Raw genomic sequence first — 55,667 nt, forward strand, 5'->3', positions numbered from 1 at the left:
GGCAAAGCCTAAATCGCCTTCCGGCGTGCGTTCGAATTCCAGCCCCTCCTCGGTCAGAATGGATTCCACCATATCGAGGGGATCGAAGGCGGCATCGCTGTCGAGGGTTTGGGGGGTATTCATATGTCAGCTATCTCTTTGTGGTAGTCAGTCTTGCGGCACATCGGCATCGGGCTTCACGCCCTTGCCCTTCGGCTTGACGCTGAGCGCGGCCACGGCGGCGCGCAGTTCGGCGACTTCGGCGCGCAACGCTTCCAGTTCGTCACGACGCACCAGATCCATGTCGGCCACGAAGCGATCACCCTGGGCGCGAAAGGCGGCCTTGGCTTCCTCGCCTGCGGCCTGGGCCAGCGACATGGCGCCGGTGGTCATTTTGGCCAGTTCATCGAGAAAGGGGTTTTGGCTTTGCATGGCAGGCACTCCGTAGGGCATGAAACAGACGCAGTATAGGCCTCCATCTCAATTCCGACAAACTTTTCATGATTCTGGCGAGGCCGCCTCTCTTTTGTGGGGACGAGTCACAGCGAAGTTGCTAAACGGGCCTTGGGGAGGCGCCGCACATGGCCCCCTTCGACATTGACTTTGGAGATTACTGGCTGATGCCGATCAACCTGCCGGATATCGATCCCGTCCTCATCCATCTCGGCCCCGTCGCCGTGCGTTGGTATGCCCTCGCCTATGTCGCCGGCATAGTGGCCGGCTGGCTTTATGTCGGTTCGCTGATAAAGAAGCAGGCTCTATGGACACCGCGCCAGCCGCCCGTCGATGCCGCACAACTCGACGACCTCATTCTGTGGATCACACTTGGCATTATACTGGGCGGTCGCATAGGCTATGTGCTGGCCTACGACATGTCGATCATCTGGAAAAGTCCACTTGATGTGTTCAAGATCTGGCAGGGGGGCATGTCCTTCCATGGCGGCTTTGTCGGCGTCACCCTGGCGACAGTACTATATTGCAAATCCCAGAGGTTTGACCAGGCGCGCATGCTCAATCTCGGCGACCTGCTGGCCTGCGCCGCGCCCATTGGTCTGTTCTTTGGACGCATCGCCAACTTTGTTAACGGCGAACTGTGGGGCCGTCACACCAACGCGCCCTGGGGCATGATCTTCTGCAACAAATATATCGAGCAGCAGTATGGCGGTCCCTGTCCGGCGGGACTGTATCCGCGCCATCCAAGCCAGCTATACGAGGCGTTCGCCGAAGGCATATTGCTGTTCGCCATCCTGTTTGTCCTGGTCCACGTCTATCGCCAGTTCAAGCGTCCGGGCCTGATCATGGGCGTATTTATCACCGGTTACGGCGTTTTCCGCATCATTATCGAAAACTTCCGCGAACCGGACGCGCAAATGCTGCCCTTCTTCAAGAATGTCATCACCATGGGACAAACCCTGTCCCTGCTGATGGTTGCCGGTGGCGCCTTCTTCATCTGGCTGGCCCTGCGTAACGCCCCTCCCCCCGCGGACACCGAAACACCACAACTGGACGGCTGACGTGTCCCTGAAAGAACGGCTGATCGAGCAGATCACGCAGGAAGGCCCCATGTCGGTCGCCGGCTATATGGCGCGCTGCCTGCTCGATCCTATCGATGGCTATTATACGCGTCATGTTCGGCTCGGGGCGGACGGCGATTTTCTGACTGCGCCTTTGGTATCGCAGATGTTCGGAGAAATGATCGGCGTCTGGGTCGCCCAGATGTGGCAGGCTCTCGGTGCGCCGGGCGCGTTTCGGTTGGTCGAAATCGGCGGCGGCGACGGCAAGTTGATGAGTGATATCCTTCGGGTGGCCGCGCGTGTGCCTGGACTGCACGATGCCGCCCGCGTCACCCTGGTCGAGCCCTCGCCTACCTTGCGCGCCCTTCAGGCGAAGGCCGTGCCGGATGCGCAATTCGTGCCGTCGCTCGATCGGCTCGATGACGACCTGCCCGTGCTTGTGATTGCCAACGAACTACTCGATTGCCTGCCCGCACGCCAGTTCGTGCGGGGTGACAATAGTTGGTTCGAGCGCTGCGTCGGTGTTCAGGATGGACGCCTATCCTTCGGACTGGTCCCGGTCGGAGAGGATTTCGTCCCCCCCTTTTCCGGCAAACCCGGACAGGTCATCGAAATTTCCCCGCCCCAGACCCGGTTGGCCGAAACTCTGGCGCTCTTGCTGAAGGCGGCAACAGGCGCGGCCCTGCTGATCGATTACGGCCGCGATCAGCCTGAAGCCGGCGACACGCTTCAGGCGCTTTATCGCCACGAAAAGCGCGATCCGCTCGACGCTCCCGGCGAACACGACCTGACGGTTTGGGCCGACTTTCCCGCCGTGGCGAACGCCGCCGCACGTGCCGGCGTGTCGGTCAGCCCTATCGTGACGCAAGGCCTTTTCCTGTCACGCCTGGGCATTGGCGCCCGCCATTCTGCCCTGGCAGAAAAGAACCCCGATCAGGCCGCGAAATTGCAGCGGCAATATGATCGGCTGATGGCGCCCGACCAGATGGGTGACCTGTTCAAGGTGTTAGGCATGGGATTTCCGGTTGACATTAACCTCTTCGCGCTTGAAGCCGGTAGCGCCGACCGATAAGGTGGTCTTACGCGCCAAAACGCGCCTCCCCTGCCATCGAAGAACCGAACCGCAGCCACATCCCCGCCACAAGTGGGGGTCTATAACCGCACACGCTCTTTGTCCCGCGCCGCTTGTTTCAGGCGGCGACCGCTCTGATTTACAGGCCTGCCCATGTTCCTTCCCCCGCGTATCCTGCACCCGCTTCTTGATCTGGCCCAGATCCAGCACGGCTTTTTCACCCGCAACGGCGGGGCGTCCGGTGACATTTACGGAACCCTCAACCTGGGCCTAGGTTCGAATGATGATCAGGACAAGGTAGCGGAAAACCGCCGCCGCGTGGCCGCCAGCTTTGGCCGCCCGGAAAACTATCTATTGTCCCTGCACCAAACCCATTCGAACATCGCCGTCAAAGTCAACGAACCGTTCACCAGTGAGCGTCCCCAGGCCGACGGTCTGGTCACCGCCCGTGCCGGCATCGTCCTGTCGGCCCTGTCGGCGGATTGTGCGCCGATCCTGTTCTGCGATCCGCAAAGCCGCGTCATCGGGTCGTGCCACGCCGGCTGGAAAGGGGCCATGGGCGGCATTATCGAATCGACCATAAAGGCCATGTGCCAGCAAGGTGCGAAGGCCGACCGCATCCGGGCCGTGGTCGGCCCCTGCATCCAGCAGGCGTCTTACGAAGTCGGTGCCGATTACGAAGCCACCTTCGTCAAGGACGACCCTGAGGCCCGTCCCTTCTTCGCCGCCGCCGCCGACCTGGACAAGCGCATGTTCGACCTGCCCGGCTATTGCGTCCTGCGCCTGAAACGCGCCGGATGCGCCGAAACGGCATCGACTGGACATGACACCTGCGCCGACGCCTCGCAATTCTATTCGAACCGTCGCGCTTTTAAGCTGGGCGAACCCGACTATGGCCGCCTGATCTCCTGCATCATGATCCGCGCGTGACAAAACTCAGGCGGGAACGTCTTTTTGCACTTTCAAGACAGTTCCCCCTTGAACCCTAGCCCTCACCTGCTAAAAGCCCGCTCAATCGTACACGCGCCGCCAGCAGCCCCGGGAAATATCACCATGAAGCTCCTCTCCGCCAATTCCAACCGGACCCTGGCCCAGAACATCGGTGATTATCTCGACATGCCGCTGACCAAGGCGCGCGTACAGCGGTTCGCCGACAACGAAATTTTCGTCACCATAGATGAAAACGTGCGCGGCGAAGACGTCTTCGTCATTCAGTCGACCAGCTTTCCTGCTAACGACAACCTGATGGAATTGCTGATCTGCATCGATGCCCTGACGCGGGCCTCGGCCAAGCGCATCACCGCCGTCATCCCCTATTTCGGCTACGCCCGCCAGGACCGCAAGACCGGCGGCCGCACGCCCATTTCCGCCAAGCTGGTCGCTAACCTGATCACGCGCGCCGGCGCTCACCGCGTCCTGACCATGGACCTTCATGCCGGTCAGATTCAGGGCTTCTTCGATATCCCGACCGACAACCTGGTTGCCATCCCCTTCATGGCCAAGGATATCGCTGCCAATTACAAGAACTCCGGCGAACTGATGATCGTATCGCCCGACGTCGGCGGCGTCGTCCGCGCCCGCGCCCTGGCCGACCGTCTTGGGGCCGATCTGGCTATCGTCGACAAGCGCCGTCCGCGCGCCGGCGAATCCGAAGTCATGAACATCATCGGCGACGTAAGCGGTCGTGAATGCATTCTGTTCGACGATATCGTCGATTCCGCCGGCACCCTGTGCAATGCCGCCAAAGCTTTGATGGATCGCGGCGCCACCGCCGTTTCCGCCTATGTCAGCCACGGCGTCCTGTCTGGGGCCGCCATGGAGCGTGTCGGCAATTCCGTGCTGAAGGAATTGGTCATCACCGACTCCATCGAAGCGTCGGAAACCATTGTGAAGCACCCCAAGGTGCGCGTCGTCGGCGTCGCGCCGCTGATTGGCGAAGCCATCCGCCGGATTGCCAACGAAGAGTCCGTATCTAAACTGTTCGACTGAATTACGCCCGCACAGGGAATCAGTCATTAAAAGTTTTTGTTGCTTTGTCAAGTTCGATGAAGACGCAAATTAACCATACAATGCATTGATATTTAACAAAAATTTAAGCCCGAACAAAACTGGCATTAACCCTTTAAACGGGTCACAGCCATAATTTCGGCGTTTTTCCTGTTGAACACTGCGCCATACGGTTTAAGCCTTCTGAGGGGCTTACAGCCTTCTCGTCTCAAAACAGAAAATCACCACCCGCAACCCTGTAATAATGGGTGCGGCACCTTGGAATAAGGGGAACCTGCGTATGAAGTTGGCAATCACCAAGGGCCTTGCCTCGAGCCTGTTGGCCCTCAGCCTTGCCGTCACGCTCGCCAGCTGTGCGACGGACGCACCGCCGCCGCCGCCGCCGCCCGCGCCCGCACCGGCCCCCGCCGGACCGCCCGTAGCGCTGGCGACGGAGATTTCGGACGCAGCCGCCGTCTATGTCGATTATATCCAGAAGGCGAGCGCGATTAAGAACCAGTTCGCCGACGGCGCTGATATTCAGGCCAAACTGGCCTCCGCCGAAGCCTATGAACCCAACCAATTGGCCAATGGCGCGGTCGCCTTCGCCGCCATTGTCGCCATGCAGGAACCGGCCTTCCGCGCCTCTTTGCGCAACTATGCCACTGACAACGCTGTACGCGCCGACATGGTCAATCGTCTGCTGTCCGATCCGGCCTATGTCGCCGTATTGCCAGGTGCGGACGCCGCGGCCCGCCGGGTCATACTGGCTCTGTCCAGCGACGGTCAGCTTGTGTTCAAAGCCGGTGCCGCCGTCAAGCAATCGGCCTACGACATCCAGATGCAAAAATGGTCGCGCGAATTCGTCATCGACCGCGAAGGCCGCCTGGCCAAGGCCAAGTCAAGCGCCGTTACCCTGGCCAGCGTCCAGTCTGACGCCAGCGCGCAGCTTCTGACCGCCGCCCTCACCGGCTCCGGCCTCGTCACTCGCGCCACGACGGGCCAATCGACCGGGAGCTATGCCGTCGGGGGCGCCGGTGATGGCGTCACATTTACGCCCGGCACCGGGCAGCCGGCTCAACCGCAGGCCACGGTGTCCACGCCGATCGCCTCGGATGCTGCCACGACATCCGCCGCTGCCAATCAGCCCCAGACCGTTTTCGACCGGCCGGACCTGTTCAACCAGCCCTATACCCAGGCGGTGAACCGCGCCTTGACCATAGCGGCCATCGCCATCCTCGGCGAAGGCGGCTCGACACGCGCACCGGCATTGACCAGCCTGCTCAACGACGGCGAAGGCCAGAAGTGCCTGGCGATGTCGAAACTCAACCTCTATCAATGCCTGGCCGTCGCCAAGCCGCACTATGAAGACGTCTTCTGCCTGGGTCAGCACGTCCTTATGGACACCGGCCAATGCCTTGGGGAAATGTCGAGCAATGCGCTAAGCTTCGAACCAGTGAAGCGCGTTGGCTTCAAGGCGGATGGAACATCGGCCTATACCGATCCGAAGCCTTATCTGAAGCCCGCACCAGTCAAGAAGGCCTCCGGCAAGAAAAAGGCCACGACCAGCAAGAAGAAATAGGGCGGGCGCGATCAGCGCTTCCACAGTAAAATTAGACAGGGCATGAGGCAAATCCGCGTCATGCCCTGTTTTTTGGACGCAAATATGCGCTTTTTGCCTGACGGAACGGTTGCGTCACTAGGAAGAGTCGTGTATCAGCACCGCTCTTTATAGCCGCATTGTCTGACGATGGGGCGCATAGAAATCCATTCTCGCCGTGCCCGGTCCGGTTGCGCGGCCATTTTGTTTGAGGAAGAGGCTCATGGCCGATATCGTTTTGGACGTTGAAGTCCGTGATCGCACCGGTTCGGGCGGCGCCCGCGCAACCCGCAATGCCGGCAAGGTGCCGGGCATCCTGTACGGCGGCGACAAGGCCCCCGTGCCGATCGCCGTCAACCTGAACGCTTTCAAGAAGGCGCTCTATACCGGCAAGCTGAACGGCCACCTCGTGACCTTGAAGTACGGCAGCGAGACCCAGAAGGTCATCGCCAAGTCGATCGAATTCCATCCGGTCACCGATACGCCGATCCACTTCGACCTGTATCGCGTTGACGAACATGCCGAAGTCAAGATTTCGGTTCCGGTTCACTTCAAGAATCACGAACTGTCGCCTGGCCTGAAGAAGGGCGGCGCCCTGAACGTCGCCATCCACGAACTGGAAATCCTGGTTCCGGCTGACCACATTCCGGAAGACATCATTGTCGACCTCAGCGGCCTCGAAATCGGTCAAAGCATCCACGTCTCCGACCTTAAGCTGCCGTCGGATGTGAAGGCGCATGTCGCCGACACGGAAGTCGTCGCTTCGGTCACCGCCTCCGGCGCGTCGAAGAGCGAAGACGCCGAAGCCGACGCTACCGAAGCCTAAACCGTTTCGAAATCAGTTTGATAAAGGCCTCGTTCTTGTTAAAGGACGGGGCCTTTTTCTTTTCCGGAGTTCCGTTGTGTATCTGATCGTTGGCCTTGGCAACCCGGGTAGCCAGTACGCGAAAAATCGCCACAATATCGGCTTCATGATGATCGATGAACTGATCCGCGGCGCCGCCTTCGGCCCGGAAAAGAAGAATTTCGACGGCATCACATCTGATGGCCAGATCGAGACCGCCAAGGGTGTCGAAAAGGTTCTGGCCCTCAAGCCCCAGACCTTTATGAACCTGTCAGGCAACAGCGTGCAAAAGGCGATGCAGTTCTACAAGATCAAGCCGGAGCGCGTTATTGTGTTCCATGATGAACTGGATCTGGCGCCCGGTCGCCTGCGCATCAAGATGGGCGGAGGCCACGCCGGTCACAACGGGCTGCGCTCCATCATGGCGGCGATCGGCCCCAACTTTGTGCGCGGCCGCATGGGAATCGGCCACCCCGGCGCCAAGGAGGCCGTTCTGGCCTGGGTGCTGGGGGACTTCGCCAAGGCGGATCAGGCCTGGCTTGATGCCCTGAATGGTGCCTGCGCGCGCGCCCTGCCTCTTCTGCTGTCCGGGGCACCCGATGCCGCCGAACGCTATCAGGGTGAGGTGATGCGCTTGGCGCCCGCACCGAAATTCGATATGCGGCAGTTGAACAACCAGAAAGACGGCTGATCTTACGGTTCCACATAGAAATTTGATGGGGCGCGGCGCGAAATACCCAGACGCGGGGGCGTATTCTGAGGATTCGACGTGCCATCTCTTTCTTCTGTTCAGACCATCGTTATGGCGACGCATGGTTCATTCGGCGATTTGCATCCCTTTATTGCCCTTGGTCAGGCGCTCAAGGCGCGTGGCTGCCGCGTAACGCTTGCCACCCATCCAGATTATGCCGCTAAGGTAGAGGCCGCCGGTTTGGCATTTGTCGCCTTCGGCCCCAGCCGCGAAGACTATGTCCGCGACCTGCGGGTCAATCCGGCCGAGATCATTCGGCGTTTGTCCAATGACCACGGTTTCATGATCAAGCGCCTGATCGCGCCCTACCTCGAGCGATCGATTCGCGACATCGCCTCTTACGTCGCCGAAGCCGATGCCGTCCTGGGCTCACCCTTCGCATATGGCGCGCACATTGCCGCCCTTCTGGCCGGCAAGCCGTTTACGACTGTCGCCCTGCAACCGACCGTCATGATGTCGAGCTACGATCCGCCCAAGGTCAAGCAGGCCCCCTTCATATTCGAACCATCTGGCGAATTGGGACGTGCCTATAATCGCCTGATCATGGCGGCCGGTGAACAGATCATGGCCGCCAGCCAAGGCCACGTCCGCCGGATTTATCGCAAACACGGCCTCAATCCGCGCATCGGCCTGGGCGGCATAATCTCCGATCATCGGACCCTGGCCCTCTACTCGCCCCTGTTGGCGCAACCGCAACCGGATTTTCCGCCGCGAACCTACATTGCCGGCTTTCCGTTCTATGACAGCGAAAATGGCCACGCGTCCGCCATGCCTGAACGCCTGCTCACCTTCCTGAATGAAGGCCCGGCCCCGCTGGTCTTTTCCCTAGGAACGGCCATGGTCTATGGCGGAGAGGCCTATTACCGGACCGCCATCGCCGCCGCCAAGCGTCTCAACCGACGCGCCGTTATTCTGTCCGGGCCGGAAAGCCCGCTTCTGAGCGAAGAATTCGGCCTGAACATCTGCGTGGTGCCGTACGCGCCACACTCCCTGCTTCTCCCTCGGTGTGAAGTGATCGTGCACCATGGCGGCATCGGCTCCACCGCCCAGGCCCTGCGCGCCGGGCGTCCGCAACTGGTCACGCCGGTGTTCGGCGACCAGTTCGACAATGCCCGTCGCGTAACCTTGCTCGGCACCGGCCTGCTGCTCGATTTCGACGATTTCACCGTCGAACGCGCCGTGATGCGCCTGCGTCAGGTGCTCTATTCCGATAAGATTGCCGCCACCGCGCAAGCCGTGGCGCCGCTGATCGCGGCGGAGGATGGCGCTGAACGCGCGGCGGATGTGCTGCTGAACGCCAGGAACGTAAATACGCTGGCGGCATAGGTCAAAATGCTTTAGGGAGACGCCAAATCGTTCATTTCCTGAAAAGCTAAGTTTTCCATGGCCCTTAAAGTCGCTATCGTCGGTCTGCCCAATGTTGGCAAGTCCACCCTGTTCAACGCCCTGACCCAGACCGCGTCGGCCCAGGCCGCCAACTATCCGTTCTGCACCATCGAACCGAATACCGGCGATGTCGCCGTGCCCGAACCGCGCCTTGAGGTCCTGGCCAAGATCGTCGGATCGAAGGAAATCATCCCCGCCCGCATCAATTTCGTCGATATCGCCGGTCTGGTGCGCGGTGCCTCGAAGGGCGAAGGCCTGGGCAATCAGTTCCTGGCCAATATCCGTGACTGCGATGCCATTGCCTTCGTCGCACGGTGCTTCGTCGATACGGATATCACCCACGTGGAAGGCCGCATCGACCCGATATCCGACCTGGAAATCATCGAAACCGAGTTGATGTTGGCTGACCTGGAATCGCTGGAAAAGCGCCTGCCCAACCTCGAAAAGCGCGCCAAGTCAGGCGGCGACAAGGAAGCGGCCCTCACCGTTTCCCTGATCCACGCCGCTCTGGCAGAGTTGCGCGATGGCCGCCCGGCCCGCATCGCCTTCGAGAAGGGCAAGATTTCGAAGGAAGACACCAAGGCCTGGGAAATGCTGCAACTGCTGACCAGCAAACCTGCGCTCTATGTCTGCAATGTCGATGAAGAATCGGCTGAAACGGGCAACGAATTGTCCAACAAGGTGGCCGAACGCGCCAAGGCCGACCACGCCAATTCCGTTGTCATCTCGGCCCAGATCGAATCCGAAATCGCCCTGCTCGATGCCGATGAGCGCAAGGAGTTCCTCGAAACCCTTGGCCTGGCCGAACCCGGCCTTAACCGCCTGATCCGCGAAGCGTATAAGCTGCTGGGCCTGCAATCCTACTTCACGGTGGGGCCGAAGGAAGCACGCGCCTGGACCATTCATGCCGGCGATACAGCGCCGCAGGCCGCCGGCGTCATCCACACGGATTTCGAAAAGGGCTTTATCCGCGCCGAAACCATGGCCTTTGATGATTTCGTCAAGTTCAACGGCGAAGCGGGCTGCAAGGAAAACGGCAAGTTCCGTCAGGAAGGCAAGGAATATCTCGTCAAGGACGGCGATATCCTGAACTTCCGCTTCAATGTCTAGGGAAACAGGCGCCTGAAAAGGGAGCCTTTTTCCCACACACCGAGACGACAAAGCCCGCCGGCATTAACCGGCGGGCTTAATTGTTCAACAGGATAGGCCGTTGCGGTGTGGCGAAAAGGGCTGGCTTTCGAGACCCGGCGCGCAGCGTACCTTAAGTACGTGAGCACCGGATCGGAGAAAGACGGCGGTTTGCAGCCCGCCGCAGCGGTCTGTCAGTGTTTGCCGCGCCAGACTTGACGATAGGCCGCATACGTCACGCCCGCCATCAGAAGCAGGAACAGAATGACCGCAAAGCCCATCTGCTTGCGTTCGGTGGCATGGGGATCGGAGGCCCATTCCAGGAAGGCCGCGACATCGGCCGATTCCTGACGAAGGGTCGCCTTGGTGCCATCGTCATAGGTGACCTTGTCATCGACCAATGGGGGCGGCATGGCCAGAACGCCACCAACCGGCACCTTGTGCGGGTCGCCCGACCACTGCGTTCCCAGTGAACCGTGGACGTACGGGTTATAGTGTTGGGTGTCGGCGATCTTCAGGCCAGCTGGCGGTGGCGCAAAGCCGGCCAGCAGGGAGGCGACATAGTTGGCGCCGCCTTCGCGGGCCTTGGTGATGACCGACAGGTCCGGCGGAACCGCGCCGGAATTGGACGCTTTCGCCGCTTCTTCATTCTTGAACGGCGACGGGAAGCGATCCGAGGTCGTGCCCTTGCGGGTGACTTCGTCGCCCGTGTCCGGATCGATGTCCGCCACGTCGAATTCAGACGCGATCTGCTTCACGATCGGGTTGTCGTTCGGGTTCTTATACTTCGGATCGTAGAAGGGGCCGCCCTTCTGACCGAGGTTGCGGAACGACATCAGGTGCATGGAGTGACAGGCGGCGCAGACTTCGCGATAGACCTTATAGCCGCGTTGCAGCTGAGCCTGGTCGAAGGTGCCGAATGGACCTTCGAACGAGAAGTGGTGATCCTCCGGCTCCTTGTGCTGGCTGGCACTGGCCAACGCCTGGGTGCCCGCCGTCAAAGAAAAGGCGACGGCGAGGCCGGCAACCAGTTTGAGGGTGTTCGTCATAAAGGCAGACATGTGACTTAGCCCTTCTTCTTGGCGGTATGGGCAGCCAGGACGGCTTCGGAGATTGAAGCCGGCACGGGCAATGGATCTTCCTTCAGGCCGATCCATGGCATGATGATGAGGAAGAAAGCAAAATAGTAGAGAGCCAGGATCTGCGACAGCCACACGACCTTCAGGCCCAGCGGATTGCCGTGCGAGTCAGTGGTGATTGAGAAGACCAGATCGTCGGGCAGTTGGCCACCGCACCAGCCAAGGCCAATACAGGCGATGACGAACAGGACGAAGAACCAGCGCATGACCGGACGGTAGCGCATGGACTTGACCTTGGACGTGTCCAGCCACGGCAGGGCGAAGATCAGCGCGATCGCGGTGAACATGGCTATGACGCCCATCAGCTTATCCGGGATGGCGCGCAGGATGGCGTAGAACGGCAGCATGTACCATTCGGGCACGATATGCGACGGAGTTTGCAGCGGATTGGCCGGCACATAGTTGTCGGCGTGGCCGAGCGCGTCGGGCGCGTAGAAGACGAAAACCGAGAACATGATCAGGAAGAAGATCATGGCCAGGCCATCCTTCACCGTCGCGTACGGCGTGAACGGCAAGGTGTCTTCCTTCGATTTGATTTCGACACCGGTCGGATTGTTCTGACCGGTCACATGCAGCGCCCAGATGTGCAAGACGACGACGCCGGCAATGACGAATGGCAATAGATAGTGGAGCGAGAAGAAACGGTTCAGCGTCGGATTATCGACAGCAAAGCCGCCTTGCAGCCAGGTCAGGATCGACGGACCGACGACCGGAATGGCGCCGATCAGGTTAGTGATGACGACCGCGCCGTAGTAGGACATCTGGCCCCATGGCAGGACGTAGCCCATGAAGGCGGTGGCGATCATCAGGAAGTAGATGATACAGCCGAGCAGCCACAGAACTTCGCGCGGTGCCTTGTACGAGCCGTAGTAGAGACCGCGGAACATGTGGATGTAGACGGCGAAGAAGAACATCGACGCGCCGTTGGCGTGGACGTAGCGGATCAGCCAGCCATAATTGACATCGCGCATGATGCGCTCGACGCTATCGAAGGCCAGGGCAGCGTTGGCGGTGTAGTGCATCGCCAGAATGATGCCGGTCAAAATCTGGACACCGAGGCAGAGCGACAGGATGCCGCCGAAGGTCCACCAGTAGTTCAGGTTTTTCGGGGTCGGATAGTCGACGAAGCTGTCATAGGCCAGACGGACGATGGGCAGACGCGAGTCCAGCCACTTTTCTATGCCGGTCTTCGGCTCGTAGGTTGAGGAATGATCGCTCATGTTTAACCCACCTTGATCTTGGTGTCGGAAAGGAAGGTGTATTCCGGAACTTCGAGATTCTTCGGCGCAGGTCCCTGACGGATGCGGCCCGAAGTATCGTAGACCGAGCCGTGACACGGGCAGAACCAACCGCCGTAGTCGCCCAGGCCGAAGTTTGGCACGCAGCCCAGGTGGGTACAGACCCCGATCAGCACCAGATACTTTTCGTGGCCCGCCTTGACGCGCTCGGCGTCAGTCTGCGGATCGCGGAATTCGCTGAGCTTCTTGTCGTCGGCGCGAGCAGCGTCGATTTCCTTCTTGGTGCGGTAGCGGACGAAGAGTGGCTTGCCGCGCCACTTAACGACGGCCTGCATCCCCTCTTCGACCTTTGACAGGTCATATTCGATTGACGCCAGAGCCAGAGTGTCGGCGGCCGGATTCATCTGGCCGATCAGCGGGACGGCAACCATTGCCGCGGCGCCGACGGCGCCCGCACCCGCCGCAATGTAAATAAAGTCGCGACGGTTCGGATCTTGTCCGGCGTCTGTTACAGGTTCGCTCACCTTGCCACCTCTTCGAAATCGTAATCCGTCCCTAGCTTATCGTGCCAAGGCCCGATTCACTCTAGTATTTTTCTTAAGTACTCATGACTGATTCCGTTAACAAAGTAATCCTCTGCAACGGACTCGGCGCACGGGCTAATTGCCAAATGCGTCTATAACCACAATTCCGTGACGGATACAAACTGGCAAGGCACTTTTTCTCGCCAAATTTTCGCCACGCAGTTTCCTTTTTTCGTTCAGCTTCCTGCGAATAGCTTGCAAGTAAACGCTTTAGGCTGGACAATCTCCTATCGAACTTGGCAAAACGCGCCCTCTCCCGCCGATTTGAAAGGCTGAAACCCGTTGCGCCTGGCTCTCTACCAACCTGATATACCGCAAAATCTCGGCGCCGCCATCCGCCTGAGTGCCGCCTTCGAAACCCCGCTCGATGTCATAGAACCTTGCGGCTTCCCCTTGAATGACAAGGCTATAAAGCGCGCCGCCATGGATTACGGCCGCTGCGCCAAAGTGTCGCACCACATGTCGTGGGACGCTTATCTTGGCTTTGTCGGCGAAACCTTGCCCGGGTCACGCCTTATTCTGTTCACCACCCGCTCGGCGCAACCGGCCTACGGTTTTCAATTCCGGCCCGACGACATCCTGTTGATGGGCCGCGAAAGCGCCGGCGCGCCCGACGAGGTCCATGCCCGCGCCGATGCGCGCCTGTTTCTCCCCATAAGCCGCGACGCCCGTTCGATTAACGTCATCAACGCCGCCGCCATGGCGCTGGGCGAGGCCTTGCGTCAAACGGACGGGTTTCCTGTGCGGTGACGAGCCAGTGGGCGTCTTCAGGATGCTCGCGAACGCCCTATGCAATTGCCCAGAATTCACGCTAAGAGTTTTTCATGACCCAACCGCTCCTCTCCGCCGATACGCCTGCCCATCATGTGCTTTCCGAGCGCCAGAGCGCCGCCGCCGCATGGTTTCGCACCTTGCGCGATTCTATCTGCGTCGCCTTTGAGCAACTCGAAGACGAAGCGACAGGCTATGCCGGCGCGCCGGGACGCTTTGAGCGCACACCTTGGGACCGAGCGGATGCCGTAAGTCCGAGCGGCGGCGGTGGCGGAGAAATGTCGATTATGAAGGGCCGGCTGTTCGAAAAGGTCGGCGTGCATATTTCAACGGTACATGGCAGCTTTTCGCCGGAATTCGCCAAATCCATCCCTGGCGCCGCCGAAGACCCGCGCTTTCACGCCACGGGTATTTCGTTGATCGCGCACATGACCAATCCGCATGTGCCGGCGGTCCATATGAACACCCGCTTCATCACCACGACACAAAGCTGGTTCGGTGGCGGCGCGGACCTGACACCGCTGATGGCCGCCGATCGGCGCCAGGACGCGCCGGACGCCCTCGCCTTCCATGCTGCCTTCAAGGCCGCCTGCGACGCAGCCGATCCCGCCTATTACGACAAGTTCAAGGCCTGGTGCGACGAATACTTCCACCTGCCCCACCGGAACGAACCGCGCGGCATAGGCGGCATCTTCTACGACCATTTGAACAGCAATGACCATGACGCTGATTTTGCCTTTACCCAAGCGGTCGGCAAGGCCTTTCTCGACATCTATCCTACCATCGTGCGGGGCCGGATGATGCAACCGTGGACAGAGGACGAGCGCGAAGCGCAGCTTATTCAGCGCGGTCGCTATGTCGAATTCAATCTGCTCTATGATCGCGGGACTATTTTCGGATTGAAGACAGGCGGTTACGTGCCGTCGATCATGTCCTCCATGCCCCCTGTGGTGAAGTGGCCGTAACGGAAACCGTTACGGCCTGACGACGCCTCATGGCTCTCATTTTTTTGTAACGCCTCATGCCGAAAAGTGGAGTCCACTTTTCGGCATGAAGCTCTAGACCGTGACCTGGGTGCCCAGTTCGACGACGCGTCCGGGCGGAATATGGAAGAATTCAGTCGGATTGGCGGCGTTCTTCATCAGGAAGATGAACAGCTTGTCTTGCCACAAGGGCATGCCGGAATTGGCCGACGGTACGACCGAACGTTTGCCAACGAAGAAGCTGGTGGCCATGATGTCGAACTTGAGGCCCAGCTTGCGGCACAGACCCAGGGCGCGCGGCAGGTTCGGACTTTCCATGAAACCGTAAATCAGGGTCACCTTCTTGAAGTCTTCGTTGATGACCTCGATGGAGACGCGATTGCCTTCGGCCACGCGCGGCACACCAACTGTTTTCACCGTCAGGATGATATTCTTTTCGTGTAGCACCTTGTTGTGCTTGAGGTTGTGCATCAGAGCCACCGGCGCGGATTCAGCGTCAGAGGTCAGGAAGATGGCCGTCCCCGCCACGCGGTGCGGTGGACGTTTCTTCAACATCTCGATCAGGTCGATAAGCAGAACACTGTCGCGGCGCGCCTTGTCAGTCAGTGTCTTGGTGCCGGTCGTCCAGGTCAGCATCAGGACGATCAAACAACCGCCAAAGGCCATCGGCATCCACGCGCCGGTGAAGAACTTGGTGAGGTTGGACGCCATGAAGACGGCCTCGATCACGCCAAGCGGCACAAGCAGAGCCAGGGTTTGCAGACGCGACCAGTTCCAGGTCTTGCGGATGACGACATAGGCCATGATCGTACTGATGAACATGGTGCCCGTAACGGCGATACCGTAGGCCGAGGTCAGGTTGTCCGAGCTTTGGAACACAAAGATCAGCACCAGGACGCCGATCATCAGCATGGTATTGACCTGAGGCACATAGATTTGCCCGGCCTGCGTCTCACTGGTCCGCTGGATATCGATGCGCGGCAGAAGGCCAAGCTGGACGGCCTGCTGGGTCATCGAAAAGGCGCCGGTGATAACGGCCTGGGAGGCGATCACCGTGGCCATGGCCGCCAATATCAGCACCGGCCAGTAGAACATGTCCGGCACCATGCGCCAGAACGGATTGGCGCCGGCGGACGGGTCTTCCAGCGTCATCGCGCCCTGGCCCAGATAGTTGAGGATAAGGGCGGGAAAGACGATCCAGACCCAAGCCGTGTTGATCGGCTTCTTGCCGAAATGACCCATGTCGGCATAAAGCGCTTCAGCCCCAGTGACGACCAGGAAGACCGAGCCCAGAATAACAAAGCCGGTAAACCCGTTGGCCATCAGGAACTGAAGGCCATAGTGCGGGCTGAGCGAACTCAGGATATCCGGGCGCTGAACGATATAGAAGATACCGAGCGCCGCGATGACCACAAACCATAACAACATGATCGGCCCGAAGAAGCGGGCGACCTTCTCCGTTCCCTTGGCCTGAACCAGAAACAGTCCGATCAGGATGACCATGGATACGGGTACAACCAGATGGTCGAGACTATGGCCGACATTGGGCGCGTCCTTGAAACCTTCGATCGCCGACATGACCGACAGGGCGGGTGTGATCAGGCTGTCGCCATAAAAGAGGGCCGCGCCGCAGATACCGAGGAAAAATATGGCGGGCGAATATTTGCCGAGCGCCTTTTGCGCCAATGCCATGAGCGCCAGGGTGCCGCCTTCCCCCTTGTTGTCAGCCCGCATCAGGAAGATGACGTATTTGACCGTCACCAACAGCAAAAGCGTCCAGAAGACCAGGGATATAACTCCGAAGGTCGCCAGGTGTGGGTCAGTGCCTGCGCGGGTATGGCGCAAGGCTTCCTTCATGGCGTAAAGCGGGCTGGTGCCGATATCGCCAAAGACAACGCCGATGGCGCCAACGGCTAGCCCCCAAAAGCCGGCATTGCCATGGCCGTGGCTGCTAATCGCCTCGGCTTCGGCATCGGGCACCTTGCCATCACCCAATACAACGCCCGACACCGGCGCGTCCGCGCAGGTGGGATTCGAAGAGCCTTCAGTGGTCATAAGTGATCTCCGTGCCGAAAGCGGCTGGGCAGGCAGCACATGTGTACGCGAAAACAAAGCCGGATGGTCATATCACGATGCCGCCCGTAGGAAGACTATAGTCATTAGGCTCATATCAGAGCGTCTGGACGCGGTATAGCCGGAGTCGCCAAGGCGCGCATCCGGCGTTAGAGAACAGCCGTATGGACTATCTAGGGGCAATTTCAACTGTATTGTTGTGGGAGGATGTGAGCGATCCGGGTGAGGCCGCAAAACGGTCACAGGTCCGAAATGATATCGGTTTGACATTTTGCTCTATCTAGACGGGATCTTATATAGGCGGCGTATAATTTCTGTATATTTTTTGTATAGACGTGGCCAGCGGCAACCGTCTGCGTGGGCAAGACATATGCCCGGTTACCGCCCTGTGGAGACGCCTGGCGAGCTTCCTAGCCGGTCCAGCGCATCTTCATGTACAGTCCGCCAGCCTCGAGTTCGTCGAGCATTTGATCGATGCGCTTTTGCCGCGTTTCTTCACGCTTCGCGCGGTCGATCCAGCCAATATAGTCGTTCTGCTGATACGGCGGGCGCCCTTCGTATGTGTCGTACAGGCCACGATCCTTCAACAGCCGCCGGATGTCGTCGGGCATGGGATGGATATCGCGGGTCAGGGGGCGGCCGTCTGTGGGCATGCGGAATCCTTTTTGCTGGCGGCCAGCAAACACGATCCCGGATCAAAAGTCAGTAATTATACGGTCAGAAATTTTGAAATCGCACCCAGCAGGTCATGGCGATGGCTGGGCCGTTTCAGGGTCTCCACCGCCTGATCGACCAGGGCGGCATCGATGCGGATGCCGCGCCGGCTGATCAGCAGCTCCGACGCAAAGTCTTCGCAAAATTCCGGATGGCACTGGAAGGACAGGCCCTTGCGGCCGGTATAGTAGATCGCGCCATGCGGCGTGAATTCGGATCCAGCCAGCACAATGGCGTTGTCCGGCAACTTTACCACCTGATCCTGATGCGTAACGGCGCAGGCGATGGTTTGCGCCCCCTTCCCGGCCAGGGTCTGCCACAGGTCATGGGCCTGAACATTGTATTCGTGCAAGCCCACGCCCCATCCCTTGGGCGATTTTTCGACATGACCGCCCCAGGCCTGGGCCATCACCTGGTGGCCGAAACAGATACCGACGACGGGGGTTTGGGTATCGAGCGCGCGCAGCCACTCCATCAGGGCAATAATCCACGGATCGCCTTCGTAGACGCCGGCCGGAGAGCCGGTAATGACGACCCCTTTCAACTGGGCATCGTGTGGTGGAAGTTCGCCGGCCAGGGTCTTAAACACTCGAAACGCGCGGCCTTCGCCGGCCAGGAGCGTCGAAAACATGTCGGCATAACTGCCGTAGGTGGCATCCAGTCCCGCCGGAGGAATGCCGGTCTCAAGAATGGCGATATAATCGTCTGTACGCATCATACTCTCGGCCCCGAAACACGACCTCAATTTGGGCTATTTCGCAAGTGCGTCAAGAGCCCGATCAATCACGCTTTGTGAAAAATCATTGTTAACCCAATCGGTTTCCAATTGCTTAAGCGCCTGGCCGAGCTCCGGCCCGGCCGAAATGCCACGCGTCATCAGATCCGCCGCCTTGACCGGGAATACCGGAATGTCCAACCCCGCCAACATGTTCATGACATAGGCCACCGCCGACGGCGCCTTGGCCTGATGCGCCGCAGCCAGATACACGGCGTCTTCGGTCGCCTGACGTCCATGAAGATACATAAGGCGGGCGAAGGGCGCATTGTCCGCCAGCGCATCCAACGCCTTTCCTGCGTCGCGCAAGCGATTGTACAGCCGTTGAGACAGCTTAAGCCGCGTCTGCACGGCGTGCAGCGCCGCGGCAGACAGGCCAATACCACCGTCAAGCAAGGCGATGAGCCGGATATCCACATCGTCGGTCAGCCCGCAGACCGCCGCAAATTCCGGCAGGTCGCTGCCCCTGCCCAGCCACCCCGGAATGACGTGCGGCATCACATCATGGGCCTGCATGGCGGCAAACGCCGGCAAAGGGTTGGCCAGTTTCAGGGTTTTTAGCACCTCTTGTTGGATGCGTTCGCCGGACAACCCGTCAATCCCCACTTTCAATGCAACACAGGCCGCCAGCGATTCGGCATCGATATCGCGCGCATAGCCAGCGGAAAAGCGGAAGAAGCGCAGGATACGCAGATAGTCTTCGCGGATACGCTCTTCGGCCACACCGATGAAGCGCACCCGTCCGTCCTTGGCGTCGCCTATGCCCAGCCCTGTCGGATCATAGACCGTCCCGTCAATATCGGCATAGAGGGCGTTGAGATTGAAATCGCGCCGCAGGGCATCCTTGGCCCAGTCCGTGGTAAAGCTCACAACGGCGCGACGGCCGTCGGTTTCGACGTCTTCGCGCAAGGAGGTAATTTCGTACGGTTCACCTTCGACGACGGCGGTAATCGTACCGAACGCCTTGCCTGTCGGCACGTGGCGGATACCGGCGGTGGTAAGCGCTGCTTCGGTTTCGTCGGGCGTCAGTTGCGTCGACAGGTCAAGATCGCTGATCGGCTTTCCCATCAGCGCGTTGCGGACGCACCCACCGACGAACCGAACGCAGCCCCGCCCCCCCTTGGCCTCCAGCGCGGAAAAAACGGCGCGCGTCGCGGCCGACTGCATATCTTCGGACAGGGGAATAGTGGTCATGATTCGAAAGTTAGGCTGTTCGCCGCCCGATATCAAATGACCTTGCACACCTTGCCCGACACAGTGATGTCTGGCTGGCCATAGCGAATGAGAAGACGATTGGGATCGACCGGACCGGGTAAGGTAATGTTTCGAGCCTTTTCGAAGCCGAACGGCTTGAAATAGGACTGCGATCCAACCAGCAGCACGGCACGCAGTCCCTTGGCGAAAGCGCCATCGACGCAGGCCGCTATCAGTTGCTTGCCTATACCCCGTCCGCGCTGCTCTTCCTCCACCACGATCGGTCCGAGAAAAGACAGGGGCTCATAGGTATTGGCGTCGAAGTCATGCACAAAAATCGGCCACATGCGCACCGACCCGACAAGACGCTCCCCTTGAAAGGCCACGAAACTCAGGTCTTGGATGATCTCAGAGTCTTCACGCAGGCGCTCGGCGGTTTTGACATAACGGCCCGGCCCAAACGCGCGGTCGGTCATGGCAATGATCCGGGCGTTCAGGTCCGGCGTTTCCAGGGAAATTTTAAAATCCAAAGCCAGTGCGTCCAGAGCCAAATGCCTGCCCCTTGAAGGTGTCGTTCACATAAGCTTTTTGCCGAAACCGGCAAACAGCCCGCGAACCCTGGCGGCGAAATAAGACCAGCGCATGACGCGGTCAATAAAAATACGGGGTTAATGCGCCCTGCCCCACGCAATTAATACATCAGTTTATGTCAAATTACCTATAGGCTCAGCGGGCCAGGAACGCCGCGAAAGCCGCCTGGGCTTCGGAACTGATCAACTGCTTGCGGAAAATGGCGCCCTCCTGGCGAATAACCTGCCACAGGGCTTCCGGGTCGCGCATGAACGCTTTGGTGTGACGCAGGGACGACGGTGACAGCCTGACCAACCTTTCCGCCATATGGCGGGCGGCATCGTCGAGCCCGTCACGCGCGACGACGGTATTGACGAGCCCGAGGTCCTTCGCCGCCTCCGCGCCGATGACTTCGCCCAATGCCATCCAGGCAAAGGCCCGCTGATGGCCGATGCGGGCCGGCAGCAACAGGGTCGAACCGGCTTCTGGTACTAGGCCGAGCTTAAGGAATGGCAGGGATAGACGCGCATCATCCGACGCCACAACCAGATCGCAGTGTAGAAGAAGGGTGACGCCGACGCCGACCGCCTGGCCCTGGACAGCGGCGATCAAAGGCTTTTCGAAAAAGGTAATGGCCTTGAGAAAGCGAAAGACCGGCATGTCATCGTGATCGGCAGTGTCGTCCTGAAACAGCGCAAGATCCTGGGCGAAGTCGAAAATATCGTTGCCGGCACAAAAATCGGCGCCTTCGGCACAAATGATCACCGCGCGGATGGCGTCGTCGGCAGCGGCCTGTGTCAGGCCATCGGTCAGGGCGGCATACATGGCCTTGGTCAAAGCGTTCTTCTTGGCCGGGCGGTTCAGCCGCAGCGTCATAACGCCGGTGTCTATGGTGGTGATAATGTCGCTCATGGCGGGGCTCCCTGTTTATACGGGTGTAGCGGAAGTTGACGCAAACGGCAACCACGCCAGAGGGGCAAACCGACAGGTGCGTGCCCATGGCGGTAACGCGTTAGGCCTTGCATTCGCCACATCTCGGAAATAAACCTATTGAAATTTAATTCGCCGCGTAGCACATCGCGGCCTACTTACAGGTTGAGCCGCGGAGAGTCGCCCACATGAACCTATTTCCGAAATTTACGCGCATAGCCGAACGGGCTAAAACCGTCGCTATCGCTTTGAGCCTGGCGGTGATCGCCGGCGTTGGCGCCAATGCCGCCTACGCCGCACCGAAAAAGGCCGAACCGGTCGCCGCGACCGGCGAATTCAAGATCGATCCGGCGGTCCAGGCCAAGAGCCTGACCGAGGTCGGACCGATGATCGCCCTCGCCAAGATCAACTGCGAGCCGGTCGACGCCTATCTGATGGGCGGCACCGAATTTGATAAGAACGGCGCCAAGGTCAAGGGCCAACTTTACGAAGTGGCGTGCAAGACCGGTCCCGGCTTCGTCATCACCAGCGTATCGCCGACCGAAGTCGGCCAGGCCTTTACCTGTTCGCTCGCCGCTAAGCTTCAGGAAACCCGCAAGGACTCCATCCTGTGCCTGCTGCCGGAAAACAAGCCCCACTACAAGTGGCTGCAATCGGTCGTACAACCCTTCATTCCGGGCTGCGAAATCAACAATGCCCGCGTCATTGGATCCACAAGCACCGCTCCCCTCATCGACCGCTATGAAGTCGGTTGTGCTGGCCATGCGGGTGGGGTTCTGGACTACGCCCAACTCGGCCAAACCGCACCGACCGAATTCAAGAGCTGCATCCTTCTGGAAGGCTCAAACTCGGCCTGCCAGTACACGACCAAAGAGCAGATGATGGAGCCGCTTAAGGCCGTCGCCAAGGTCGCTGACGCGGATTGTCAGGTAAATAATGCCCGCTTTGTCGGCGTCACTACCGCGGGCGATGGTTACTATTACGAATTCGGCTGCGCCAACAAGCCAGGTTTCATCGTGGCCACCAAGGTCGACAATACGTTCGAACGCAGCGTTCCGTGCGCCAGCGCCGCCGGTCTCGGCGGATGTAAATTCACGGACGCCGGCGCGGCCATGGCTGACGCCAAGGGCGCCTTTTCTGCCCAACTCGCCAAGGGCGGCTTCCCCTGCACTGTCGAAGACTACAACGTTGTCGGCACCCAGGAACAGACCAAGCGTGACTATATCGAGTTCAAGTGCAAAGAGCAGCCCTGGGGCCTGATCGGCTTCGTGCCGCAAACGGGTAGCAAGTCCGCGCTCAAGGCCTATGATTGTTTCATGGACGCCACTGTTCGCAAAAGCTGCACGCTGACCACGACGACCACCCTGACCGCCCAGGTCGACAAGCTGATCAAGATCGCCCAGCCGGGCAAGGATTGCGATGTCGGCGAAGTCCGCTACATTGGCGAATCCGACAGCGTTGAAAACGCCGTCCTGGTCGAAGTCGCCTGCAAGAACAAGCGTGGCTATCTTGGCGTTCTGTCGCCAGACCGTAACAAGCTGACCGACTCCGTGCCCTGCAAGATCGCCAAGGCGCACAAGGATCCAATCCAGTGCGAGATCAAGGACAACGGCACCTACGCTTCGGCTGACTAAGACAGCACCTGGCGTGATATCCGGCCCGCGTGGTTTTCGCCACGCGGGCCTTTTTCATGTCCATTTGCTGGGTTAGACAGTTTAGCTAAGGCCTTGGAGACAGTGATGAAAAGACGCATTTTACTGACGGCGGCGATATGTCTGGCCGCGCCGCTCGCCGGCTGCGACCAGATCAATGCCTGGCTCCATCCCAAGCCAAAGGATAATAGTTTTCTGGTGGTAGACGCGCCTCCGCCTAAGGCCATAGTCGCTCTCTATCCTGGTCAAGACCAGATAAGCGTCCAGGCGCGCGCCGGCGATTGTGCAACTGCCGATCGCTGCCATATATGGCAGGACGGCAAGTGGATGCCCCTCCCTGCCGATGCGTCCAAGAGCTTGCCGCTTCTGGCCGTGACTCAGCCTGCGGAAGGCAGCTACAGCGACGCGCTGTGGCGCAAGGTCGGCAATGACCGCGCCGTGCTGGTGAACAGTCAAGCCGGCGCAGGCAATTTCGACGTCGGCAAGTTCGATGGCCTGCGCATCGGTTTGAAGGCGGCCGGACGGACGACCTACGTCACAGCCTACGGGCTGGAAGGCGCGGATAATCATCTGACCGGGGCGCAAGGTGATGTCATTATCGCCAACGGCACGGTCTGGCTGTTGCAGCGACGCCCGGATGGATCGGCCGTTCTGGCCGACCTCTTCGCCCAGTGGGCCAAGGCCCAGCCAATCATATGCCTCCCCGGCCTGGCGCTCGACCTGGCGGGACAATGGGCCGGTCCGCCGGAAAAGGCACTGTCGCCCGATATCTACGTGTCGCGCGTGACCGACACGCCGGAACACAGGGATGACGACGCGCACCGGCAGACGGTTCTGGCCACCTGCGCCTCCGGTCCGGCGATGTCAAAATCCCGATAGGGTAAACCTACAGGCTTTCCATAAATCGGCAGGCCTCGCCTTGCGACGGCCCGACGATTTCGTCGTCACGCATGACCACCTTGCCGCGAATGATGGTGGCCTTGGGCCAACCGGTCACTTCCATGCCATCGAACGGCGTCCAGCCGGAGCGCGTGCGCATGTCGGCATGGCGCAGGACGCGCTTATGGTTGAGATCGACCAGGGTGACATCGCCGTCATAGCCTTCAGCCATACGGCCTTTGCCCGCCACACCGAAGACGCGCTGGGCGCCGGCCGAGGTCAAATCAACCAGGCGTTCAAGCGACAGGCGGCCATTGGCGACGTGGGTCAGCATGACCGGCAACAGGGTCTGCACGCCCGGCATGCCCGACGGCGAGGCCGGATAGGGTTTGGCTTTTTCTTCGAGGGTGTGGGGAGCGTGATCGGATCCGAGCACATCGGCGATTCCGCCCGTGATGCCGTGCCACAGACCTTCGACATGATAGCGGTCGCGGATCGGCGGATTCATCTGGGCCAATCCCTTCAGGCGCTCATAGGCTTCCGGAGCTTCCAGCGTCAGATGCTGAGGGGTGATTTCGACGGTGGCGATGTCCTTATGGCCGACCAGGAATTCGATCTCTTCGCGCGTAGTGACGTGCAGCACGTGGATGCGCTTGCCCGCTTCGCGCGCCAGACGGACCAGGCGCTCCGTCGATTGAATGGCCGACTGGGCATCGCGTACGAAATCATGGCTGGTCCAGTCGCCTTCGCGCGCCAGGGGGCGCCGTTCGGCCAGGCGATATTCGTCTTCGCTGTGGAAGGTGGCGCGACGATTGACATTGGCCAGAACATTGGCCACGCCCTCATCGTCGGCAATCAGCAGGGTCCCCGTGGAGGCGCCCATAAAGACCTTGACGCCGCAGCAGCCCTTCAACCGCTCAAGCTCCCCCAGGTCATGGACATTTTCGTGAGTGCCGCCGACATAGAAGGCGTGGTCGCAATGCATACGATGATGCGCCCGCTTCAGCTTGTCGGCAAATGCCTCGGCATCCGTGGTGGTAGGGTTGGTATTCGGCATTTCGAAGACCGCGACCACACCGCCCATGACGGCGGCCTGAGATCCCGTTTCCAGGTCTTCCTTCCATTCCAGGCCCGGTTCGCGAAAGTGCACCTGAGTATCGATAACGCCCGGCATGGCCAAAAGCCCGGTGGCGTCGAAGATTTCTCCGGCCGACGCATGGGACAGGTCGCCGAAACCGGCAAACTTTCCGTTGACGATGCCGATATCGCCGCGCCCCCGGCCCGCATGATTGATGATGTCCGCGTTACGGATAACCAGGTCGAAATTTTTAGCCACGGGAGAATCCTTTCAGTCGGGCGGACACTAGAGCGCTTCCGGATAAGGTGTCAGCACTTTTCACGGCGGTCAGGCGGTAAAAACAAAAAAATGCCGCCATAACCGTTCCGTCCAATCGTTTATGGTTTTAGTCCCGCCGCCGCGTCTGGGCAAGGCCGCGCACCATTACGTGAAGGCTATTTAATTGACGGCATCGGTTGACAGTATGACGCCACCGGCTTCGCTTTCGACCACCGCCGCAACGCGTTCGATGGTGAGATCCAGCATATGACACACCGTCTGTTTCAACTTCGGATCTACAGCCTGTATCTCGGCCAGACTGCGTGGGCCACGAATGACGTGAACATTGCGCCCGATTGGCGCGGTCGATTCGTCCGATGGTCCGAATAGGCCGAAGGTCGGTGCACCGGCAGCGGCGGCCAGATGGAACCAAACCTCGTCATTGCCGATAAACACCGCCGCATGCCTCAGCGCCGCATAGGCGGTCAGCAGGCTATGAGTTTCGCCGACCTCTAGAACCTGAGCCCGCGGCGTCGCCATGCGTAGCGCCTGAAGCGTGTCGCGTTCGGTGTCGGCGCCGATGACCAGCAAACGATGATTGGCGAAGGGGCCGTCTTCACGCATCAGGCGCGTGGCCAGAACCGCGAAGCGCTCGGTCGGCCAGCGACGCCCAAGCCAGCCTGCCCCCGGCGCGATTACGATAGCCGGAGCCTCTCCGCGCCCATTGTCAATCAGGTTGCGCACCTGCGCTTCGCGGCGCGCAGACACGCGCAATCCGGGCGCGACCTCGCCCGGCTGGAGTTGGAGCTTGGCGCTGATCTGCTCCAGGACGCCAGCGGGATCATTGGGGTTGAGGGTGAAACGCGTCTTGGCCTTCATCATGCGCGAAATCAGGGTAGGGCCGATATCGACAACCAATCCCCAGCGCCGTCGACTGAGTTCGCTTAAGGTCCCCAGCGCCTTGAGGTGAAATAAGGCGCCATCGAAGGCTTGTATCTCATCGACAAACTGATCATCTTCAAACAGCTGCGCCGAAGCGGATGTCGTGGCAAGCGTAATGCGGGCATGGGGAATTTCGTGCTTCAAACGCGCGATTACGCCACTCAGGGCAAGCACCTTGGCGGGATCGCAAATGGCCAGCAGGAGAATCGGGAAGTCACCCTTCATGTTGCATACTTAATCCGTAACCACCCCATACGTAAACGCTCCATAACCCAACGCGCCAGACACACCCCCAATTGAAACGCCATCGAAAAAATCAATGATTGACCATACTATTGTCCACCTGTCACACCGTGCTCTGATCTCCGTCTCCGGTCCTGACTGGGCGTCATTCCTGAAGGGACTCTGCACGGCGCATATCGACCCTTTGGCCGAGGCGGCAAACAAGGGGGAATTCCTTAAACCGTACTATGGGGCTTTTCTGCGGCCTCAAGGAAAAATGATCTGTGACGCCCTGCTGCACGCGGTATCGTCAGATGAGGTGCGAATCGATATCCCTCTATGCGAACGCGACGAACTGGTCGCTAAACTGAACATGTATCGGCTTCGCGCCAAGGTGACAATTGCGCCGATCGACCTGCCGGTCCATGTCGCATTCGGTCATAATCTGCCGGACGGTTTCATGGTGGATCCACGAAAATCAATCATTGATTCAAACTTTGGCGTGGCCTACGGGTGGACGGGCGAAACGACGGACCTGGCCGCGTGGACGGCCTTCCGGTTTGCGCAGGGTTTGAGCGATCCGGGCCTGGATTTCGCCCGCGACGACCTCTACCCCATCGACGCCAATCTCGATCTTCTCGGCGCCATTGATTTTCACAAGGGCTGCTATGTCGGTCAGGAACTGACGTCGCGAATGAAGCGTCGCGGACAGATAAAGAACCGCATATTGCCTTTCCGCTATGTAGGTGATCGTTTGCCTGCGACCGGCGCGGAGGTTCTTAGCGGCGAACGCCGTGCCGGCTACGTCCTGGCGGCAGAAAACGGCCTTGGTCTCGGCTTGATACGAGTCGACCGGCGGGGCGGCCCCCTGTCGGCCGACAGCATCGAAATGATGCTGAACATCCCAAACTGGATCGCGCCTCACCTGCCGGAAACTGGGCCAGAAATTGGGCCGAAAATTGGCCCTGGGGATGTATAAACATTGGTAAGATTCGGTGATATTACATGAGTAAGAACGAGAAATCTATTTATAAATTAACAGGTTATACAAATGTGCGATAAGCCGCGCTGCTCATGGCCGAAAGCCAACCCTCTGTATTGCGCCTACCATGATGACGAATGGGGCGTGCCAGAATTCGATTCCCGCGCCCTGTGGGAGAAGCTTGTGCTCGACGGGTTTCAGGCCGGCCTTGCCTGGATTACCATCCTGCGCAAACGCGACTCCCTGCGGGCCGCCTTTGCCGGCTTCGACCCTGAAAAGGTCGCCCGCTTCGACGATACGGATATCGAGCGACTTATGAACGATACGGGCATTATCCGCTCGCGCGCCAAGATACTGGCAGCCATAGACAGCGCCCGGCTGACCCTTAATTTGCGGGATCGCGGCATCGCCTTCACGGATTTTATCTGGGAGGCCCAGGACCGCACGCCCGTGACCAATCATTTCCGTCATGGAGAGATTCCGACCGAAACCCAGGCATCGCGTGATCTGGCCAAAAAGCTCAAAAGCGAGGGGTACAAATTCTGCGGCCCGGTGATCGTCTATGCCTTCATGCAGGCGGTCGGCATGGTCAACGACCATACCGTCGATTGCTTTCGCCATGGCGAGGTTGCGGCCATGGCCAAAAAGGGCTAGCCTTTATCGAAACTGATTTCGGGGACCGATATGGAACAGATGTTTTTGCCGTTAAAGCGCTACGCGCAGTTCAACGGCCGGTCCCGCCGCACCGAATACTGGCTTTGGTTTCTGTTCCAGGTCATGGCGGCCCTGGCGTTCAGCATCCTGACCAGGATAATCGGCGACGTAGCTCTTACATTGAACCGACTCTTCTCGCTGGCCATTTTCCTGCCGACCCTGGCGGTCGCCGTGCGACGCTTTCACGATATCAACCGTACCGGTTGGTGGGTCGTTTTCCCGTTGGCGGTTTTCCTCATTGCCTTAGTCGTTTATCTGTCAATGAACGGGGCGAACTTCATGAGCCAGATGACGCTTCTGGGCAGCCTCGGGCCAAATCCAACACCTGAGCAGATCACAACTGTTCTGCCTGTCATCCTGTCCTTGATGTGGGTCTTCCTGGCCTACACCGCCGCCGCCATCGTAACATTAGTGTTCAACCTGATGGACGGCACACCGGGCCCAAACCGGTTTGGCCCTGATCCCAAAGGTCGCGGCAACGCCAACGTTTTCTGAGCAGCGCAGGAAGCCCGGCATGTCAAAAACACCCGCCATGTTGCGCCCGTTTTTCAAATATGCCGAGTTCAGCGGCCGGTCCAACCGCGCCGAATTCTGGTTGTTTCTGTTGCTGATGTACCTGTTCCTCGCGGTTCTGGCCGCGTTTGTCATAGGCTCGGCGTACCGCAATGGTCGTATTGACACTGACCAGGCGCTCTTCGCCTATTTGCGCTGGTCGCCTGTCTACAGCCTGATCAATCTGGCTATGCTGGTTCCCTATCTGGCGGTGGCCGTGCGCCGGTTGCACGATACCGGCCGATCAGGCTGGTGGCTCGTCATGCCGGTCGCCGTATCGGTAGTGGCCTATGTTGTTGCGTTTGCCGTCAATGGACCGCAAATCATAAGTTTGATGATGAACATGGTCAGCCAGATGCCAACCGATCCAGCCCTGACGGCCAATCCCCTGACGGTTCTCAAACTGGAATGGCCGATTTTCGAACTTATGCTGCCCTGGGTCGCGATCCCCAGCGCTCTCGCGCAAATCGTCGTCTACATCCTTTGCGCCCTGCCCGGCACTCCGGGTCCCAATCGTTTTGGCGTTTCGCCCACCTGACTTTACAATCTGAGGAGACCATATATGTCCAGCGTACCTCTGATGTTCCAGCCCTTGGTTAAATATGTCGACTTCCAAGGACGCTCCCGCCGTTCCGAGTTCTGGCTATGGGTTCTGTTCCGTATCCTCGTCGGCGCGGTAATGGGAACGATTGCCACCAGCTTCATGCTGACCGGCATCAACCTGAACAGTCACAATCCGGAACAATTCATGGGCCGTTACCTTCAGATCATGCCGGTATTCAGCCTGATCAATCTCGGCCTACTGCTGCCTAGTCTGGCGGTTGGCGTCCGCCGGCTGCACGACATCAATCGCACAGGCTGGTGGCTGGTCATGCCTATTGTCGTGGCGTTCGCCGGCATGATCCTATTCTTCATCGTCTTTGGCTCGCAGTTTTTCACGCTCCTCGGTTCTGAGGGACAGATGAGCGACGCCCAGACCGCGCAATTCGTCTTTCAGATGTTGGGCTCGATGTTCCTGTGCCTCTTTTTGCCCATTCTGATTTCCCAGATCGTCATGCTGGTCTTCTACGTCACGGACGGCACACCCGGCCCCAATCGTTTCGGATCCGATCCCAAGGGCCGTGGCCTGCCCGCCACGCCGGAAGTGATGTTTTAACCATAAGACTTAAGCCTGTTTTCAAGGCTTTCCTGTAGGATGCGGCCAATAGTATCGCGTACTGGCCCATCCCGCAGGATCCCCCAATGCCCCTGTTTTTACAGCCCTTCGTCAAGTACGCCGATTTCAATGGCCGCGCGCGGCGCGCCGAATATTGGCAATGGTTTGCATTTCAAAGTTTTGCTGGTGTCATTTTCGAAGTTCTGAGACTCTCCGGCGGGAACAGGTTTATCGTCCTGTTCCAAGGCCTCTTTTCGCTCGCAATTCTCATCCCGTCCATCGCGGTCGCCGTTCGGCGCTTTCACGACACTGATCGGACGGGCTGGTGGGTTATACTTGCGCCCGCCGCCGTCATCATTGCCCTTTTGGTCTATTTTGTTAGCCTTGGCGCGACATTCATGACGGGCCTGCACCACGTCAACGGCGGTACGCCAGCCAGCGAGGCGTGGACCTCGCCGCACGCCATTCCCCCCCAGATCTGGATTCTTTTTGCCTATATGGCGCCAGCGACAGTCACCTTCGTCTTCCATATCCTGCCCGGAACCCAAGGCAGCAATCGCTTTGGCCCTGATCCAAAGGGTGATGGAAGTGAGGTCGCCCGTGTATTCGAAGGCCCCGCTCATGAACGGGCCACACGCGAAAGTCACGATAAGGGCGACGCGCCGCATACCCCCGTGTTCGATTTCAGTCCTGCGGGCAAGACTCAGATGCGGACCGTCGCACCGGTCATAGAAAGCCCGGCCTATCCGACACGCCCCACGGCCCCGTCCAGCACAGCCGCCCGGCCGACCTTTGGGAAACGCCGCTAGTCGAGTGGCCGAAAAAGGCCATTTGGTTCCTATCATGAGGCGCTAAAGGCTCTCAACATTTGCCGCAAAGCGGTTTATGAGCGAGTCATCATGGCCGATTTTAGTTTCGAAACCACCCTGAACGGACGCATCTGTGGCGTCGACGAAGCCGGACGCGGACCGTGCGCCGGCCCTTTGTGCGTCGCCGCCGTCATTCTGGACCCCGCGCGCATTCCTGACGGCATAGACGATTCCAAGGCCTTGACCGAGAAGCGCCGCTTCGAACTGGAGCCGCTGATCAAGGAAGCCGCCATTTGCTGGTCAGTGATCACCATGTCGGTTGAGGAAATCGACTGCCTGAATATTCTGGCCGCCACCATGGAAGGTATGAAACGGGCAGTCGAAGCGCTTATCCCTTGCGCCGATCACGCCTTGATCGACGGCAATCGCTGCCCGAAGCTGGATATTCCCTCCACTGCCGTTGTCGGCGGCGATGCACGCTCCCTGTCGATCGCGGCGGCCTCCATCCTGGCCAAGACCGCGCGCGATCGTATAATGATCGAAATGGATATCACCTACCCGGTCTACGGCTTCAAAAAGCATAAGGGCTACCAGGCCGGCGCCCATCTCGAAGCGCTGCGCCTGCATGGCCCCTCGCCCATTCATCGCACCAGTTGGGCCACCATCCGCGACCTGTCACGTGAGCCGGGCATCCCCGCCGAATAACCCCAAACACGGCCGGGTGGGGCAAAAGTGAGTCTTTTCGGACTCACTCGTAAAAAAGTGAATCCGACCGATTCGCCAACATGGTTAATTTAACCACCCATTAACTGCGTACTGATTCTAGTGAACGGATTCAGGGAGTTACCTGCCCTGCGGCCCCAAACGGGCCCGATACCCGTGTCAGAAGGATCTACGTCTTGCGCAAATCGACCGCCCTCCAGTCCGCCCCCGTCATGCAGGCGCCGCTCAAGCTCGACACCATATACCCCGGTGAGTGCATCGAGGTGCTGAAATCACTGCCCGACAACAGCGTCGATCTGGTTTTCGCCGATCCACCCTATAATCTTCAGCTCGGCGGCGACCTGCTGCGTCCGGACAACTCCAAGGTCGACGCGGTCGATGACGACTGGGACCAGTTCGCGTCGTTTGAAGCCTATGACAAGTTCACGCGCGAATGGATGCGCGAATGCCGCCGGGTCCTTAAGGACGACGGCGCCATCTGGGTCATCGGCTCCTATCACAACATCTTCCGTCTCGGCGTCGCCATGCAGGACCTGGGTTTCTGGGTCATGAACGATGTCATCTGGCGCAAGAACAACCCCATGCCGAATTTCAAGGGCACGCGCTTCACCAATGCGCACGAAACCCTGATCTGGGCGACCAAGGCCAAGGGCCAGAAGCGCTACACCTTCAATTACGACGCGCTGAAAGCGTTCAACGAAGACACGCAGATGCGCTCCGACTGGACCATTCCTCTCTGCACGGGCGATGAGCGCCTGAAGGACGAGAACGGCAACAAGGCGCACCCCACCCAAAAGCCGGAAGCTTTGCTGTACCGCGTCCTGCTGGCCTGTTCCAAGCCCGGCCATGTCGTACTCGATCCCTTCTTCGGGACAGGCACGACCGGCGCGGCCGCCAAACGGCTCGGCCGCCATTTCGTCGGCATCGAACGCGACCCCACCTATCAGAAGCTGGCGGCCGAACGCATTGCCCGCGTTGTCCCGGCCAAGGAATCCGATCTGGCCGTCATGGGCTCCAAGAAGGCCGAACCGCGTGTGCCCTTCGGCGCCCTGGTCGAAGCCGGCCTTATCCACCCCGGCGATACGCTGTATTGCCCCAAGGGTCAGAAGACCGCCCGCGTTCGGGCAGACGGCTCATTGGTGCATGGCGATCTGTCCGGCTCCATCCACAAGATGGGCGCGATGATGGAACAAAGCCCGGCCTGCAACGGATGGACCTATTGGCGCTTCAAGTCCGACGCCGGTCTCAAGCCAATCGACGATCTGCGCTCACGTATCCGCCAAGGACACTAAAGCGGAAATACGCTTCCGCGGTACCAGGAGCACGGACCGGCGTCCGTGCTCTTTTCATATGCCTATACTGACAGGTGTCAGACGGCCAGGTCAAAACGCACAGTGACGCAGACCTGACGCCCCTCGGTCGGGCTCCCGGACCGGGTATAGTCCGCAACGATCCAGCTTTCGACATTTCGAATGGCGGCGCGGACAAAGCCGGTCTCAGCATCCGCTTCGCCCGCAGGCTCGCAATCGGCCAGATGGCCGGAATGCGTGATGGAACAGACGAGCGTGACGCTTTGCCCCGTATCCCTGTCCGTGGCATCAATGTGATCGGGGCGGTAGCGCGTCTGTTCGGGGCGATAATAGAAGATCAGGTCGGACAGATCGACATAGTCCTCCGCCAAGGCGGGCGAGCCGCCAAAGCACAATAGGCATAACGCCCCGACCTTCACGAAGCGACGCATAACCATTTCCCTGCCTGTTTATTTTGTCGGCAGGGTAGAAGTTTTTGACATTTTTGTCAAAACCCGGCGGGACAGCGTCTTTTATCGGAACAGATCGGGCTCCACGCGGGCGTCTTTCAGTTTCAGCGCCTTGGCAAACACGGTCGGCAGAGCCTTTTCGCCGACGTGCATCCATTGCCAGGCATTATTATCGCGCAGCAGCGCCGTCGCCTCAGCCTCGGACACGGCCTTGACCCACACCTGCTGTGTCAGAGCAAAATGGGTAAAGACGTGTTCGTAACTGCCGGCCAGGCGCCAGCGCACTTCCGGCGCGCCGTACGGCTCGGCGCGCCATTCGGCATGTGGCAACCCCAGCATGCCGCCCAGCAATCCCTTGTCCGGCCTGCGCTCGACGATCACCCGGTCGCCATTCAGCATGACATAGGCGACACCATGACGACGGGGCTTTGGCGCCTTGGCCAGCTTGACCGGAAACCGCTCCTGATCGCCGCGCGCCTTGGCCGTGCAAGCTACGCTCAGCGTGCATTCGCCACAGGCCGGAGATTTCGGCCGGCAGATCAGATTGGCCATATCCATCAGGGCCTGCGGCCAGTCCCCGGCGCGCACTGCGTCTACCCATTGCGCCGCCGCATCGCGCACCAAGGCCTTGCCCGCCGGCAACGGCGTTTCGATGGCGTAGAGCCGTGTCATGATCCGCTCGATATTGCCGTCTACCACATTGGCGGGCAATCCGAAGGCGATGGCCGCGACCGCTGCCGCCGTATAGGGGCCAAAGCCGGGCAGTTTCAGCAGTTCCGTTTCGCTGGCAGGAAAGACGCCGTCATAGTCGCGCACGACGGTCCGGGCGCATTCCAGCAGCTTGCGCGCCCGGGCGTAATATCCAAGCCCCGCCCATTCGGCCATCACCTTACCGTCGTCGGCCGCCGCCAGGTCGCGCACGCCCGGCCACAGCTTAAGGAACTTTTCATAATAGGGTGTGGCGTGCGGCACGGTCGTCTGCTGCAACATGACTTCGGACAGCCAGACGCGGTAGGCATCCCGCCCGCCCTCGCGCCATTTGAGCTTTCGGCCATGGCGATCGTACCAATCAAGAAGACCGGCCCTTAAACGCGCGACAAGCGCCGTGTCCTTCAGTATAATCGTCGACATGAAACGCGAACTGCCATCCCTGGAAGAATCGGTGCGCATCTTACGCACGACTCGCACTCGGCGTATGCCCAAGGCACCGCCAGCCGTACAAAAACAGGTTCAGCCCCTTCTGAAAAGCCTGCAATCGCGTTTCGAAGCCATGGACGACGGATCGGGCAAGCTGAAAAACCGCTGGAACGAGATTGTCGGCGAAAACCTGGCCAAGCTCAGCGAACCCGTCCGCATCGTAAAGGGCCGCCAATCGACCAGTGGCGCGCTGGAAATACGCGTCGCCAATTCGACCCACGCCACCTTGATCACCCACAACTCCTCGACACTCATCGACCGCATCAACCTCTTCCTCGGCGCGCGGACGATTGAGCGCATACGCATCATCCAGGGCGTTATGGCCCAACCGAAGACGACGGCACCTATCGTCAGGCCAAAACCTTTGTCGGCGCAGGAAGAATTGAGCCTGCAACACTCCCTGGCCGACGTGACCGACGACAAGCTGAAAAAGACCTTGCTGAAGCTCGGTCGCTCTGTGCTTAAACGCGAAAATATGAAGTAAGGCGACGTGCCATATTTACAGCGCAAAGGAACGCTTTAAAAAGGCCGTAGATTATAGGTGCGAGTCCCGCTCGGACTCGGACGCAACCAGACATGTTCCGGGGCTAAGATAATGCAAACTCTTTCCGTTAAATCCTGCGGCGCTTTTGCCGGTGCGACTGTCCTCGGCCTGGCGCTGCTGACGGGATGCAGCAAAACCGCGTCGACCAGCACGGTGGGGGCCGATGAAATGTCGATGGGCCAGGCCAATGCGCCCATCACCTTGATCGAATATGCCTCGGTCGCCTGCCCCATCTGCGCCCACGTCAACGAAACGGTCATGCCGGATTTGAAGGCCAAGTATATCGATACTGGCAAGGTACGCTATGTCTACCGTCCTATGATGACGGGCGCGCCCACGGTTGCCGCCGCGGGGCACCGTCTGGCTGAATGCGCCGGCAAGGACAAGTATTTCAAGGTCATCGATGCCGTCATGGCCGGCCAGAAGCAGATGTATGTCACGGGTGAGAACGACCAGAACGCGCGCCCGGTCCTGCTCAACATCGCCCAGTCCGTCGGCCTGTCCGAAGCCGATTTCGACAAGTGCATCACCGATCAGGCCGCGCTCAAACGCCTGAGCGACATCAATGAACAATACCTCACCAAGGATGGCATCACCGGCACGCCGACCTTCTTTGCCAACGGTAAGAAGCTGACCTTGAAAGAAGGCACGATCGCCGATTTCGACGCCGCTTTCAAACCCCTGCTGGCCGGCAAGTAAGGACCTCCCATGTTGAAGACGTTACTGAAAATCGCCGGTGTCGGCGCCCTGCTCCTCATGGCCGGCTGCGGCAGCAAGGTGTCGCCTGTCGGTGACGGCGATGTGAGCCTGGGGCCGGATAATGCCAAGGTTACGCTGATCGAATATGCCTCGGTGACCTGCGCACACTGCGCTGAGTTCAACAAGGACGTCATGCCTGAATTGATGGCCAAGTACATCACACCGGGCAAGATCCGCTATGTCTACCGCGAATTCCTCACCGAACCGCGCGACATCTCAGCCGCCGGCATCCTGCTCGCCCGCTGCTCGGGCAAGGCCAACTATTTCAAGGTCAATGACGCCATCATGCGGTCCCAGCAGGAGATGTTCGGCGACGGCACCACCACCAATGCCTTGCCGGTCCTTCAGCGCATCGCCAAGTCTGTCGGCTTGACGGAGAAGGAATTCAACAAATGCGTCACCGACCCCAAGGGGCTTGAGCGCATTCAGAACAATGTCGACAAGTACCTGAAGGAAGACGGCGTCGAAGGCACGCCGACCTTCTTCATCAATGGCAAGAAATTCGAACGCAAGACCGGCACGATCGCCGATTTCGACGCAGCCTTTAAACCGCTGCTGGAAGGCAAATAATATGAAGCGTCTGGGGATGGCGGTCATCGCCTTTGGGCTCATAGCGGGACAGGCTTTAGCGGCGACGCCCGCCCATAAACCGGCCCCAAAGCCAGCCGCCCAGGCGGTTGTGAAACAGGCGGTTATGAAAAAGGCAGCCATTCCCGCCGCCGTTATTCCGGCGACCGCTCCCGGCCTCTTGCCCGATATGAGTCTGGGCAACCCCAATGCGCCTGTGACTGTTATCGAATATGCCTCCGCCTCATGCCCGCACTGCGCGGACTGGAACAAGGAAAACTGGGCGACCTTCGAACAGAAATACCTGGCGACCGGAAAGGTCCGCTACATCTTCCGTGAGGTCCTGACCGAGCCCCAGCAATACGCCCTGTCAGCCTTCCTGGTCGGTCGCTGCGCCGTCGCCCAGAGCAAGACGCCCGCCGACGCGACGCCCTATTTCACGGTCGTTCATGCCTTCTTCGAGGGTCAGGATACCTATTACGGCAGCCACCAGATCGGTACCGTTTTCGCCGATGTGACCGCAAAGACCGGCATGTCAAAGGCAGCCATCGACGCCTGTATCATGGACGGTCCGGGGTTCAGCAACTTCATGAACAATATGCGCGCCCATATGACGGCAGATGGGGTGCGCGGCACGCCGACCTTCTTCGTCAATGGCAAACGTGTCAACACCTATGAAATGAAGGATGTGGAAGCCGCCATCGCCGACGCATCGAAATAGCTCAACCTGACCTACCCGGCCCCTGTCCACAGAAATCATCGCCCTTTCCCGCAAAGTGTCTTGACGCCCGCCTTCGTGCTATGAAGGTGGAAGAATCGTCATTGCGCGCCAAAAAGGCGAATTGGGCCCACCTTTGCAGTTTCAGAAGATCAAGCTTTCGGGTTTCAAGTCCTTCGTCGATGCGACCGAGTTTCGCATCGATCCAGGCCTGACCGGCATTGTCGGACCGAACGGGTGCGGCAAGTCGAACCTGTTGGAAGCCTTGCGCTGGGTGATGGGCGCGACCTCGGCCAAGGCCATGCGCGGCGCCGGCATGGACGATGTCATTTTCGCGGGATCGGATAAGCGGCCATCGCGTAACTGGGCCGAAGTTACGCTTACCATCGACAATGCCGAACGTCTGGCGCCCCAGCCCTTCACCGACCAGCCGGTGCTCGACGTCGCCCGCCGCATCGATCGTGGCGCAGGGTCGTCTTACCGCATCAACGGCAAGGAAGTGCGCGCCCGCGACGTACAGCTATTGTTTGCCGACGCTTCGACCGGCGCCAACTCACCGGCCCTTGTCCGCCAGGGCCAGATTTCCGAACTGATCGCCGCCAAGCCGCAAAACCGGCGGCGCGTGCTCGAAGAAGCGGGCGGTGTTTCGGGACTGCATACCCGCCGTCACGAAGCCGAACTGCGTCTGTCGGCGGCGGAACAGAACCTATCGCGGCTGGACGACATCGCCCGCGAACTGGATTCGGCCCTGTCGCGGCTGAAACGCGAGGCGCGCCAGGCCGACAAGTACAAGAAGATTTCCGCCGAAATCCGCGCCCTGCAAAAGGCGATCCTGCACGCCAAATGGCTGGAGGTCCGCGCCCTTCTGGAAGGTGCGGTCAGCGACATGCAGGCCCAGTCGGCCCGCGTCGAAGCCACGACCCGCGCCGCATCCGTCGGCCAGACCGCGGCGCTCAAGGCCGCCGAAATCATCCCGCCGCTGCGTGAGGAAGAAGCCGTCGCCGCCACGGTCAATCACCGCCTGAATATCGAAAAGGAGCGGCTCGACCTCGAAGAAAAGCAAGCCGCCTCGGAGATCGAGCGGCTGAAAGGCGACATTGCCCGGCTCAGGGCCGATTTCCAGCGCGAAGTCGATCTGTCGTCGGACGGCTCGGTGCAGGTCGAACGGCTGCAATCGGGATTGGCCCGGGTCCAGGAAGAGATCGCCGCCGCACCGTCACGCGAACCGGAACTAAAAGCGGCGGTCGAAGCGGCCGAAGCCAAGCGGGTCAAGGCGGATCACGCCATTGAAATCGTGGCCGCTGAGCAGGCGGCGGTGGTCGAGCGCGCAAGGCTGGAGGCCGCGCGTCTGACCGAAGCCAAATCGCGCTTCGACCGCCTGAACGCTCAGCTCCAAGCGGCGCAGAATGACCGCAAGGCCTTGGGCAGCTTCGACTATGGCGCGGTCGAGGGCCTGAAAGCCCAGGCGGTGCAGGCGCAGGCCGATCTCGACGCAGGCCGCAAGACCGTCGAAGACCTCGATGCCGGCCGTGTGGCCCTGATCAATGCCGAGGCCCAGGCACGCAAAACCGCCCGCGACATCGAAGACCAGCTTGGCCGACTGACGGCCGAGGCGCGCGGTCTGTCGCAGATATTGGCGGGCAATCGCAAGGACGGCGTCCCTGTCCTCGACCAGGTACGCTCGGACAAGGGCTATGAACTGGCCCTGGCCGCCGCTCTGGGCGACGACCTTAATCTCAGCCTGTCGAAAAAGGATGTGCAAAGCGCCCTGGCCTTCTGGAGCGAGGACTTCGAAAGCCGTGCCCAGCGCATCGACATGGCCGCGTTGGGTGTGACACCGCTGAGCGATCACGTCCGTGCGCCGGCAGCACTTAGCCTGCGTTTATCGACCGTCGGCATCGTATCGCGCGAGGACGGAGACCGGCTGCAAAGCTTGCTGCCGATCGGTGGCCGGCTCGTGTCGCGTGAGGGCGACCTGTGGCGCTGGGACGGGCTGATCGTGCGCGCCAAGGCACCGAAGCCCGCCGCCGTACGACTGGCCCAACGAACCCGTCACGATGAGCTGGAAACGGAAATCGACGCGCTGAAGCCCAGGCTTGTCGCCGCCCAGAGCGCGCAGGCCGATGCGGCGAACGCCCAACGTAGCCACGAAGATGCCCTGCGGGCCGCCCGCAATCGCCTGCCCGATCTGGAACGCGCGGTTCGTTCACGCCAGACCGCGCTAGATGAGCGCCTGCGTGCCCAAACCCAGTTCGAAGCGCGCCTCGAAGGGCTGGAGGCCACCCTCGCCCGTCTCGCCGGTGAACAGGCGGAAGCCAAGGCAGCCTATGATACATTGCTTGCCGCACAGTCCGACGCCCTGGATACAGAGGGCATGAAGGCCCGTATGAACGCCGCCCGCGCCGAAGCCGACACCTACCGCCAGGCTGTCATGCGGGCGCGTGCCGACCTGGACCAGGATATCCGCGACCGCCAGGCGCGCGAAGGCCGCGAACGGACATTGACGCGCGAACTGACAGAATGGTCGCGCCGCACCCAGGACTCCGCCGCGCGGCTGCTGAAGCTGGAAAGGGATCAGGAGACGGCGCGCGTCGCGCTGGAGACCGCCCAGTCGGCACCACGCAAGTTCGAAAGCAAACGCATCGCTCTGGTCGATTCGCTGCAAACCGCCGAAAAGCGTCTCAATGAAGCGCGCGACAAGCTGAACGCCGCCGAAGCGGACCGCCGGGACGCCGACATCAATGTCCGCATTCTGGAACAGGAAGCCTCCGGCGCCCGTGAAGAACGCGCCGGCGCCGCCGCCCGACTGGAAGCCATTCAGGGCAAGGCCGGCGAAATCGAGGCGATGATTCTCGACCAGACCGGCGGATCGCCGGACGACCTGGGCAAGCGGTTGAAGGAAGAGGCTATCGCCACACCCACCGACGCGTCGGGGGCCGAATCGCTGCTGTCCGGCCTGGAGCGCGAACGCGACCAGTTGGGGGCCGTCAATCTGCGCGCCGAAGAAGAAGCCACCGAATATGAAGGCCGCCTGGATACGCTCAGCCGGGAACGGTCTGACCTGACCACCGCTATCGCTAAACTACGCGATGGCATCGACGAGTTGAATGCCGAAGGCCGCGAACGGCTTCTGGCCGCCTTCGAAATCATCAATGAACATTTCAAGACGCTTTTCGTCACCCTGTTCGACGGCGGATCGGCTGAATTGCGGCTGGTCGAATCGGACGATCCGCTCGAAGCCGGCCTCGAAATCTTCGCCTGCCCGCCCGGCAAACGCCTGTCGACCATGAGCCTGATGTCCGGCGGAGAACAGGCCCTGACGGCTACGGCGTTGATTTTCGGCGTCTTCCTGGCCAATCCGGCGCCGGTGTGCGTGCTGGACGAAGTCGATGCCCCGCTCGATGACGCCAATGTCGACCGCTATTGCCGCCTGCTGGCCGAAATGCGCGGCCGCACAAAGACGCGGTTCATCGCCATCACCCACAACCCGGTTACCATGTCCCGCATGGACCGCCTGTTCGGCGTCACCATGTCAGAGCGCGGCGTATCGCAGCTGGTCAGCGTCGATCTGTCGCAGGCGGAAGCCCTGGTCGCTGAAAACGTGGCATAAAGCGTCACTGCGTTGAATGATACCGCAGCGCACGCCAATCTATCCGAACAATTAGCGGCATTTTGCACGATTTTATTCTTAGCTATACCCGAATAGTGATTTTATAACACCGAGATGCGCTACACTACACACAAGCATGAAATCTCATGACAGCGCTGTTTGCGGATTATTTTCAAGGGGATGCGTTTTATCGGCCCCAATTGCTTGACCTTTGAGACTCAACTGAGTAGGTTCCGCGCCGTTCGAAGCCGGAATAGCAACCCGTTATTCCGCCTGCCAGGTGCTGAACGTGACAGATGAACCACCCGATAGGTCGGATCAGGATGAACTGAACGACCTCGACAAACGGCTGAAGGCGATCGAAGCGCGCAAGCGTGAAACGCCGGATTACAGCGGTGAAGTCGGCGCCAATAAGGGCTACCAAGCCCTCGGCGAACTGATCGGGGGTATTCTCGGCGGTCTTGGACTGGGCTGGCTCAGCGATGAATATCTCCACACGCGTCCGTGGGGGATTATCATCGGTGGTATTTTGGGCATGATTGTGGCGGTCTATGCGGTCGTCCGGTCTGGTCAGGATACTAAGTAGCTTTGTAAGAATTTGGTTCGCCCCGGTTGGGGCTGAAATTGTCTAAAGAGGTTTTGGGGCTTATGGCCGATCCGTTACACCAGTTTAAGATTGAGACCATCGTCCAGGGGCCCGTCTTCGAAGTGGGCGGTGTCCATGTCGACCTGTCGCTGACCAATTCGGTCCTGGCCATGCTGATCGCCGTCGGCGTGACGCTGCTGTTCTTCGCCCTGACCACCGCCCGCGCCAGCATCATCCCCGGTCGTGGCCAGGTCGTCGCCGAAAGCATTTTCGGCCTGATGGACGACCTGACCGATTCGATCATCGGTCACGAAGGCCGCAAGTTCCTGCCCTACGTGCTGACCCTGTTCCTGTTCATCCTGAGCTGTAACCTCGTCGGTATGTTCACCTATTTCACGGCCACCTCGCAGATCGCCGTCACCCTGACACTGGCCGCCATGACCATCCTCCTGGTCCTCGGCGTCGGCTTCATCCGCAACGGCCTGGGCTTCTTCAAGATGTTCGTGCCGTCGGGCGTGCCCTGGTACATCCTTCTGGTCCTGGTGCCGATCGAAGTCATCGCCTTCGTCATGCGCCCCGTCACCCTGACGCTCCGGTTGTTCGGCAACATGCTGGGCGGTCACATCGTCATGAAGGTGTTCGCCGGCTTCATCGTCACCGGCCTCGCCATGGGCATCGGCGGTTACGCCATCGGCGCTTTGTCGCTGTCCACCATCGTCGCCCTGACGACTCTCGAATTCCTGGTCGCTTACCTGCAAGCCTTCGTGTTCGCGGTTTTGACCTGCGTTTATCTCAGTGACGTGGTCAATATCGGCCACCACTAAGTTTCTACTTCAATCAGTCCCTATCCAAACTCGGAGTTTACACCCCATGGACACTGCATCTGCAACCCTCATCGCTGGCGGCCTCAAGTACATCGGCGCTGGCCTGGCTACCCTCGGCATGATCGGCGCCGGTATCGGCCTCGGCATCCTGTTCGGCAACTACTATGTCGGCGCCCTGCGTAACCCGTCGGCTGCCAAGACGCAGCAAACCAACCTCTTCATCGGCATGGCGCTGACCGAAGCCCTCGGCATCTTCGCCTTCGTTATCGCGCTGCTGATCCTCTTCAACAAGCCGTCCCTGTAATCTCGAAAACTGGCCCCCGGCGCGGAATTCCCCGCGCCGGTACTAAGTTCTCAAGGATATATTATGACAGCCGCTACCTCTCCGGAGGCCATTACGACTGAAGGTACGGACGCATCCGGCGCTTCCTTCTCGGCAAACCCCAGCGTGACCACGGTCGCGACCCTGGTGCCGGGCACGAACGAGGCCGTGACGCATGATGTTCACGCAGCGACCACTGAAACGGTGGCTGCCGGCGAACATCATGAGGCCGGTGAAGGCGGTCTGCCGCAGTTGAATACAGATCACTGGGCCGGTCAGATCGTCTGGCTCGTGGTCATCTTCGCCGTCTTCCTGCTGCTGATGTCAAAGGTCTTCGTGCCGCGCATCCGCAAGGTGATCGACACCCGTGGCGCCACCATCGCCGAGGATCTGGCCAATGCGCGCGCCAACCGCGACGAAGCCGAAGCCCAGGCCAAGCAGGCCGCTGCCGAAACCGCCGAAGCTCACGCCGCCGCGCGCAAGCTGGCAGCCGAGGCTGTCGCCCGCTCCAACGCCGAGGTCGCCGCAGCGACCGCCGCCGAGGATGAAAAGCTCGGCAAGCGTTTGGCCGAAGCCGAAGCTCGTATCCGTGCCGCGCGTGACGAAGCCATGGGCCACGTCGCCGATATCGCTTCGGAAACGGCGTCGCTTCTGGTCGAAAAGCTGACGGGCAAGGCGGCAACCGCCGCTGCGCTCAAGTCTGCGCTGGGAAAGGTCTAGACCGATGGAACTTTTGCAAGACGCCGAATTCTGGGTTCGTATTGCCCTGAGCGTATTCGTCCTCATCCTGATCTTTGCCGGCGTGCCGGGCAAGATCTGGTCATCGTGGGGCGCCAGCGGCGAAGCCGTTCGTGCTGAACTGGACGAAGCCGTTCGCATCCGTCAGGAAGCGACCGACCTGCTCAACAGCATCAAGGCCCAGCGCCAGCAAGCCGAAGCCAAGGCGCGCGAAATCATCGCGTTCGCCGAGGAAGAAGCCGTCCGCATGGCCGCTGAAGCCCGTAGCAAGCTGGAAGAAACGATCAAGCGTCGTGAGGAGCTGGCCGAACGCAAGATCGCCCAGGCCGAGTCCAGTGCCGCCGCCGAAGTCAAGGCGGCCGCTGCCGATCTGGCTGCGAACCTGGCTGAACAGGTTCTGCTCGATCGCGTTGCCAAGACGACGACCGACACCCTGGTCGACAAGGCTATTGGTCAACTGGAAGGCCGTTTCAACTAAACGGCTCACCATCCTGAAATAAGGCCCGGAGTTCGCTCCGGGCTTTTTTTTTATAATGACGGGTCGCCCAGTTGGTTCTGGGCGGCCATCCGTTTGCGGGCAGCGTCATAGATCTGGGGCGATTGCGGCTTGATGAACAAAGAGGTGATCTGCGGATAACTGGCCCTGACCTCGGTTTCCATCCGACTGACCAGCCGCTCAAGCTCTGTAAGGCTCAGACTGTCATCGAATTCCAGGCTCATGGCGCCGATAATTTCGTTGGGCGACATCTGGGTGGTCAGCAGGCCATTGACGCGCAATACACCCGGCGTGGCTTCGGCGATGCGCACGACGCCATCGTGGGTCGCCGGATCGGCCCGCTCGCCTATAAGCAGCCCTTTACTTTCACGCGCCAGAAATACCGCGACAGCAGCCAGGACGCATCCGATCAGGATGGAAGCCACGCCATCGAAGCGCGGCTCATGGAAGGTCACCGACGTCCAAGTGCCGATAAGGGCGATGACGATGCCGATCAGGGCGGCTGTGTCTTCCAGCAAAACCATGAACTTCGGCGGGTCCTTGCTGTTTGTAATGGCAGCCAGGTAGCTCTGATCGCCCTTGGTCTCGCGGAACGCCTTCAGCGCAACCCACCAGGAGCCGCCCTCAAAGACCAGGGCCAGCCCTAGAACGACGTAGTTGATCCATGGCCGGTCGATCGGCTCAGGGGCCTGGATATGGGTTATACCCTCATAGACGGACACCCCTGCCCCCACCGCGAAGATAAGGAGGGCGACAATAAAGCTCCAGAAATAGATTTCCCGGCCGTAGCCGAACGGATGCGCCGCGTCCGCCCTACGGTGAGAGCGGTGCATGCCATAGAGAAGCAAGATTTCATTGCCGGTATCGACCAGGCTGTGGACCGCCTCCGACAACATGGCCGAAGAGCCGGTCAGGGCCGCAGCGACGCCCTTGGTCGCCGCCACCAGCAGGTTGCCTGCCAGCGCTGCATAAACCACCGTTTTTGAATTAGCGGCCATCCCGCCTCCATTCCATTGAAGGTACGGTGGACGCCTTGCGCATAAGAAATCAATCGGGGTGTCGGTAAAGCGCTGTCGCGCCGATATTGCTCAGATGCGCGAAAAGCCAGACCATAAGTCCTGGAACCAACACATATGCTACGACAATGATCGCCCGCGCGACCTCGTTGAATTGATGGGGGTTAGAGCTTCCGACAAGACCGAGATAGGCATTCACGCCCGAGTAAGCTGCACCAAAGGTACTCGCCAACAATCCAGTTCGCCCGCACGTCGCCAGTGCTTTGGAATAAATACCAATATCGCGACGAATGAAAACCACAATCCCGCAGATCGCAGCGATGGCGACGACAAACACTGCCACCTTAGCGGCAAACGTCAGATCGGCGAAAATGTCCAATGGCGATGTTGTCGCCAGGAGATGCAGCAAAATATGCAGTTTTTCGTTGGCCATCGCCTGCCCTGCCCCGTTTCGCGCGCAAGGTAGCATGGGCAATGCGGAATACAAAAAAGCCCTCCGGGGGACCGGAGGGCTTGATCATCTGTTGCGTTTAGACCGTGCGCGGCTTGCGGAGAAATCGGCGGCGCATGCCGACCAATTGCCCCTTCCCGCGCAGGATCATCCGCTCGAACTTGAGAACCTGCTGCCAGAAGACCGAGACTACCTGCGGGTTACGACGGAGCAGCTTGCGCAGCGGCATGACCCAGTTGGGGTGCCGGCGCTTTAAATGAATGAATTGGCGGCGCGCCCAGAAGGCGTTCCGCAGGACAAGGATGAGGCCAACGACGACAAGGAAGTAGTGACCGGGCACGATGATCAGCAGGAAGCCAGCCGCCATGCAGATAAAGCCCAGCACTATCAAAATCCAGCCCAGCACCTTCTTGGAAAAGCGCTTAAGGCTGCGCTTAGCCGAACGCGCATAGGCGCGCCAGTTACGGCCACCTTCGGGCTTGTGCTGAACCACTGAATTTTCCGGCGGAATACCGCCACGTTCGCTGGACATAATCGTTACCGGACGCCTTGTCTCGTCCCCAAAACTCTGGATTTTGCACCGCAGCAAATCACCGCGATATGCCCCATATGGAGAGACAATAGGGCAATGTAAAGGCGTGTGCTGAATATCAGATGAATGTGTACGAAAATTAATTTCCCCAACGGAAAACCGCCCCGTACACATACGTCGCAAACCCGCCGACACATGCCTTAAATCCCTTATAGACAAGGAAATGTCAGGATACGATGTGGCGCGTGATGGCAGGTGCGCCCAAGCCATCACTTAGTATGACAGGAGTTTTCCAGAGCTGTGACCGGGCCTTGGCCGAGCCTTGCGGCGACCGGCGAGAATCGTTTTGAGTTCATGCCGGAAGCGATACATGAAACGGCGATTTTGGGGCAGCAGACGACGCTCGATTCGCAGGGTGTGCAACCACATCATGGCGACAACCTTGGCGCCTGGCCGCAGCATGGCGCGCAGGGGTCGCAATAATTTGGGATGGGCGTGAACCTGACGCATGAACTGCCGCTTTACCCAGGTCGAACTCCTGAGCAGCAGAATAAGCCCCAACAGCATGACCGGCACGCCGAACGGCCCCGGCAAGGGCGCGATGACAACACCCAGCACCATAAGCACGACGCCCGATAGAGTCATCATCAGTTTAAAAAACACCGTCATGACATACAGATGGGATGGACTGTATTAGAAGTCCATCCCATCTTCGCCTGTGGCGCGATAAAAAGGTGGTTATCGCGAATTAGCTATAAGTTAGGCGCGGGGCCCGCGCGGCACGGGTTTCGTCCAGCCGCTTGGCCGGAGCCAGATACGGTGCCCCTTTGAAGCGCGCCACATCGCCTGCCTTGGCCGCACCGGCCAGGGCGCGCAGGACGGCGATGAAGCCATCCAGTTCGTCCTTGGATTCCGTCTCGGTCGGCTCGATCAGCATGGCGCCATGAACGACCAGCGGGAAGTACATGGTCATCGGGTGGAAGCCTTCGTCGATCATGGCCTTGGCGAAGTCGAGCGTGGTCACGTCGGTGCCTTCCAGCCAGCGATCGTCGAACAGGGCTTCGTGCATGCACGGGCCGTCGGGGAACGGCACACTCATCAGGTCCTGCAGCGATGCCTTGATGTAGTTGGCGTTGAGGACGGCGTCCTCGGCCACCTGCTTCAGACCGTCTGCACCGTGGCTGAGCATATAGGTCAGGGCGCGGATGAACATGCCCATCTGACCTTGGAAGGCGCACATGCGGCCGAAATTGGCCGACGACGCGCCTTCGTCATGCTCCAGCATCTCGAAACCGGCAGTCCCCGCCACGACCCAAGGCTTGGGCGCGTACGGTGCCAGAGCTTCAGACAGAACCACAGGGCCCGCGCCGGGACCGCCGCCGCCATGGGGCGTCGAAAAGGTCTTATGCAGGTTGATGTGCATGGCATCGACACCGAGGTCGCCGGGGCGGACCCGGCCAACGATGGCATTGAAGTTGGCGCCGTCGCAGTAGAAATAGGCGCCGGCCTCATGGGTCAGGCGGGCGATCTCAACGACGTCGCGTTCAAACAGGCCGCAGGTGTTCGGGTTGGTCACCATGATGGCCGCCACATCCGGCCCGAGCTTGGACGCCAGGTCGGCAACATCGACGCGGCCGTCGGCGGTTTGCGCCACTTCCTTGACCGTATAGCCGACAAAGGCCGCAGTGGCGGGGTTGGTGCCGTGGGCGGAGGTCGGCACCAAGACGGTGCGGCGATGCCCCTGCCCCTTGGCTTCGTGCGCGGCCTTAATCGTCAGCAAACCACACAGTTCGCCATGGGCGCCCGCCTTGGGCGTAATGGCGACGGCGGGCATGCCGGTCAGGGTCTTCAGCCAGTGCGACAGGCTATCCATCAGCGCCAGCGCGCCCTGGACGGTCGATACCGGCTGGAGCGGATGGATGTCGCCCAGACCGGGCAAACGCGCCATCTTTTCATTGAGGCGTGGATTGTGCTTCATGGTGCACGATCCAAGCGGATAGAGGGCCAGGTCGATGGCGTGGTTCTTCTGCGACAGGCGCACATAGTGACGCATCGCTTCCGGTTCGGTCAGGCCCGGCAGGGACAGGTCGTCGCGCAACAGGCCATCCAGATCGGCGGCGTCAATCTCGATATCGGCGAAATCGACACCCGTGCGGCTATAGTCGTCCTTTTCGAAGATCAGCTTTTCCGACTGGAGCAGGCCGCGACCACCGAGCAGACTCTTGAACGAGGTGGTTTCGACGGCGAGTTCCGGCGCAGACGGCCGGCCGACAGTGTTCATCTTGGGCGATTCGGCGTTCATCGGGCGACCTCCTTCAAAGCGGAGACAAGGGTGGCTATATCGCCATCGGATACGGTTTCGGTGACGGCGACGATCAGGTGATTTTCAAAACCCGGCGCGTCCTGAAGACGGGCAAATGGCACGCCACCCAACACGTTCTTCGCCGCCAGAGCCTCGACCACCGGGAGGGCGGCAACGGGCAGCTTGACGGTAAATTCGTTGAAGAAGCGCGGCGTGACGATGTCGAATCCGGCAGCCACCAGTTCATCCTTTGCCTTGTGCGCCTTGGCATAGTTGATCTTGGCGACGCGCTTGAGACCTTCCTGGCCCAACAGGCTCATATGAATCGAGAAGGCCAATGCACACAGGCCGGAATTGGTGCAGATATTCGAGGTCGCCTTGTCGCGGCGGATATGCTGTTCGCGGGTGGACAGGGTCAGGACGAACCCACGTTCGCCATCGGCGTCCACCGTTTCACCGCACAGACGGCCGGGCAGTTGGCGCAGGTATTTTTCCTTGGCGGCGAACAGACCGACATAGGGGCCGCCGTAGGACAAAGGCACGCCGATCGACTGACCTTCGACAGCCACGACATCGGCGCCCATTTCGCCGGGCGATTTCAACAAGCCGAGCGACATGACTTCGGTGACGACGACGATCAGCAGCGCGCCGGCGGCCTGGGCGGCCTTGGCGATTTCGCTGACATCGGTGGCTGTGCCGAAGACGTTCGGCGTCTGGACGACGACGCAGGCCGTATTGGCGTCGATATGCTTGAGCACGTCGGCTTCGTCATCGACGGCAACGGCGCAGGCTTCGGTTTCGATGCCGACGGCGTGCGCCAGGGTTTCGACGGTTTCGCGGTAATGGGGGTGCAGACCGCCCGACAGGACCGCCTTGTTGCGCTTGGTGACACGGGTCGCCATGAGCACGCTTTCGGCCGCAGCAGTCGAGCCGTCATAGAGCGAGGCGTTGGCGACCGGCATACCGGTGAGGCGCGCGACTTGGCTCTGGAACTCGAACAGCACCTGAAGCGTGCCTTGCGCGATCTCCGGCTGGTACGGCGTGTAGCTGGTCAGGAATTCCGAGCGCTGGATGATATGGTCCACGGTGGCGGGGATATGGTGGCGATAGGCGCCAGCCCCGACGAAGAAGGGCACCTTGGCCGGTGACACGTTTTGCTCGGCAAAGGCAGTCAGTTGCGCTTCGACTTCCAGTTCGCCCGCGACCTTAGGCAGGTCAACCGTTCCGGTGCGGCGTGCCAACTGGGGCACATCGACGAACAGGGCATCGACGCTGTCCACGCCGATCTTTTCCAGCATGGCGGCGCGGTCGCCGCTGCTCAAGGGGAGATATCTCATAGGCTTAATCCTACTCTTGGTCCCCTCGCCCCAGAGACGGAGCGAGGGCCGGAGGCGTCGGGCGCCGGTTTACAGGGTCGACAGGTAATCTTCGTAGGCGGCACGATCCATCAGGGCGTCCAGTTCAGCGACGTCGCTCAGCTTGATCTTGGCGATCCAGCCACCGGCTTCCGGAACGGCATTGATGGTTTCAGGCGCACCCGACAGGTCGGTATTGGCTTCGATGACTTCGCCCGACACGGGGGCGTAAACGTCGGACGCGGCCTTGACGCTTTCGACCACGGCGAAGCTGTCACCCTTTTTCAGGGTCTTGCCGACATCGGGCACTTCAACGAAGACGACATCGCCGAGCGCTTCGGCGGCGTAGGCGGTAATGCCGACAAAGGCTTCGTTACCGGTGACTTCGACCCATTCATGATCCTTGGTGAACTTCATTTTCTTAACCCTTAGGCTTGCGGTGGTAGCCGTTCGCAACGAACGGCAGGGCGACGACTTCGGCGGCGTAGGACTTGCCGCGCGTTTCGAGTTTGAGGGCGGTGCCAACGGCCGAAGACGACGGCGGCACGAAGCCCATGGCGATGGAATAGCCGAGCGATGGCGACGGCACGCCCGATGTGACGACACCGATTTCGGCACCATCGGCGGACAGGATCTTGGCGCCTTCACGGGCGGGCGGGCCTTCCAGCACGCGCAGGGCGACGCGAACGCGCGTCAGGCCACCGTCAAGCTGGGCCTTGAGGCGGTCAATGCCCCGGATGTCGCCGCGCGTCAGGCGCGACTTGTTCATGGCGAACCCGAGATTGGCTTCAGCCAGGGTGTAGCCGGCATCCATCTCATGGCCGTACAGCGGCATACCAGCTTCGAGGCGCAGGCTATCGCGCGCGCCCAGGCCGATCGGCTTAACGATGGGGTTGGACAGGAGTTCGGCCCACAGATCGCCGACGCGGTCGGCCGGGAAGCTGATTTCGAAGCCGTCCTCGCCGGTATAGCCGGAGCGGGAAATATAGGCGACTTCGCCCAGAAGCTGGAACGTGCCGCAGTCCATGAAATACATCTCGCAGGCCGCGGGGCACAGCTCTTTCATGACGTCCTTCGCCTTGGGACCTTGCAGGGCCAGAAGGGCGCGGTCGGTCAGCACTTCGAATTCGACATCGGCGCCCGCTTCATCATTGGCGATGAAGTCGGCGATGATATCGAAATCCTGATCCTTGCAGGCGGCATTTACGACCAGGAAATAGCCTTCGGCTTCCGGACGCGACACCATCCAATCGTCAAGGATGCCGCCGTCTTCAGCCAGCAACAGCGAATATTTCTGGCGGCCTTGCGCCAAGGTGCCGAAATCGCCGGGCGTCAAGGCTTCCAGCACGGCGGTGGCGCCTTCGCCATGCAAGCGCGCCTGGCCCATATGGGACACGTCGAAGAGGCCTGCCTCGGCGCGGGTCCATTTGTGTTCGGCCAGCACGCCATCATATTTGACAGGCATGTTGTAGCCGGCGAACGGCACCATCTGGCCGCCAAGCGCCGTGTGCTGGGCATAAAGCGGGGTATTCTTGAGTAGCTCGGAATCGGACATGGGGGCTCGCAGACGGTTTGAATACGTTCTGCCCCCGCTGTCCCTTTTGGCCTGAGAGATTTGCTCCTTCGGCGAAGGCCCGTCAGGCCCTACTTTCCAGCGTTTAATGCGACGAGCGGTCCATTTTGCCTGAGCGTTTCCGGGGCGGTTGCGCCTTCGGCGGTGCGAGTCTGCACTCTCTCCCGCGAGTCTTTTCGCTTGTGCGGCAGGCGGCGTTAAGAGTCAAGGTAGCCGTCGCGTATAAATCGTTTCCGCCGTGCACGTCCGCGTGAGTCCCGCCCCACTGCGACCTATTTGTTCAGCCAGTGTACCGCCCAGAAGACGAGCAGCGCTACAATGCCTATGACCAGCGCCGCGAAGACCAGCATGACGGTCAGGCTGGTGATCTTCTGCGTGACCGGCACGTCTTCGTAGGTGAAGCTGTCGGCCGGCCAGGTCTTGGTTTGCACCAGCGTCTTCAACTCGCCCACGGTGAAATCGCGATAGACCAGACATTTGTCGGGCCACAACCACCAGAAGGGGCTGACCTTTTGTTCCGCCGGCGGTTTGACGCCGTACAGGGCCAGCAAGGTCATCATGTCGTCTATATAGAAGTCCGTTACGGCGTCGTCATCGAGATCGCCGATCAGCCAGGCGTCATCGCCGCGCGCTTCGAAGGCGGCCAGGCCTTCGGGTGTCAGGCGGGTGGCCAGGAGGTCATGCAGACGGGTGTCGAACGATTTAGCCATTGTTGACGATCAGCTTCAAATGCCCCTTTTCGCGCATTTGCGGCGGATCGTAAAGCTCCGGACGCGGTACCATCTCGCCCTTGCCCAGGAAACGCGTCTTGTACTTCGCCATCTGCGGCAGCAGGGACGCTTCGAGATGCGCCGGGGTGATATCGATGCAGCGGTCAGCGATCCGTTCGATATGACGGTTGTGATAGCGCCCGGGTGGTGTCACCAGAACCAGTGTCTTCTTCGGAAAGCGCTCCTTTAGGTATCGCGCCGTCGCCGCATGATCGCCATCCGCCGTGACGAGGTAGCAGACGTCGAAGAGATCGTCTTCGGCATCGGCGGCTATGGAGAGGGCCAGATTGACATCGCCCTGCTTTTCGACCGCTACCTGCCATTTATGGCCGCAGGCATTGCAGCCGTCCATGGCATGGACAAAGTGCCCCATCCGGCAAATGACCCCCTGCCCTTTCAAGGCCTTCATATAGTCTTCGTGGCGCTTGAGCTTGGATCTGTGGGTCGGGGAAAAGGCGGAGCACCAAACGACCCGTTTGACCACTTCGGACGACGGCGCGATGGCGCGGCCGAGCGCTTTCAGGTTCAGCCATTTCAGGTAAGGGCGTTTATAGGCGTCGACGGCGTGATAGAGATTGAAGCCGTCATAATAGAAGGCGGCGCGTTTGCGGAAAAACGGCCAGACGAAGCCGCCTTCCGAACCTGTCTCCCGCCCCTTGGACATACCCAACACCACCCGTTAACGCTTCGGTAACAGTTAAGCGCAAGTCCGGGCGTTTGTCAGCAGGTTTTACGCAGGTGGCCAGCATGGCTCGCTCCCGAAAAGATGGAAAACACGAAAAGCGACCGATGACCGTGCCTTATACCGCCCCACCTGTGGGGCGGGGGACCGCACGAGACAGCGTTTACGCTGGCGAGATGTGGTGGTGGGGGACTTGCTTCGCCTGACACGCAATCCCCAGGTGGCCCCTAGCAATAGTCTGTTCAATGTATTTCGAGATGCCCGTAAGGCCCCCACCACCACATCTTGCGCGAAGGAAACGAAAGTACTTGAATATGTTCCGTCAGTGCGGCGCGCTTCGTGCAGTCCCCCGCCCCGCAAGCAGGGCGGTATAAGTGAACAGCAATTCCGACGCCGATATGTGTAAATATGATAGGGTAAGCCATAAGAGGAGACGGCGTGTAAGCCCTCTCCTGCTGGCCTACATCTGTTCCGGTGAGGACAGGCCCATCAGGTCAAGACCCAGTTCCAATTGCCGCAAGGTCAGACTGACCAGGGCCAGACGTGATGCCTTGATGCCCGCGTCGTCACCCACAAGGACCGGACAGGCGGCGTAGAATTTCGAGAAGCCCTGAGCCAGCTTATAGACATGGTCGGCCAGAATGTTCGGCGCGCGCTTCAAGTAGGTTTCCTTCAAGGCATTGTCGAAGCCGTCGAGCAGCAGGACGAGTTCGCGTTCCGCCGCTTCGCCAACCGTAATCGCACCGGCGGCGACGCCCTGATCGACCGCCTTGCGCAGGATCGATTTCATACGCACCGCCTGATACAGCAGATACGGCCCCGTCTTGCCTTCGAAACTCATAAAGCGGTCGAGGTCGAAGATATAGTTGGTCAGGCGGTGGTTGCTCAGTTCGGCGAATTTGAGCGCAGCGATAGCGACCTTATGCGCGGTGTCGGCGAAGGCCGCTTCGGACAGGCCCTCTCCCAGGCCGGCTTCATGCAAGCGTGCCGTGGCCTTTTCCTCCGCCTGTGAAATCAGGTCATGCAGTTTCAGCGTCCCGCCGTCGCGCGTTTTGAACGGCTTGCCGTCCGTGCCGTTGACCGTCCCGTTGGCGGCATGTTCCAATTGGCCTTCGTGGGCATAGCCGGCCAGATAGGCGGCGCGGAAGACCTGTTCGAAGTGGTCGGATTGGCGCTGATCGACGATATAGAGGGTCAGGTCCGGCTGATATTCGGTCTTGCGCTGGACGATGGTGGCCAGGTCGGTCGTGCCGTACATGGACGAGCCTTCCGACGACACGACGAGCAATGGTGGCACGTCCTTCTTGTCATCGGGCTTCGCCACGCGAACGATCTGCGCCCCCTGATCGGCCTCCAGCAGGCCCTTGGCTTTCAGGTCGGCGATCATGCCTTCGATAAAGGGGTCGGCGTCGCTTTCGCCCTTCCACCAGTCGAATTCGACACTGAGCGCGCCATAGTCGCGGATCAGGGCGGTGCGGCTGACCGTCACGAAATGCTGCCACAGCGCGCGGTAGCCTCGGCGGCCCTGCTGCAATTCGCGCGTCGCCTTCTTGGCGCGGTCGCGGTAGGCTTCGTCAGCCTTGCCCTTATTGGAGGCCAGCGGATAGAGGCGTTCCAGGTCGTCGAGCGAGACCGGCGCGTCGGTGGGATAGTCACCAGTGTAATCGGCGTCAAAATAGGGCAGATCGGGTTGTTCGTCCGACACGGCGACGATGAGCAGCCCCATCTGATAGCCCCAATCGCCGAAATGGGCGTCACCCATGACCTCGTCGCCGAGGAAGCGCAGGATGCGTTTCAGGCTTTCGCCGATGACGGCGGTGCGCAGATGGCCGACATGCATTGGCTTGGCGACGTTCGGGCCGCCGAAATCGATGATGATCTTGCGCTTTTGCGCCACCTTGGGTGCCCCGAGACGCGCATCGCCGGCCAGCACATTGGCGCGGTCGGACAGGGCGTCCTTAGACAGGGTGAAATTCAAAAAGCCCGGCCCGGCGATTTCGAGTTTGGACAGGCGCGCATCGTCGGCGAAATGGCTAACGATCTTGCCCGCCACCTCGCGGGGATTGGCCTTGGCCGCCTTGGCGACGGCCAGCGCGCCGTTACACTGAAAATCGGCCAGATCCGGACGGTCCGACGCGTTCACGCGACCCGCCGAGGCGTCAAACCCTTCGGCGACAAAGGCAGCCTGGGCGCTGTCGCTCAACTGCGTCTTGAAATCGTGGGTATCGGTGAAGGCTTCGGTGAAGGCGGGCATGTGTCTATCCGGGTACAAATCGTCCCCGCTCTTACGCCACGCCGCCTGCCTGTTTCAAGTCCTAGTTCTTCAGGACACGGTTCTTCAGGCTCTACTTCTGTTCCGCATTGGTGACATAGCGGAAGTGCTTGCCTTCGCGGTTGAAGGCGGCCATCTGCGGCGTGACTTCAAACCCGACGAGGACTTCGAAGTTGGAGCCGGACACCGAAATATCCTTGCGCGGAATATAGATGCCCTGAAGACGGGTATTCAGATCCACCCGGTCCTGGCCTGGCGCGAAGGTAACCGGCAGTTCGAATTCCTGCTTGGCCAAAACCGCCGAGTCGCGTTCGGTGACGGCGACCCAATACTTGTAAACCTTGGTCTGGCCGTCGGCTTGCGGCCCGCGGCCCAGCGAGAAGCTGATATCCATGCCGACCTGGATCGGATCGGTGCCCTTATAGGCGCATTCCGATTCGATGCCGTTGATCTCGCCGGTCCATTGCGCGGCCGAGGTCGTTTCCTTGTCGTCCTTGAATTCGTGGTAGCGGGCGGCGTCGTACAACACCTTTACGTAGGGACAGGGGCCTTCGGCCTTTACGGCCTTCAGACGCAGGGAGCGATCACCCCACTCTTCGTCCTTCTTGGCCTTCTTGGCAGCCGTATCGCTGTCGTCATCGGCGCCTTGCTGCTGCTGAGCCAGCGCGGCCATGGCGCCGGCATTGAGGAAAACGCCCAGGCAAACCCCTGCCAGAATACGACGCAAAACAACGGACATAGGCGAGAAATCCCCAAAGAAATCGGTCGAGCGAAGCGCGGCGCGCATCGGTTAAGGATGTGTAGCGCCTCGATTTCACTTTTCAAAGGGTTTTATGGAGCAGTTGCGGCCAAAGTGCGGCGGAAGTTCATCACCTGTGACTTGTTGATGCCGCCCCTTGCCACGCGTCCACCGATTGCTCGGCAATAGTTGGCGCGGCGTATTCCCATGCGGCACGAAAATGATTATGTGTCAGGACATGAGTTCCGCTCCCTTGAAAGTCTACCTCGCCACGCCGCGCGGCTTTTGCGCCGGCGTTGACCGCGCCATCCAGATCGTCGAACGTGCGCTAGAGCGTTACGGCGCGCCGGTCTATGTCCGCCACGAGATCGTGCACAACAAGCACGTCGTCGACCGGCTGAAGGCGCTGGGCGCCATTTTCGTCAAGGAGCTGGAGCAGTGTCCGCCGGACCGTCCGGTTGTCTTTTCGGCGCATGGCGTTCCCAAATCCGTGCCGGCGGAAGCGCGCGACCGCCAGATGTTCTTCCTCGACGCCACCTGCCCGCTCGTGTCCAAGGTCCATGTCGAGGCCGAGCGCCATCACGACGAAGGGCGCGAAATCATCCTGATCGGCCACGCCGGCCACCCGGAAGTCATTGGCACCATGGGGCAATTGCC

59 protein-coding genes and 1 riboswitch (2 of these 60 running past the window's edge) are annotated in these 55,667 nt (G+C 60.1%); of the genes, 32 read left to right on the forward strand and 27 right to left on the reverse strand.

The genetic code is table 11. The features are described 5' to 3' along the window. A protein-coding gene (locus RCJ00_RS02800; protein WP_316220116.1) for a type III secretion system chaperone family protein crosses the window boundary here: on the reverse strand, nt 1-123 show its beginning. The gene continues 405 nt to the left of window position 1, outside the view; 123 of the gene's 528 nt are visible here — the first part of the coding sequence; its start codon is at nt 121-123; its stop codon lies off the left edge, out of view. 24 nt (nt 124-147) lie between these two features. After that, nucleotides 148-411: an accessory factor UbiK family protein gene (locus tag RCJ00_RS02805; RefSeq protein ID WP_316220118.1), complete on the reverse strand. Its 264-nt coding sequence runs from the start codon at nt 409-411 to the stop codon at nt 148-150. 194 nt (nt 412-605) lie between these two features. Here RCJ00_RS02805 and lgt point away from each other — a divergent pair, with 194 nt between their 5' ends. The 9 genes from lgt to ychF all read left to right on the forward strand — a co-directional run bounded on the left by lgt (nt 606) and on the right by ychF (nt 10,242). Further along, nucleotides 606-1,493 carry a prolipoprotein diacylglyceryl transferase gene (gene lgt, locus RCJ00_RS02810; protein ID WP_316221079.1) on the forward strand — a complete coding sequence of 296 codons (888 nt, stop codon included), beginning with the start codon at nt 606-608 and terminating at the stop codon, nt 1,491-1,493. Nucleotide 1,494: 1 nt separating this feature from the next. After that, nucleotides 1,495-2,565: a class I SAM-dependent methyltransferase gene (locus RCJ00_RS02815; RefSeq protein ID WP_316220120.1), complete on the forward strand. Its 1,071-nt coding sequence runs from the start codon at nt 1,495-1,497 to the stop codon at nt 2,563-2,565. A 153-nt stretch (nt 2,566-2,718) separates the two neighbouring features. Beyond that, a complete protein-coding gene (gene pgeF, locus RCJ00_RS02820; RefSeq protein WP_316220121.1) occupies nt 2,719-3,495 on the forward strand; it encodes a peptidoglycan editing factor PgeF in 777 nt (258 codons plus the stop codon). 123 nt (nt 3,496-3,618) lie between these two features. Next, nucleotides 3,619-4,554: a ribose-phosphate pyrophosphokinase gene (locus RCJ00_RS02825; RefSeq protein WP_316220123.1), complete on the forward strand. Its 936-nt coding sequence runs from the start codon at nt 3,619-3,621 to the stop codon at nt 4,552-4,554. A gap of 298 nt (nt 4,555-4,852) precedes the next feature. Continuing rightward, nucleotides 4,853-6,133, forward strand: coding sequence for a hypothetical protein (locus RCJ00_RS02830; protein WP_316220125.1), 1,281 nt, complete (start codon nt 4,853-4,855; stop codon nt 6,131-6,133). A gap of 241 nt (nt 6,134-6,374) precedes the next feature. Beyond that, entirely contained in the window at nt 6,375-6,977 is a 603-nt protein-coding gene (locus RCJ00_RS02835) for a 50S ribosomal protein L25/general stress protein Ctc (RefSeq protein ID WP_316220126.1), read from the forward strand. 76 nt (nt 6,978-7,053) lie between these two features. Continuing rightward, on the forward strand, nt 7,054-7,686 hold the full coding sequence (gene pth / locus RCJ00_RS02840) for an aminoacyl-tRNA hydrolase (RefSeq protein WP_316220128.1): 633 nt from the start codon (nt 7,054-7,056) through the stop codon (nt 7,684-7,686). A 78-nt stretch (nt 7,687-7,764) separates the two neighbouring features. Then, the gene (locus RCJ00_RS02845; RefSeq protein ID WP_316220130.1) at nt 7,765-9,072 is read left to right on the forward strand and encodes a glycosyltransferase; all 1,308 of its coding nucleotides are present in this window, start codon (nt 7,765-7,767) and stop codon (nt 9,070-9,072) included. Between the two features lie 57 nt (nt 9,073-9,129). Next, complete coding sequence (gene ychF, locus RCJ00_RS02850; protein ID WP_316220131.1) at nt 9,130-10,242, forward strand: redox-regulated ATPase YchF; 1,113 nt, start codon at nt 9,130-9,132, stop codon at nt 10,240-10,242. 212 nt (nt 10,243-10,454) lie between these two features. Here the strand turns inward: ychF and RCJ00_RS02855 are convergent, their stop codons facing one another. The 3 genes from RCJ00_RS02855 to petA are packed head-to-tail and all read right to left on the reverse strand — an operon-like array spanning nt 10,455 to nt 13,161. Continuing rightward, nucleotides 10,455-11,321: a cytochrome c1 gene (locus RCJ00_RS02855; RefSeq protein WP_316220132.1), complete on the reverse strand. Its 867-nt coding sequence runs from the start codon at nt 11,319-11,321 to the stop codon at nt 10,455-10,457. Between the two features lie 5 nt (nt 11,322-11,326). Continuing rightward, nucleotides 11,327-12,619 (reverse strand): cytochrome b, encoded by a 1,293-nt coding sequence (locus RCJ00_RS02860; protein WP_316220134.1) that lies wholly within the window; start codon nt 12,617-12,619, stop codon nt 11,327-11,329. Nucleotides 12,620-12,621: 2 nt separating this feature from the next. After that, the gene (petA, locus tag RCJ00_RS02865; protein WP_316220136.1) at nt 12,622-13,161 is read right to left on the reverse strand and encodes a ubiquinol-cytochrome c reductase iron-sulfur subunit; all 540 of its coding nucleotides are present in this window, start codon (nt 13,159-13,161) and stop codon (nt 12,622-12,624) included. 342 nt (nt 13,162-13,503) lie between these two features. On the opposite strand from petA, the gene RCJ00_RS02870 reads away from it, so the two are divergent. Together RCJ00_RS02870 and hemF are read left to right on the forward strand one after the other, a co-directional pair. After that, the gene (locus tag RCJ00_RS02870; RefSeq protein ID WP_316220138.1) at nt 13,504-13,971 is read left to right on the forward strand and encodes a tRNA (cytidine(34)-2'-O)-methyltransferase; all 468 of its coding nucleotides are present in this window, start codon (nt 13,504-13,506) and stop codon (nt 13,969-13,971) included. A 74-nt stretch (nt 13,972-14,045) separates the two neighbouring features. Continuing rightward, a complete protein-coding gene (gene hemF / locus RCJ00_RS02875; protein ID WP_316220140.1) occupies nt 14,046-14,957 on the forward strand; it encodes an oxygen-dependent coproporphyrinogen oxidase in 912 nt (303 codons plus the stop codon). 93 nt (nt 14,958-15,050) lie between these two features. On the opposite strand, the gene RCJ00_RS02880 is transcribed toward hemF, so the two are convergent. The 6 genes from RCJ00_RS02880 to RCJ00_RS02905 form a co-directional block, all read right to left on the reverse strand. Then, a complete protein-coding gene (locus RCJ00_RS02880; RefSeq protein WP_316220142.1) occupies nt 15,051-17,030 on the reverse strand; it encodes a potassium transporter Kup in 1,980 nt (659 codons plus the stop codon). 428 nt (nt 17,031-17,458) lie between these two features. Beyond that, on the reverse strand, nt 17,459-17,701 hold the full coding sequence (locus RCJ00_RS02885; protein WP_316220144.1) for a YdeI/OmpD-associated family protein: 243 nt from the start codon (nt 17,699-17,701) through the stop codon (nt 17,459-17,461). A gap of 56 nt (nt 17,702-17,757) precedes the next feature. After that, nucleotides 17,758-18,480, reverse strand: coding sequence for a glutamine amidotransferase-related protein (locus tag RCJ00_RS02890; protein WP_316220146.1), 723 nt, complete (start codon nt 18,478-18,480; stop codon nt 17,758-17,760). A 33-nt stretch (nt 18,481-18,513) separates the two neighbouring features. Further along, nucleotides 18,514-19,731 (reverse strand): CCA tRNA nucleotidyltransferase, encoded by a 1,218-nt coding sequence (locus tag RCJ00_RS02895; RefSeq protein WP_316220150.1) that lies wholly within the window; start codon nt 19,729-19,731, stop codon nt 18,514-18,516. 32 nt (nt 19,732-19,763) lie between these two features. Further along, the gene (locus tag RCJ00_RS02900) at nt 19,764-20,282 is read right to left on the reverse strand and encodes a GNAT family N-acetyltransferase (protein ID WP_316220152.1); all 519 of its coding nucleotides are present in this window, start codon (nt 20,280-20,282) and stop codon (nt 19,764-19,766) included. Between the two features lie 175 nt (nt 20,283-20,457). Further along, complete coding sequence (locus tag RCJ00_RS02905) at nt 20,458-21,213, reverse strand: enoyl-CoA hydratase-related protein (RefSeq protein WP_316220154.1); 756 nt, start codon at nt 21,211-21,213, stop codon at nt 20,458-20,460. 206 nt (nt 21,214-21,419) lie between these two features. Between RCJ00_RS02905 and RCJ00_RS02910 the strand changes: the two genes are divergently transcribed. Together RCJ00_RS02910 and RCJ00_RS02915 are read left to right on the forward strand one after the other, a co-directional pair. After that, complete coding sequence (locus RCJ00_RS02910; protein WP_316220157.1) at nt 21,420-22,865, forward strand: hypothetical protein; 1,446 nt, start codon at nt 21,420-21,422, stop codon at nt 22,863-22,865. Nucleotides 22,866-22,970: 105 nt separating this feature from the next. Then, nucleotides 22,971-23,762 carry a hypothetical protein gene (locus RCJ00_RS02915; RefSeq protein WP_316220158.1) on the forward strand — a complete coding sequence of 264 codons (792 nt, stop codon included), beginning with the start codon at nt 22,971-22,973 and terminating at the stop codon, nt 23,760-23,762. Nucleotides 23,763-23,769: 7 nt separating this feature from the next. Here the strand turns inward: RCJ00_RS02915 and RCJ00_RS02920 are convergent, their stop codons facing one another. Together RCJ00_RS02920 and RCJ00_RS02925 are read right to left on the reverse strand one after the other, a co-directional pair. Further along, nucleotides 23,770-25,098 carry a dihydroorotase gene (locus RCJ00_RS02920; protein ID WP_316220159.1) on the reverse strand — a complete coding sequence of 443 codons (1,329 nt, stop codon included), beginning with the start codon at nt 25,096-25,098 and terminating at the stop codon, nt 23,770-23,772. Nucleotides 25,099-25,278: 180 nt separating this feature from the next. Then, nucleotides 25,279-26,265, reverse strand: coding sequence for a glycosyltransferase family 9 protein (locus RCJ00_RS02925; protein ID WP_316220160.1), 987 nt, complete (start codon nt 26,263-26,265; stop codon nt 25,279-25,281). Nucleotides 26,266-26,359: 94 nt separating this feature from the next. On the opposite strand from RCJ00_RS02925, the gene ygfZ reads away from it, so the two are divergent. From ygfZ to RCJ00_RS02965, 8 genes are all read left to right on the forward strand, one after another. Continuing rightward, nucleotides 26,360-27,241, forward strand: a complete 882-nt coding sequence (gene ygfZ, locus RCJ00_RS02930) for a CAF17-like 4Fe-4S cluster assembly/insertion protein YgfZ (RefSeq protein ID WP_316220161.1) — start codon at nt 26,360-26,362, stop codon at nt 27,239-27,241. A gap of 72 nt (nt 27,242-27,313) precedes the next feature. Continuing rightward, on the forward strand, nt 27,314-27,898 hold the full coding sequence (locus RCJ00_RS02935; protein WP_316220162.1) for a DNA-3-methyladenine glycosylase I: 585 nt from the start codon (nt 27,314-27,316) through the stop codon (nt 27,896-27,898). Between the two features lie 30 nt (nt 27,899-27,928). Beyond that, nucleotides 27,929-28,453: a DUF805 domain-containing protein gene (locus tag RCJ00_RS02940; RefSeq protein WP_316220164.1), complete on the forward strand. Its 525-nt coding sequence runs from the start codon at nt 27,929-27,931 to the stop codon at nt 28,451-28,453. 19 nt (nt 28,454-28,472) lie between these two features. Then, the gene (locus RCJ00_RS02945; protein WP_316220165.1) at nt 28,473-29,048 is read left to right on the forward strand and encodes a DUF805 domain-containing protein; all 576 of its coding nucleotides are present in this window, start codon (nt 28,473-28,475) and stop codon (nt 29,046-29,048) included. A gap of 24 nt (nt 29,049-29,072) precedes the next feature. Further along, nucleotides 29,073-29,666 (forward strand): DUF805 domain-containing protein, encoded by a 594-nt coding sequence (locus RCJ00_RS02950; RefSeq protein WP_316220167.1) that lies wholly within the window; start codon nt 29,073-29,075, stop codon nt 29,664-29,666. A gap of 86 nt (nt 29,667-29,752) precedes the next feature. Then, nucleotides 29,753-30,475 carry a DUF805 domain-containing protein gene (locus RCJ00_RS02955; RefSeq protein ID WP_316220169.1) on the forward strand — a complete coding sequence of 241 codons (723 nt, stop codon included), beginning with the start codon at nt 29,753-29,755 and terminating at the stop codon, nt 30,473-30,475. 90 nt (nt 30,476-30,565) lie between these two features. Next, nucleotides 30,566-31,180, forward strand: coding sequence for a ribonuclease HII (gene rnhB / locus RCJ00_RS02960; protein WP_316220170.1), 615 nt, complete (start codon nt 30,566-30,568; stop codon nt 31,178-31,180). A 230-nt stretch (nt 31,181-31,410) separates the two neighbouring features. Beyond that, the gene (locus tag RCJ00_RS02965; protein ID WP_316221080.1) at nt 31,411-32,490 is read left to right on the forward strand and encodes a site-specific DNA-methyltransferase; all 1,080 of its coding nucleotides are present in this window, start codon (nt 31,411-31,413) and stop codon (nt 32,488-32,490) included. Nucleotides 32,491-32,567: 77 nt separating this feature from the next. Here RCJ00_RS02965 and RCJ00_RS02970 read toward each other — a convergent pair whose 3' ends face one another. Together RCJ00_RS02970 and RCJ00_RS02975 are read right to left on the reverse strand one after the other, a co-directional pair. Then, complete coding sequence (locus tag RCJ00_RS02970) at nt 32,568-32,939, reverse strand: hypothetical protein (RefSeq protein ID WP_316220172.1); 372 nt, start codon at nt 32,937-32,939, stop codon at nt 32,568-32,570. Between the two features lie 81 nt (nt 32,940-33,020). Then, nucleotides 33,021-34,088, reverse strand: coding sequence for an A/G-specific adenine glycosylase (locus RCJ00_RS02975; RefSeq protein ID WP_316220174.1), 1,068 nt, complete (start codon nt 34,086-34,088; stop codon nt 33,021-33,023). Between RCJ00_RS02975 and RCJ00_RS02980 the strand changes: the two genes are divergently transcribed. The 10 genes from RCJ00_RS02980 to RCJ00_RS03025 all read left to right on the forward strand — a co-directional run bounded on the left by RCJ00_RS02980 (nt 34,087) and on the right by RCJ00_RS03025 (nt 43,300). Further along, a complete protein-coding gene (locus RCJ00_RS02980) occupies nt 34,087-34,638 on the forward strand; it encodes a DciA family protein (RefSeq protein ID WP_316220176.1) in 552 nt (183 codons plus the stop codon). The genes RCJ00_RS02975 and RCJ00_RS02980 overlap by 2 nt on opposite strands. A gap of 111 nt (nt 34,639-34,749) precedes the next feature. Then, complete coding sequence (locus tag RCJ00_RS02985) at nt 34,750-35,397, forward strand: DsbA family protein (RefSeq protein WP_316220178.1); 648 nt, start codon at nt 34,750-34,752, stop codon at nt 35,395-35,397. A gap of 9 nt (nt 35,398-35,406) precedes the next feature. After that, nucleotides 35,407-36,027, forward strand: coding sequence for a DsbA family protein (locus RCJ00_RS02990; protein WP_316220179.1), 621 nt, complete (start codon nt 35,407-35,409; stop codon nt 36,025-36,027). Between the two features lies 1 nt (nt 36,028). Continuing rightward, nucleotides 36,029-36,745, forward strand: coding sequence for a thioredoxin domain-containing protein (locus RCJ00_RS02995; protein ID WP_316220181.1), 717 nt, complete (start codon nt 36,029-36,031; stop codon nt 36,743-36,745). A 133-nt stretch (nt 36,746-36,878) separates the two neighbouring features. Continuing rightward, complete coding sequence (gene smc, locus RCJ00_RS03000; RefSeq protein ID WP_316220183.1) at nt 36,879-40,352, forward strand: chromosome segregation protein SMC; 3,474 nt, start codon at nt 36,879-36,881, stop codon at nt 40,350-40,352. A 289-nt stretch (nt 40,353-40,641) separates the two neighbouring features. Then, the gene (locus RCJ00_RS03005; protein ID WP_316220184.1) at nt 40,642-40,938 is read left to right on the forward strand and encodes an AtpZ/AtpI family protein; all 297 of its coding nucleotides are present in this window, start codon (nt 40,642-40,644) and stop codon (nt 40,936-40,938) included. A gap of 62 nt (nt 40,939-41,000) precedes the next feature. After that, on the forward strand, nt 41,001-41,762 hold the full coding sequence (locus RCJ00_RS03010) for a F0F1 ATP synthase subunit A (protein WP_316220186.1): 762 nt from the start codon (nt 41,001-41,003) through the stop codon (nt 41,760-41,762). Nucleotides 41,763-41,808: 46 nt separating this feature from the next. Beyond that, the gene (locus RCJ00_RS03015) at nt 41,809-42,066 is read left to right on the forward strand and encodes a F0F1 ATP synthase subunit C (protein ID WP_316220188.1); all 258 of its coding nucleotides are present in this window, start codon (nt 41,809-41,811) and stop codon (nt 42,064-42,066) included. A 63-nt stretch (nt 42,067-42,129) separates the two neighbouring features. Next, nucleotides 42,130-42,804 carry a F0F1 ATP synthase subunit B family protein gene (locus RCJ00_RS03020; RefSeq protein ID WP_316220190.1) on the forward strand — a complete coding sequence of 225 codons (675 nt, stop codon included), beginning with the start codon at nt 42,130-42,132 and terminating at the stop codon, nt 42,802-42,804. Between the two features lie 4 nt (nt 42,805-42,808). Continuing rightward, a complete protein-coding gene (locus RCJ00_RS03025) occupies nt 42,809-43,300 on the forward strand; it encodes a F0F1 ATP synthase subunit B family protein (RefSeq protein WP_316220191.1) in 492 nt (163 codons plus the stop codon). A gap of 50 nt (nt 43,301-43,350) precedes the next feature. On the opposite strand, the gene RCJ00_RS03030 is transcribed toward RCJ00_RS03025, so the two are convergent. The 12 genes from RCJ00_RS03030 to RCJ00_RS03085 form a co-directional block, all read right to left on the reverse strand. Continuing rightward, complete coding sequence (locus tag RCJ00_RS03030; protein ID WP_316220193.1) at nt 43,351-44,316, reverse strand: cation diffusion facilitator family transporter; 966 nt, start codon at nt 44,314-44,316, stop codon at nt 43,351-43,353. Nucleotides 44,317-44,365: 49 nt separating this feature from the next. Continuing rightward, nucleotides 44,366-44,767 carry a hypothetical protein gene (locus RCJ00_RS03035; protein ID WP_316220195.1) on the reverse strand — a complete coding sequence of 134 codons (402 nt, stop codon included), beginning with the start codon at nt 44,765-44,767 and terminating at the stop codon, nt 44,366-44,368. Nucleotides 44,768-44,864: 97 nt separating this feature from the next. Further along, entirely contained in the window at nt 44,865-45,317 is a 453-nt protein-coding gene (locus RCJ00_RS03040) for a hypothetical protein (RefSeq protein ID WP_316220196.1), read from the reverse strand. Nucleotides 45,318-45,590: 273 nt separating this feature from the next. Next, nucleotides 45,591-45,965 (reverse strand): hypothetical protein, encoded by a 375-nt coding sequence (locus RCJ00_RS03045; RefSeq protein WP_316220197.1) that lies wholly within the window; start codon nt 45,963-45,965, stop codon nt 45,591-45,593. Between the two features lie 100 nt (nt 45,966-46,065). After that, on the reverse strand, nt 46,066-47,598 hold the full coding sequence (gene gcvPB, locus RCJ00_RS03050; protein ID WP_316221081.1) for an aminomethyl-transferring glycine dehydrogenase subunit GcvPB: 1,533 nt from the start codon (nt 47,596-47,598) through the stop codon (nt 46,066-46,068). A 17-nt stretch (nt 47,599-47,615) separates the two neighbouring features. Next, nucleotides 47,616-48,956 carry an aminomethyl-transferring glycine dehydrogenase subunit GcvPA gene (gene gcvPA / locus RCJ00_RS03055; RefSeq protein WP_316220199.1) on the reverse strand — a complete coding sequence of 447 codons (1,341 nt, stop codon included), beginning with the start codon at nt 48,954-48,956 and terminating at the stop codon, nt 47,616-47,618. Between the two features lie 69 nt (nt 48,957-49,025). After that, complete coding sequence (gene gcvH / locus RCJ00_RS03060; RefSeq protein WP_316220201.1) at nt 49,026-49,391, reverse strand: glycine cleavage system protein GcvH; 366 nt, start codon at nt 49,389-49,391, stop codon at nt 49,026-49,028. A 4-nt stretch (nt 49,392-49,395) separates the two neighbouring features. Further along, nucleotides 49,396-50,529: a glycine cleavage system aminomethyltransferase GcvT gene (gene gcvT / locus RCJ00_RS03065; RefSeq protein ID WP_316220202.1), complete on the reverse strand. Its 1,134-nt coding sequence runs from the start codon at nt 50,527-50,529 to the stop codon at nt 49,396-49,398. Between the two features lie 106 nt (nt 50,530-50,635). Then, nucleotides 50,636-50,724: riboswitch (glycine riboswitch) on the reverse strand. A gap of 95 nt (nt 50,725-50,819) precedes the next feature. Further along, nucleotides 50,820-51,257, reverse strand: a complete 438-nt coding sequence (locus tag RCJ00_RS03070) for a hypothetical protein (RefSeq protein ID WP_316220203.1) — start codon at nt 51,255-51,257, stop codon at nt 50,820-50,822. Then, the gene (locus RCJ00_RS03075; RefSeq protein WP_316220205.1) at nt 51,250-51,981 is read right to left on the reverse strand and encodes an NYN domain-containing protein; all 732 of its coding nucleotides are present in this window, start codon (nt 51,979-51,981) and stop codon (nt 51,250-51,252) included. The genes RCJ00_RS03070 and RCJ00_RS03075 overlap by 8 nt, the downstream gene beginning before the upstream one ends. Before the next feature lie 478 nt (nt 51,982-52,459). Further along, entirely contained in the window at nt 52,460-54,253 is a 1,794-nt protein-coding gene (gene argS, locus RCJ00_RS03080) for an arginine--tRNA ligase (protein WP_316220207.1), read from the reverse strand. 91 nt (nt 54,254-54,344) lie between these two features. Further along, nucleotides 54,345-55,010, reverse strand: coding sequence for a Tat pathway signal sequence domain protein (locus tag RCJ00_RS03085; RefSeq protein ID WP_316220209.1), 666 nt, complete (start codon nt 55,008-55,010; stop codon nt 54,345-54,347). Between the two features lie 226 nt (nt 55,011-55,236). Between RCJ00_RS03085 and ispH the strand changes: the two genes are divergently transcribed. Further along, a protein-coding gene (gene ispH, locus RCJ00_RS03090; RefSeq protein ID WP_316221082.1) for a 4-hydroxy-3-methylbut-2-enyl diphosphate reductase crosses the window boundary here: on the forward strand, nt 55,237-55,667 show its start. It continues 523 nt past the right edge of the window; only the first 431 of its 954 coding nucleotides appear in the window; its start codon is at nt 55,237-55,239; its stop codon lies off the right edge, out of view.

This window comes from Asticcacaulis aquihabitans, from assembly GCF_032490435.1.
Lineage (GTDB): Bacteria > Pseudomonadota > Alphaproteobacteria > Caulobacterales > Caulobacteraceae > Asticcacaulis.

Bases quoted from the DNA above. Each gene is read 5' to 3' on its own strand.
- RCJ00_RS02805 (WP_316220118.1), bottom strand. From the start codon at position 411: ATGCAAAGCCAAAACCCCTTTCTCGATGAACTGGCCAAAATGACCACC.
- pgeF (WP_316220121.1), top strand. From the start codon at position 2,719: ATGTTCCTTCCCCCGCGTATCCTGCACCCGCTTCTTGATCTGGCCCAG.
- RCJ00_RS02825 (WP_316220123.1), top strand. From the start codon at position 3,619: ATGAAGCTCCTCTCCGCCAATTCCAACCGGACCCTGGCCCAGAACATC.
- RCJ00_RS02830 (WP_316220125.1), top strand. From the start codon at position 4,853: ATGAAGTTGGCAATCACCAAGGGCCTTGCCTCGAGCCTGTTGGCCCTC.
- RCJ00_RS02835 (WP_316220126.1), top strand. From the start codon at position 6,375: ATGGCCGATATCGTTTTGGACGTTGAAGTCCGTGATCGCACCGGTTCG.
- ychF (WP_316220131.1), top strand. From the start codon at position 9,130: ATGGCCCTTAAAGTCGCTATCGTCGGTCTGCCCAATGTTGGCAAGTCC.
- RCJ00_RS02855 (WP_316220132.1), bottom strand. From the start codon at position 11,321: ATGTCTGCCTTTATGACGAACACCCTCAAACTGGTTGCCGGCCTCGCC.
- RCJ00_RS02860 (WP_316220134.1), bottom strand. From the start codon at position 12,619: ATGAGCGATCATTCCTCAACCTACGAGCCGAAGACCGGCATAGAAAAG.
- hemF (WP_316220140.1), top strand. From the start codon at position 14,046: ATGACCCAACCGCTCCTCTCCGCCGATACGCCTGCCCATCATGTGCTT.
- RCJ00_RS02880 (WP_316220142.1), bottom strand. From the start codon at position 17,030: ATGACCACTGAAGGCTCTTCGAATCCCACCTGCGCGGACGCGCCGGTG.
- RCJ00_RS02885 (WP_316220144.1), bottom strand. From the start codon at position 17,701: ATGCCCACAGACGGCCGCCCCCTGACCCGCGATATCCATCCCATGCCC.
- RCJ00_RS02890 (WP_316220146.1), bottom strand. From the start codon at position 18,480: ATGATGCGTACAGACGATTATATCGCCATTCTTGAGACCGGCATTCCT.
- RCJ00_RS02895 (WP_316220150.1), bottom strand. From the start codon at position 19,731: ATGACCACTATTCCCCTGTCCGAAGATATGCAGTCGGCCGCGACGCGC.
- RCJ00_RS02905 (WP_316220154.1), bottom strand. From the start codon at position 21,213: ATGAGCGACATTATCACCACCATAGACACCGGCGTTATGACGCTGCGG.
- RCJ00_RS02910 (WP_316220157.1), top strand. From the start codon at position 21,420: ATGAACCTATTTCCGAAATTTACGCGCATAGCCGAACGGGCTAAAACC.
- RCJ00_RS02915 (WP_316220158.1), top strand. From the start codon at position 22,971: ATGAAAAGACGCATTTTACTGACGGCGGCGATATGTCTGGCCGCGCCG.
- RCJ00_RS02925 (WP_316220160.1), bottom strand. From the start codon at position 26,265: ATGAAGGGTGACTTCCCGATTCTCCTGCTGGCCATTTGCGATCCCGCC.
- ygfZ (WP_316220161.1), top strand. From the start codon at position 26,360: ATGATTGACCATACTATTGTCCACCTGTCACACCGTGCTCTGATCTCC.
- RCJ00_RS02935 (WP_316220162.1), top strand. From the start codon at position 27,314: ATGTGCGATAAGCCGCGCTGCTCATGGCCGAAAGCCAACCCTCTGTAT.
- RCJ00_RS02940 (WP_316220164.1), top strand. From the start codon at position 27,929: ATGGAACAGATGTTTTTGCCGTTAAAGCGCTACGCGCAGTTCAACGGC.
- RCJ00_RS02945 (WP_316220165.1), top strand. From the start codon at position 28,473: ATGTCAAAAACACCCGCCATGTTGCGCCCGTTTTTCAAATATGCCGAG.
- RCJ00_RS02950 (WP_316220167.1), top strand. From the start codon at position 29,073: ATGTCCAGCGTACCTCTGATGTTCCAGCCCTTGGTTAAATATGTCGAC.
- RCJ00_RS02955 (WP_316220169.1), top strand. From the start codon at position 29,753: ATGCCCCTGTTTTTACAGCCCTTCGTCAAGTACGCCGATTTCAATGGC.
- rnhB (WP_316220170.1), top strand. From the start codon at position 30,566: ATGGCCGATTTTAGTTTCGAAACCACCCTGAACGGACGCATCTGTGGC.
- RCJ00_RS02965 (WP_316221080.1), top strand. From the start codon at position 31,411: ATGCAGGCGCCGCTCAAGCTCGACACCATATACCCCGGTGAGTGCATC.
- RCJ00_RS02970 (WP_316220172.1), bottom strand. From the start codon at position 32,939: ATGCGTCGCTTCGTGAAGGTCGGGGCGTTATGCCTATTGTGCTTTGGC.
- RCJ00_RS02980 (WP_316220176.1), top strand. From the start codon at position 34,087: ATGAAACGCGAACTGCCATCCCTGGAAGAATCGGTGCGCATCTTACGC.
- RCJ00_RS02975 (WP_316220174.1), bottom strand. From the start codon at position 34,088: ATGTCGACGATTATACTGAAGGACACGGCGCTTGTCGCGCGTTTAAGG.
- RCJ00_RS02985 (WP_316220178.1), top strand. From the start codon at position 34,750: ATGCAAACTCTTTCCGTTAAATCCTGCGGCGCTTTTGCCGGTGCGACT.
- RCJ00_RS02990 (WP_316220179.1), top strand. From the start codon at position 35,407: ATGTTGAAGACGTTACTGAAAATCGCCGGTGTCGGCGCCCTGCTCCTC.
- RCJ00_RS02995 (WP_316220181.1), top strand. From the start codon at position 36,029: ATGAAGCGTCTGGGGATGGCGGTCATCGCCTTTGGGCTCATAGCGGGA.
- RCJ00_RS03010 (WP_316220186.1), top strand. From the start codon at position 41,001: ATGGCCGATCCGTTACACCAGTTTAAGATTGAGACCATCGTCCAGGGG.
- RCJ00_RS03015 (WP_316220188.1), top strand. From the start codon at position 41,809: ATGGACACTGCATCTGCAACCCTCATCGCTGGCGGCCTCAAGTACATC.
- RCJ00_RS03020 (WP_316220190.1), top strand. From the start codon at position 42,130: ATGACAGCCGCTACCTCTCCGGAGGCCATTACGACTGAAGGTACGGAC.
- RCJ00_RS03025 (WP_316220191.1), top strand. From the start codon at position 42,809: ATGGAACTTTTGCAAGACGCCGAATTCTGGGTTCGTATTGCCCTGAGC.
- RCJ00_RS03030 (WP_316220193.1), bottom strand. From the start codon at position 44,316: ATGGCCGCTAATTCAAAAACGGTGGTTTATGCAGCGCTGGCAGGCAAC.
- RCJ00_RS03035 (WP_316220195.1), bottom strand. From the start codon at position 44,767: ATGGCCAACGAAAAACTGCATATTTTGCTGCATCTCCTGGCGACAACA.
- RCJ00_RS03040 (WP_316220196.1), bottom strand. From the start codon at position 45,317: ATGTCCAGCGAACGTGGCGGTATTCCGCCGGAAAATTCAGTGGTTCAG.
- RCJ00_RS03045 (WP_316220197.1), bottom strand. From the start codon at position 45,965: ATGATGACTCTATCGGGCGTCGTGCTTATGGTGCTGGGTGTTGTCATC.
- gcvPB (WP_316221081.1), bottom strand. From the start codon at position 47,598: ATGAACACTGTCGGCCGGCCGTCTGCGCCGGAACTCGCCGTCGAAACC.
- gcvPA (WP_316220199.1), bottom strand. From the start codon at position 48,956: ATGAGATATCTCCCCTTGAGCAGCGGCGACCGCGCCGCCATGCTGGAA.
- gcvH (WP_316220201.1), bottom strand. From the start codon at position 49,391: ATGAAGTTCACCAAGGATCATGAATGGGTCGAAGTCACCGGTAACGAA.
- gcvT (WP_316220202.1), bottom strand. From the start codon at position 50,529: ATGTCCGATTCCGAGCTACTCAAGAATACCCCGCTTTATGCCCAGCAC.
- RCJ00_RS03070 (WP_316220203.1), bottom strand. From the start codon at position 51,257: ATGGCTAAATCGTTCGACACCCGTCTGCATGACCTCCTGGCCACCCGC.
- RCJ00_RS03075 (WP_316220205.1), bottom strand. From the start codon at position 51,981: ATGTCCAAGGGGCGGGAGACAGGTTCGGAAGGCGGCTTCGTCTGGCCG.
- argS (WP_316220207.1), bottom strand. From the start codon at position 54,253: ATGCCCGCCTTCACCGAAGCCTTCACCGATACCCACGATTTCAAGACG.
- RCJ00_RS03085 (WP_316220209.1), bottom strand. From the start codon at position 55,010: ATGTCCGTTGTTTTGCGTCGTATTCTGGCAGGGGTTTGCCTGGGCGTT.